The following is a 40,624-nucleotide window of genomic DNA, read 5'->3' on the forward strand; positions in this document are numbered from 1 at the left end:
CTGTATCGTATGGGAATAAACTATCTTGCAGATAGCCAAGTACCTAATACAGTTGTAACAGAGTAAACTCTGCTACAAAGGGTGCTGTCAACCACCCTATGATGTAACGCCACTTTAGATAGCAATATCTATTGGGGTTAAAGGTCGGAGGTGTAAACCGTTAATACGACTGGGCAGTTACAAGCCCATGACCTTTAGGTCGCGGGTAGTTGACCAGCCATGTTTTACCTACCTGTCTTGCACCCTGTATAATCATTGGCTTACGATTTGGCTTTTCTTTCCATTTGAATAATTCTTCTATTGCGTATCGATACATAGAAACACCCCTTTTTATCTTTTATACCATCTTTTTACATTTTTTACAGCGAATAAATGTAGTACCTATACACTTTTTACAGTGAATAAATGTGCTACAACTACACTTTTTACACCGAATAAGTGTATTAGTTCACATTTTTAGAGCCTAAAAAAAGACTATCACACATAAGTGTCATAGTCTTTTGATGTTATAATTTGAAGTTTGCTGCGTCTTTCTTGAACTGTTCAACATCTTCATCAGTACCTAATACAAAGTGTGTTTCAGTAATCTGATGCTGAGTACCAGCTGCATAATCAAGACCGCTTGTTTCATAATCATAAGAGAATGATTTTCTTACCTTCTCTACTCTTGGGTTAGAATGAGGGATAGCAGATAATAATGATCTTGTATATGGATGGAGAGGATTACTAAAGATTTCATCTGCAGTTCCTGTTTCTACTAAGTGACCTAAATGTAATACACCAATTCTATCAGAGATGTATTTAACCATTGATAAGTCATGAGCGATAAATAAGTAAGCAGCACCTGTTTCTTTCTGCATCTTCTTCATTAGGTTTACAACCTGTGCCTGAATAGATACGTCTAGGGCTGAGATTGCTTCATCGGCAATAATTAGATCAGGGTTCATAATTAAGGCTCTTGCGATACCAATACGCTGTCTCTGACCACCAGAAAACTGGTGTGGGAAACGGTTAGCATGTTCTTTTGATAAACCTACCATTTCAAGAATCTTATAAACCTTTTCTTCTCTTTCTTGTTCATCTTTATAATCATGATGAATATCAAGACCCTGAGCAATAATATCAATAACCTTCTTACGAGGGTTTAAACAAGCCATTGGATCCTGGAAAATCATAGCCATCTTAGTACGTAATGTCTTAAGAGCTTTATTAGACATCTTACCAGTGATATCTTCACCTTCGAAAATGATCTGACCATCAGTTGGATCATATAATCTAATAATAGCACGACCAGTAGTAGATTTACCTGAACCAGATTCACCTACTAAACCATATGTTTCACCTGGCATGATTTTGAATGAAATACCATCAACGGCTTTTACAGTAAACTTTCTACTTGGATAGAAATACTGTTTTAAATTCTTGACTTCAAGAATTGGAGTCTGACTATTCTTGTCCATTATTTGGTACACCTTCTTTCATCATGTTATCGATTCTCTTTCTTAATGCTTCAGGCATTTCTACCTTTGGCGCATTTGGATGCATTAACCAGCTGGCTACCTTATGAGTTGTAGAACCTTCTACTTTGAACATAGGTGGTTCAATTCTCTTATCGATATTTAATGCATATTTATTACGTGGTGCGAATGCATCACCTTTGATTTCTTTTGTAACGTTTGGTGGTGAACCAGGAATTGTATATAATTCTGGATCATCAGTATTTAGATCAGGCATTGCTGATAAAAGACCCCAAGTATATGGATGTAAAGGTCTGTAGAAGATATCTTCGATAGAACCTGTTTCTACAATCTTACCTGCATACATAACGTTTACGAAGTCAGCTACCTTAGCAACTACACCTAAGTCATGTGTGATATAAATAACTGAAATACCTTTTTTCTTCTGTAAGTCCTGAATTAATTCAAGAATCTTAGCCTGGATAGTTACATCTAGGGCTGTTGTAGGTTCGTCACAAATTAATACATATGGATCACAAGATAAAGCGATTGCGATAACAACACGCTGTCTCATACCACCAGATAACTGATGAGGGTAGTTCTTCATACGTTTTTCTGCATTTGTGATTCCTACTTCTTCAAGAAGTTCTACAGCTTTTTTATATGCATCTTCTTTAGATGTTCCATAATGATACATCATTGGTTCCATAATCTGTTTACCAATTGTCATTGTTGGGTCTAGAGAAGTCATTGGATCCTGGAAGACCATCGCAATCTTACGACCACGAATTTCCTTCTGGATTTCCTTTTCTGTCATCTTAGTAATATCTACTGTATGTTTTTCATCAGTATCTGGATCATGCCAAGTATAGTCGATTGAACCACTTTCAATACTACCATTCTTAGCTAAGATACCCATGATAGCTTTTGTAGTAACTGATTTACCTGAACCAGATTCACCTACAATCGCAATTGTTTCTCCTTTATAAAGGTCTAAGTTAACACCACGGATGGCATTCACTTTCTTACCTTCAATCTTAAAGGAGATATTTAAGTCTCTGATTTTTAAAATTCTTTCTCTGTCAGCCATAATTACATCTCCTTCATAGTAGGATCAAGTGCATCTCTTAAACCATCACCTAATAAGTTGAATCCTAACATTAATACTGCAAGGATAATAGCTGGGATAGTCATCTGAGTTGGATATACTGTGAATACTTCGAAACCTGAGTTGATCAAAGTACCAAGTGAAGCCTGAGGTACAGTTAAACCTAAACCAACGAATGCTAGATATGCTTCATAGAAGATTGCATTTGGGATAGTCATCATAGACATGATGATTAACTGACCAAAGATGTTTGGTAAGATTTCCTTGAATAAGATAAAGATATTGCTTGCACCTAATGTTCTAGAAGCAAGAATGAATTCATCTTCCTTGATTTTTAATACCTGTGCTCTTGTGATACGAGACATAGGAATCCATTCAGTGAAGATTAACGCAAGAATAACGGTATATAAAGAAGGCTTTAATACTGTTAAAAGAATAGTTAATACTACTAGTGTTGGGATAGAGTTGATGATTTCCTGAATTCTCTGAAGGACAGAGTCAATTAAACCACCAAAGTAACCAGAAATTAAACCATAAGTCATACCAACTACGATATCAATAACTACTGCAACTAATGCGATAATTAATGAAATACGAGTACCCTGCCAAGTTCTTACGAACAAGTCACGGCCATATTTATCAGTACCAAAGAAATGAGTACCATTTGGAAGAATATTCGCAATACTTGTATCAATTGCATCATATTTCCAATGAGAAATCATTGGTACAAAGATAGCAAGTAAAGCAATGATAATAATACAAGCTAAACCAAAGATTGCACCTTTGTTCTGAGTAAAACGATAAACAACGTCTTTCCAAGCAGGTCTTGCAGGAGCAACTTCATCAATGTTGATATTCTGTTTATCACCGATAAACTCAAAATCATCTGGCAAAAATTCATATTTCTTGTCATCCATCTTAGTTGTCCCCCTTTCCTAAACGGATACGTGGATCGATAATACCATAAGATACATCGATTACTAACATCATAACGATATACATGAATGCATATAAGAATGAACATGCAACGATGATGTTGTAGTCATTGGCACGAATACTGTTAATTAATAGCTTACCTAAACCTGGTACAGAACAGATCTGTTCTACTACCATTGTACCAGTCATCAAGTTAACTAGGATTGGACCTAAGATAGTGATTACTGGAATTAAGGCATTACGTAATGCATGCTTGAAGATTAATGTCTTACGATCTAAACCTTTAGCCATTGCTAGAGTCATATATTCACTATTTAATACAGAAATCATTTCTGTACGAGTGAAACGTGCTACGTTGGCAATAACGCTCATAGATAAAGCGATAACTGGTAATATAGATGAGAAGATTGGATTCATATCATCATACATTGTTGGTAAGATACGAAGATCATTACTGAACAAGATAACAAGTAATAATGCGAATACGAACGATGGGATAGATACACCTAAGATAGAAATAATAGTTGCGATTGTATCCCAAATAGTGTTCTTGTTTAATGCAGCAACGATACCAAGTAACATACCTACTAATGTACCTAAGATACATGCAGCGATACCATAAGCAAATGAAATCTTAGCTGCGTCAAATACTAATTCAGAAACATTCTGATCTTTGTATAAAACATAAGAAACACCGAAGTCGCCTGATAACATATTCTTTAAGTATGTACCATACTGTACAAGAACTGGCTTATCAAGACCATATTTTGCCATAATGACTTTCTGCTGTTCTGGACTCAACTTTTCTGAGTTGAATGGAGAACCTGGCATACAACGAGTCATAATGAACAGAACTGTTAGTATAACGAATAAAGTAATTGCGGAAATAAGCAATCTCTTTAAGATATACCTAATCATGGATTTATCCATATAAATATCACACCTTTCATTTAAAAAGAAGAACACATTATAGCAAGAGCTATAATGTGTTTATTCTCACTATGTTCTGTTTATTCTTATTTGATAGTTACGTATTTGAATGTATAAGGAACACCAACTGCTGAATGAACAACTCCTTTTACATTCTTAGCCTTTAATGCTGCAGCACCCTTTTCGAATACTGGAACATAAGCTAAATCATCAAGTGCAGTCTTTTCTACCTGAGTCATTAAGTCCCAACGTTTATTTAAGTCTGATTCAGCCTGAACCTGTTTCATTAATGAATCAACTTTAGCATTGCTGTACTTACCATAGTTATTCTGGTTACCAGTTAAGAATAAGTTCAAGTAAGTAGTTGGATCAGCATAGTCTGGACCCCAACGAGTACATACAACCTGGAAGTTACCATTTGCTTCTCTGTTATAAATTCTGTCTTTCTTAACAGTTGCAACCATGTTTACCTTTAAGCCTTTTAACTTAGTGAATGAACCCTGTAAGTATTCAGCCATAGTATCCATTGGTGATTCATCAGTACCATATAATAAATCAATAGTGATTGTATCAGTACCTAATTCCTTCTTAGCTGCATCTAAGTATTCCTGAGCCTTCTTAACATCATAACCTACAAGAGCACCTGCAGTATCACGGAAATCTTTACCAGCTGGACTAGTAGATAACTGTGATGGAACAAAACCAGTTGCTTCTTTAGAACCATCTTTTAATACGTTTTCACATAAATCTTTTCTGTTGATTGCATAAGACAATGCTTCTCTTACATTCTTATTTGCAGTTGTCTTATTGTTGAAGTTCAACTGTAAGTAGAATAAGAAACCTTCATTGAAAGTAGTGAAAGTATCTTTACCTTTATACTTATCTACTAATGTAGAGTTAATTGTTGCATAGTCAACTTTGCCATTGTCAAAGTTCTGTGCAGCAGTCTTAGGATCCTGTACTAGGAACATTTCAAGGTTCTTAGTCTTAACTGCTTTAGCATCATAGTACTTATCGTTCTTAGTGAATGTTGCTTTGTTACCTTTGATCCACTTAGTCATTGTATAAGCACCATTAGATAATGTGTATTCTGGTTTAGTACCATAGTTCTTACCACATTTTTCAACGAACTTTTCGTTCTGTGGGAAGTAGCATGGGAAAGCCATTAAATCTGTGAAATATGGAACCTTGTTGTTTAATTCAACAACTAAAGTCTTATCATCAGTTGCTTTAACACCTAAAGTGTTCATCTGTTCATCTGTTGCCTTAGGACCTAGATCAATCAACTGACTCGCATTCTTAACTGATGCACCATCATCACCTAACATGTAAGCATAGTTACCTGCATTCTTAATAATTCTCTTCCAAGAATAAACGAAATCGTTGGCAGTGACTTTATCACCATTTGACCACTTAGCATCTTTTAAGTGGAAAGTGTAAGTCTTACCATCAGCACTTACATCCCAGCTCTTAGCTAATGCTGGAACTGTCTTGCCTTTGTCATTTACTGCTGTTAAGCCGTCTGTGATTGCGTGGATTGCGTTGTATGACATACCATCATCAACTACTGTAGAATCCATACCCTGGATATCTAATTCACTTGCAAATCTGAAAGTATCTGTATCAGTTTTGCTTCCACATCCAGCAAGTAATGCTGCTGCCATACTTGCAGCAACTAAAACCTTTACTGTTTTCATAATTTTCCCCTCCATAATGGATATAACTGTATGATAGCATCCAACTATCATGAGAAACATCTTACACTCTTTGTGTATACATGTCAATATTCATTAGTATAAATCTTTGTGCATTTCATGAATCTATTTTAGTTATTTGTCTTTTCCACAAATTGACTAATTTTAATATTTTTTACGCTTAATTTATTATCATAAAAAGAAAAATCAGGCATATAAAAAAGACACCAATCAGGTGCCTCTTAGTCCATAAATGGGTTGATTTTATCAAGGATTGCATCCTTATTTGCGAAACCAATGATCTGTGTAACAGCCTTACCTTCTTTAAAGAAAATCATGTTTGGAATTGACTGTACACCGTATTTAGATGCTAAATCAAGTTCATTGTCTACATTGACTTTAACAACTGTTAACTGATCATTTTCAGCATCTAATTCTTCTAATACTGGACCAACCATCTTACAAGGGCCACACCAGTCTGCATAGAAGTCTACTAATACATACTTATTGTTTAATGCTTCATTAAAACCTTTCTGATCTACAATTTTCATATTCTTCACCTCACCTATATTTAAACAGATTGAAGAATATTCCGCAACTTATTTGCTTAGATGAATATCATAGGTCGTATAGGCAAGTTCTATACCTTCTTCGTTGAAACGCTTATTCATATTTTCAAGTAAACTACATCTAAGTGTTTCATAGTTTTCTGTGGCTGCCCATACTCTAAGTGTAAAGGTTAATGCACTATCCTTATATTCTGTCATATTCACAAATGGCGGAATATCATGGAGACAATAAGGATTAGATAAGGCTTCTTCCATAATAACCTTCTTAACTAATTCTGTATCACTACCCATAATAACATCAAAGTTTAAATCCACACGACGTATTTCTTCACTTGAATAGTTCACTAATGTTGAGTGTGCTAACTGTGAATTAGGAATGACAATCTTCTTATTATCTAAAGTAAGTAGGTTTGTATAGAGTAAAGAGATTTCCTGGATTCTTCCTGTGACACCTACAACTTCAATTAAGTCTCCTTTTGAAAAAGGTTTTGCTAGTAAGATGATAATACCATCAAAGAAGCTTGCGAGTGAGTCTTTAATAGCAAGTGCAAAAGCAGCAGAAGCTGCAGTAAAGATAGCAAGAATAGAACTTGTATTAATACCAAGCTGTGATAAAGCCATAATCGCAATAATCACAATAAAGACTGTCTTGATGATTGTCTTAAAGAAGTTTAAGACAATTTCATCCTGGGAAGACTTTTCTATAAATTTTGTAAATAACTTATCAAAAATCTTATATACAACATATCCAATAACTATAATGATAAGGGCTTGAAGAGCTTTCTCTCCCATGCTATAAAGTGTTTCTAAGTATTTTCCTACCATTTTTGTAACTCCTTTCATGTGCATTTACAATAATTCGTCTACCTTGATTAGTCAAGAAAATGTTGATTTATTCCTCAAAATTGTTAAAATTGAGTTTGACTGAAGGAGGTCCTTGTATGAAAATTGCAATCATGACAGATAGTAACTCTGGCATTACACAAAAAGAAGCAAAAGAATTAGGTATCTATTGTATTCCTATGCCTTTTACTATAGATGGGAAAGAATTTGAAGAAGATATCAATTTAACACAAGAACATTTCTATGAAAAACTAATGAGTGGTGCAGAAGTATTCACTTCACAGCCTACTATTGGTATTATCGCAAAGAAGTGGGATGAAATATTAAAAACACATGACGCTATCATTCATATACCTATGAGCAGTGGCTTATCAGGAAGCTGTCAGACAGCAATGATGATGGCGGATGAAGATCAGTATAAAGGAAAAGTATTTGTTGTGGATTCTCAAAGAATCTCTGTAACACAAAAAGCAGATGTCCTAGATGCCCTTGCAATGGCAGATAAGGGATATAGTGCAAAAGAGATTTATGATTATCTTATGAACAATAAGATGAATGCCACTATCTATGTTACTGTAGATACACTTGAATATTTAAAGAAAGGTGGGCGTTTATCCCCTGCTGCTGCAACGCTTGCGGGTTTATTGAAGATTAAGCCTATTCTTACTATTCAGGGTGAAAAATTAGATAAATACGGTACCTCACGTACTATGAAAAAAGCTCGTAAGATGATGATTGACCAGGTAAAACAGGATATTAGTGATCGTGGCTGGGGTGATGATTATGAAGTAGCATGTGTTTATTCTTATGATAAAGAAGCTGCTTTAGATTATCTTGAACAGATCAAAGAAGCATTTCCTGATAAAGAGGTCATCTTTGACCGTTTATCATTAAGTGTTGCTTGTCATATCGGTCCAGGTTCACTTGCAATAGCTGCTTTTAAGAAAGGTTCTTATTAAGATGTTCAATAGAACATCTTTTTTTAATTTCTCATGTATTCCCTTACAACATTGATTATTCACTTTATTTATATTATTATTTTAATGAATGAATTTACATTATTTGAGAAAGAGGTGGATAGTAGTTTATGTCAGTCGATAATACTGAGAAGAAAAAGACATTCAAACCTCACCGTTCTAAAAGAAGATTCCCTTCTACACATCATAATGTTAAAACACAGGGAACAAAGATATTCGCATTAGGCGGTTTAAATGAGGTTGGTAAGAATACTTACTGTATTGAATGTAATGATGAAATGATTATTATTGATGCAGGTGTTAAGTTTGCATCTGAAGGTCTTCCTGGGATTGATTATGTTATTCCAGATTATACTTATTTAAGAAAGAATAATAAAAAGATCAAGGGATTATTTATTACACATGGTCATGAAGACCATATTGGGGGTATTCCTTTCTTATTAAGACTAGTGAATATACCATTTATTTATGCTTCTCCATTGGCTTGTGCCATGATTAGAAGAAAACTAGAGGAACATCATCTTACACATGTAACTAAGATGATTCCTATTAACCATGAAAGTTCTATCAAAACTAAATATTTTAATATTGGTTTCTTTAATACAAACCACTCTATTCCTGAATCTATGGGGATTATTGTGAATACACCTGATGGTCGTATTGTAGAAACAGGAGACTTTAAGTTTGATTTATCTCCAGTTGCTAATCCTGCTGATTATCAGATTATGAGTTTCTTAGGTGAAACAGGTGTCGATTTATTAATGAGTGATAGTACGAACGCAGAAGTACCTACATTCTCTATTAGTGAAAAGACTGTTGCAGGACAGGTACAGGAAGAATTCAGAAAGACTGAAGGACGTATTATTGTTGCAACATTCGCATCTAATATACATAGAGTACAGCAGATTGTAGAAGCTGCTGTTAAGTTTAATCGTAAGATTCTTGTATATGGACGTTCAATGGTCAACAATATTGATGTTGCAAGAAAGATGGGTTATATCAAGTGTCCTGATCGTTTCTTTATTAAGAATGATGAAGCAAAACATCTTCCTGATAATGAAATACTAATTCTATGTACTGGATCTCAGGGTGAGGCACTTGCTGCATTAAATAGAATTGCGAATGGTACACATCGTCAGATTAAGATTAAACCTGGTGATACTGTATTATTCTCATCTAACCCTATTCCTGGTAACCAATCTTCTGTATCACGTTTAATTAATAAGTTATATCGTTCTGGAGCAAGAGTTCTAGAAAACTCTATGATCAGTAACCTTCATACTTCTGGACATGCTTCCCAGGAAGAACAGAAGCTCATGATGCTTCTTACTAAACCTAAATACTTCTTCCCAGTTCATGGTGAACATAAAATGCTTTGTATACATAAAAAATTATATGAAGAAGTAGGCGGAAAGCCTGATCATGCATTTGTATTAAGTAATGGAGATTGTTTATGCTTAAAGGATCATGAGATATTCCAGACAAGAAGCGTACATGCAGATGATATTTATGTAGATGGTAATGATTTAACAGGTTTATCTACAGCGGTATTACATGACCGTCAGATTTTAAGTGAAGATGGCATGGTTGCAGTACTTATTAGTATGGATTCTCATGCAGGTATTTTACTTCATAAACCAGTTATTATGAGCCGTGGATTTGTTTATATGAAAGATAGTAAACCTATGATTTATGGAGCAGAAATGGCTGTGGATCGTAAGCTACGTGCTTTATTGCAGGAAAAAACAACATTTGGTGAAATTAAGAATACAATCAGAGAAACATTAACATCTTATTTCTATACTAAGACAAAGAGAAGACCGATGATTATTCCTGTCATCATGAACAAGAAATAATGAAGAAAAAGAAAATTATTCGTACTGGTATTCTTGCAATTATTGTTTTCGCATTGGTGTTGTTTGGTGGTTATACATGTCTCTTTTCTAGAACACATTATTCTTTTACAAGAATGACTTATAGTAATGGATTATTACCTAATGGTTTTAAAAACTTTAAGATTGTAGATTTATCCGATATACATATTACTGCATCCAAAGATATTGATCGTTTTGAACAAATTGTAGATGAGATTGAAGATCAAAGCTATGATATGGTTGTTTTTACTGGTGATCTGTATGAAAGTAAACCTATTCAAGATGCTAGAGTACAGAAAATCTTAAAGAAGCTTCAACCAGGTTATGGTAAGTTTGCAGTACTTGGTGATGAAGATCATGCACATGCTGAGGAAGTGACTAATATCCTTAATGAAGGTGGATTTGAAGTACTTAATAATAGTGCTCGTACCATTCATTATCGTAATAGTTCCTTTACCCTTTATGGACAATCTATTAATAGTCAGGAAGAAATACCTGCTTCTGACGGGTTTGTCTTAACTTTAAGTCATTATCCTGATAGTTTTAGTCAAAATAAAGGACATACACATTTACAGTTATCTGGACATAGTAATGGTGGGACTATCTGGTTCCCTGGTATTGGTCCACTTGTAAAGTGTAATAATGCGGCTACTTATAATCATGGAAGTTATACAGAAAGTGGTTCTGAACTAATTGTAAGTAATGGTATAGCACCACGTCATAACTATCATTTTAAAGTATTATGTGAAAATGAGATTATTATGATTACATTCGAGTAGGGATTTTAATCCTTACTCTTTTCTTTTACTTTCATATAAGGAATAAGATTGGTAAAATAGAGATAGGGAAATGAGGTGATTCCCATGAAAACAAAGAAGAGCTATATCTTGAATATTGCATTAATTCTTGTGATTAGTGGTATATCTTTATACTTATCAGTAGGTTCTGAAGTCTCTACTGTATTTAAAACAATTACTACAGCGCATCCTTTCTGGCTATTCATCTTATGTTTTATTATGTTTATATATTATGTATTTGATGGACTCGCTACAATGATCTTTGCGCGTTTTTATAAGAAAGACTTTACTCTTAAAGAAGGTTTTGTGAATGGACTTGTAGGTACTTTGTTTAGTGGTTTAACTCCTTCTTCTTCAGGAGGACAGTTCGCCCAGGTGTTCGTATTTAATAACCAGGGAATCTCCCCTGCCATTTCTACAAGTATCTTACTCATGTGCTTTATTAGTTATCAAATAGTGATTATGGGCTTTACTGCAGTGATTATGATTGTGGATTCAGCCTACTTCTTAGATAAAGGTGTAGGTGTATCCTCTATGGCAGCCGTCGGATTTCTTATTAATGCGGTAGTCACTCTTCTATTATTTGCAGGTGCTAAGAGTAAGAAGTTCCAGAACTTTATAGTAGATAAAGTAGTCTATCTCCTTTCTAAAACACCACTTATAAAAGATTATGAATCAACATGCTTTAGAATTCAGAATTACTTTGGTGAATTTAGAGAACAGATGAATGTATTACAGAAAAATAAAAAAGCTTTATTACAGACAGTATTATGTAATATAGTGAAACTTACTATTATCTACTCTACGCCATTCTTTTCGTGTCTTGCTTTAGGAATAAAAGTACCAGTTACCCTATTTGTACAGTTCTTAGGACTGGCTTCTATTATTAATTTAATTAATACATTCCTCCCTATTCCCGGTGCATCAGGTGGTAGTGAAGGATGTTATATGATCTTATTTGGTTTTCTTGGTCGAGCTAATGCCTCTAGTTCTATGTTCTTATGGCGTTTCTTCTCTTTCTATTTTGGATTAATACTTGGTATGATCACATTTATCGTTGCGAAAGATACAAAACGAAAAGACGATTAAGTCACTCTTTACTCAGGAGTGGCTTTTTTTTGTGCACTTTTATCCAATCTGCCCAAAAACAAATTAGCACTCGCCTTGACAATGTGCTAAAACGAACTATAATACTTTTTAGCAATTAAATAAAGAGAGTGCTAACAAGGAGGAATAATTATGTTGAAACCTTTAAATAAGAATATCGTATTAAAGAAAGAAGAAGTAGAAAATAAGACAGCTAGTGGTATTATTCTTACTACTGAAACAAAGAGTCTTCCTACTGTTGGAGAAGTTGTGGCAGTAGGTCCACAATGTGAAAATGATTTAAAAGAAAAAGATCGTGTTGTATTCAAGGAATACTCAGGTACAAAAGTTAAACTTGATGGTGTTGAATATATTGTGATAGACGAGAAAGATGTTCTCGCATGTATTGAATAGGAGGAATAAGCTATGAGTAAAGAAATACGTTTTTCTAGTGATGCACGTCAATCAATGTTGAAGGGTGTGAATACTCTTGCTGATGCAGTGAGTGTTACACTTGGTCCTAAAGGTAGAAATGTAGTATTAGAGAAGAGTTATGGTTCTCCTTTAATTACGAATGATGGTGTTTCTATTGCCAAGGAAATAGAATTAGAAGATCATTTTGAAAATATGGGTGCAAAACTTGTATATGAAGTAGCCAATAATACAAATGATATTGCAGGTGATGGTACAACAACTGCCACAATTCTTGCAAGAGATATGATTGTGAATGGCATGAAGCAGGTTGAAAAAGGTGCAAACCCTGTACTTATGAGAGAAGGTATTGAAAGAGCTTCTAAAGCAGTGGCAGAAGTATTATTAAAGAATTCTCATAAGGTAGAAACAAGCAGAGATATTGCATCAGTTGCGACTATTTCTTCTTCTAATAGTCATATTGGTGAATTGATTGCTCAGGCTATGGAAAAGGTTGGTAAAGATGGTATTATCAATGTAGATGAATCTAATAGTTTTGATGATGAATTAGAAGTCAATGAAGGTATGCAGTATGATAAGGGTTATGTATCTCCTTATTTTGTAAGTGATACAGATAAGATGGAAGTTGAAATGGATAACCCACTCATCTTAGTCACTAATCAGAAGATTACTAATTTGCAGGAAATCCTTCCAGTACTTGAACAGGTATTAAAGGCTAATAAACCATTATTACTTATCGCTGAAGATTATGAGAATGAAGCTATTTCATCTCTTGTATTGAATAAGTTAAGAGGTGCCTTTAATGTCGTAGCAACTAAGGCTCCAGGATTTGGTGATAAACAGAAAGAAATGTTGGAGGATATTGCAGTATTAACTGGTGCTAAATTCTACAACAAGGAGCTTAATATGAAGCTTTCTGATTTAACCATTGAAGATCTTGGTACAATCAAGAAAGTGATTGTAAAGAAAGACAATACTACTCTAATTGGTCATAGTTCAAGTGAAGCAGTGAATAAACGTGTAGAAGAATTAAAGACACAATTAACTCATACTAAGAGTGATTATGAAAAGAAGACTCTAAAAGAACGTATTGGTAAATTATCTAACGGTGTTGCAACAATTAAAGTCGGTGCTACAACTGAAGCAGAATTAAAAGAAAAGAAATTAAGAATTGAAGATGCTCTTAATGCGACTAAGGCCGCTGTAGATGAAGGTATCGTTGTTGGTGGTGGTGCTGCGTTAGTAGAAGCCTATGAAGAATTAAAGAATCAGGTCAGAGATACGAATGTAGATATCCAGAAGGGTATTAACGTAGTCATGAATTCTTTATTTGCGCCTCTTACTCAGATTGCAATCAATGCTGGTTATGATGAAGAAGAAATTGTATCTATCCAAAAGACTGCTGAAAAGGACTTTGGATTTGATGCAAAGACAGGTGACTGGGTTAATATGTTTGAAGCAGGCATTATTGATCCAACTAAGGTCACTCGTAGCGCATTATTAAATGCCGCTAGTATTTCAGCCTTGTTCTTAACAACCGAAGCAGGTGTGGCAGAACTTCCTAAGAAGGAAGAACCACAACAGCCTGTTATGCCACAAGGTGGCATGTATTAAAAAAAAGCCAGAAATGGCTTTTTTTATTTACAGAATTGATATGTTAGTTCTCCTAAAATCTGAATACCTTTTTCGATATTCTCCATAGAAGCAGCTGAGAAGTTCATACGAATAGATTGACACGGCTTAGTACTATCTACCATGAATTCATTACCTGGTACGATGGCTACATGCTTCTTAATAGAAGCCTGAACGAATTCTGGCATACTGACTCCATCAGGTAAATCAAACCATATAAACATACCACCTTCTGGTTCAATGACATGAATAGAAGGATGGAAATACTTCTTGATCATCTCTAACATGAAGTTACATTTCTTTGCATAAAGAGACTGCAAATGTTTAATATGTGCATCCATATCTGTTTCTCTTAAGAAAGCATCCATCATATATTGTGAAAGATTGTTTGTATGGTTATCTCCTGATTGTTTAGCCATAAAGAGCTTAGAGATAATATCTTTACTTGCACAGATGATTCCTGTACGCATACCTGGTGAGATAATCTTAGAAAGACTGGCTGCATAAACAACCCGATGGTCTTGATCTAAAGATTTAATAGAAGGGACTTCTTCTCCTGTAATACGCAAATAACCATAAGGGTTATCTTCTAGAATAACTACATCATACTTTACTGCAAGGTTATAGATTTCTTTTCTTTTTTCTAGAGATGTTGTGACTCCGGTAGGATTCTGGAAGTTAGGAATTGTATAGAATACCTTTGGTCCTTTTTTAAAGGCTTCTTCTAGTTCTTTTAGATTTACACCATCTTCTTCTAAAGAAACACCAAGCAGCTTTGCCCCATTACATTTAAATGAGTTTAAAGCACCTAAATAGCTTGGGTTCTCTACTACAACATAATCTCCTTCATCGCAGAATATCTTAGACACAAGATCTAATCCCTGCTGTGATCCTGTTGTAATAATAATATCATCATCACTTGTGCATATACATTCATGCTTATTAATGAATGACTTAGAAGATTCTATTAAACCTGTATAACCCTGGGCAGAGCCATACTGCAAAACTTCATAAGTCTTTTCTTGAAGAATCTTATGTCCTACTTCTTCTAGCTTTTCCTGTGGAATAGCTTCTGGATCAGGGAATCCACTCGCAAAACTAATATACTCTACCGTACCATTCTCACTTGCATCAGCCATGACACTTCTAATGGCTGATTTTTTTACGTAATTCATCTTATCTGCGTATCTCATATATGTCACTCCATTCACTTTTTTCTCATTCTACTACTATTATTTAAAAATACCTAATTATTTTTTATGTCTGCGTAAGTTATGATCTGAATATCGTGATCCTTGATGAACTGTTTGAATTCATCACTCTTAAGTAATTCTAATTCCTTGATACGATTCATATTGTAGCTAGATACGTTCATGAGTCTTTCATCAACTAAAGCAGGATGACAAACAAGTTCTACTGTATCATAGCCTTCAGTTGAACAAATTTCTTTAAATGTTTCAAAGCTTACACCATCTTTATAGAATTCACAACGTGCTGGGAAGTAGTTTTCATCCACATATCTTGTTTGTCTAATAGGAAGGTTATATTCCTTGGCAAGACGCTTGATGACTTCTAATTGTCTATGTTCCATATGCACATAGTGATGAGAATCTAGATGTGTAGGAAGATGTCCTGTGTGTGCGATAAAAGCTTCTATCTGTGCTTTCCATTCTTCATAGACTTCATCTGGTTCTCCATCTGGGAATTCATCTTCATAGGCACTTGGTCTTAAGAAGTTCCCCTCTTCATCTGTATAGCTTTTCTTGCCAGGTAATAATGGTTTACCAGCAGTTAAAGTTAAATGAACACCAATTCCTAGATTTGGATATGCCTTTGCCTTGTCTAGAGCCCATAAAGCATATGGCATATTCATCATCACTGTAGTGGAACTTACAAGTCCCTCTTCGTGTGCAAGAAGGATACCTAGGGAGTTTCCTTCACACATACCGAAATCATCAGCATTGATAATTAATTTTTTGATCATACTTTTCACCTCTATAATCCATTGTACTAAATATTATAAGAACAGTCACACATAACGACAAAATGATGTATAATACAAGACAAAAGGAGAAGGTTATGAAAAATACAATTACTGGATATACAGGTTTATATGGGGTTGTCGCAAATCCTATTAAACATTCTTTTTCACCAATGATGCATAATACTGCATTTCAAACATTAGGTATTAATGATGTTTATCTTGCATTTGAAGTGACTAAAGATCAGTTAGATGACTATATTACGTCTGTTAAGACATTACCTATTAAGGGATACAATATTTCTATGCCTTATAAACAGGATATGATGAAATATATGGATGAACTCACAACACAGGCAAAACTTGCAAAGAGTATCAATACGGTAAAGAATGAGAATGGTAAACTCATTGGTCATATTACTGATGGAGAAGGTTTTGTGATGGCCTGCCGTGATAAAGGATGGGGTATTGCGAAGCATAAGATTGTAGTACTTGGAGCTGGTGGTGCAGCAAGTGCAATTATTATTTCTCTTGCTTTGGCTGGTGCTAAGGAAATTGTGGTTTATAATCGTTCTGATAAGCCATTTATTAAAGAACTTAATGAGAAATTAGACTGCCCTATTACTTTAAAGAAAATTGATCAGGAAAGTATTAAGGAAGATTTAAAGGATACTTATCTATTAGTCAATACAACAAGTGTTGGTATGGCACCTCATCCTGAAGGATGTATTATTGAGAGTGCTGATATGTTACCTGATGGTTTAAAAGTAGCTGATATTATTTATAACCCTAAGGAAACAAAGCTATTAAGTTATGCAAGACAAAAAGGTCTTGATTATATGAATGGAGAACGTATGATTGTCTATCAGGGTGCATGTTCTTTTAAGTTTTGGACAGGAAAGGATATGCCTATCCATGAAGTCAAAGTAGCGTTAGGAATGGAGGAAAGCGAATGAAAGAAATCGTAGTTGCAACAACAAACAAAGGGAAACTTAAAGAGATTTCTGCAATGTTGGAAAAGTTAGGTATTGAAGTAAAGTCTATTAAAGATGTATTAGGTTATAATCCTGATATTGAAGAAACAGGGACTACTTTTACAGAAAATGCAGTGATTAAAGCTGAAACAGTAATGAATATGATTCATATGCCTACTCTTGCAGATGATTCTGGTTTAGAAGTAGATGCATTAGATAAACAGCCTGGTATTTATTCTTCTCGTTTTATGGGTGAAGATACAAGTTATGATATTAAGAATCAGTGGATTATTGATGCTGTAAAAGATAAAGAAGATAAGACAGCACGTTTCGTATGTGCGATGGCTTTGGCTATTCCTGATGAAGAAACAAAGACTTTCTTAGGTACTTTTGAAGGAAAAATAAACGATTGTATTGATGGTGAAAATGGCTTTGGTTATGATCCTATTTTCTATTATCCACCATTAAAGAAGACTTCTGCAGTGATGACTATGGAAGAAAAGAATAAAGTCTCTCATCGTGCAAAGGCATTAAAGGCTTTATATGATTATTTAGAGGAGGCACATAAGTAATGAATCATGTTGTATTAGTACATCCTGCGATTCCACAAAATACAGGTAATATTATGAGAACATGTGCAGCGACACATACACCTTTACATATTATTAAACCGACAGGGTTTAAGTTAAATGATCCAAGAATGAAAAGAGCGGTTATGGATTATTTTGATCACCTCACTTTTAAAGTTTATGAAAACTTTGAAGAGTTTGAAAAAGAGAATCCTGGTATTTATCATTTCTTTACACGTTATTCTAAGAAAGTTTATAGTGAAGATGATTTTAAACAGGAAGGTGAACATTATCTTTTCTTTGGTCATGAGCATGATGGTATTCCTCATGATATTTTAAAGAAGTATATTGATGATTGTGTACGTATTCCTATGTATGGAGATTCACGTAGTTTGAACTTATCTAATACTGTAGCCATTGGTGTTTATGAAGCATTAAGACAACAGGGTTATCCTGATTTATCTACAGTAGAGGTTCAAAAGGGAGAAGATTTCTTATACAATGAAGAAATTTAAAAGTATTCTTTTAACTGTATGTTTGACTTTTTTGATTATTGATTGTGCTATTCTCTTAGTCACATTTGTGCCTGTACTCTATCCTTCTTCACTAATTGCCTCTAATATTGGGGTCAGTGAAAAGATAGTAAGAGAAAGTTATATGACAATTATTCACTATTTAAGTCTATTCTCTCATAAAGCACTTTCTACCCCCGCATTTCCTATGACTAAAAATACAGTTTTTCATTTTTATGAAGTAAAAGTATTAATGAATCGTTTAGAAATTATTGGGTTAGTGGTACTGATTGGAACTATCTATCTCATCTATTCTACAGTCAAAGAGAATGATTATAGAGCATTTAAGTGGGCAGGGTTCACTACTTTAGGACTCGTATTTATTGTAGGTGGAACAGCCTATGTCAATTTTGATGGAGCATTCACAATGATGCATCATATCCTTTTCAACAATAACTATTGGCTGATCAATCCTGATATAGATCCTATTATCAATATTTTCCCTGAAAGTTATTTTGTGACATTAGGAATTGCTTTATTTAGTTTAATTGGAATAGGTGTTCTTATTAATTTAGGTATATATTTCAAACATATTAATTGCATTAATACAAATAAATGAGTATAATTTATGAAAAATAGACACGAGGTTCTCGTGTCTTTTCGTATGAGGGAGTTAAGAATGAAAGAAATGATTAAAGACTTCTTAGATGAGTTATCTTCATCTTCACCTACTCCTGGTGGTGGAGGTGCTTCAGGACTAGTGGGCGCTATTGGATGTGCTTTAGGACTCATGGTAGGTAACTTAACTGTAGGTAAGAAGAAATATAAAGATGTAGAAGATGAAATAAGAGAAATCATAGAGAAGTTAGAAGACTTAAAGAAGAAGCTTGTCACTTCTGTAGATGATGATGCAGAAAACTTTAAGCCTCTTGCAGAGGCTTATAGACTTCCTAAGAATACTGAGGAAGAAAAGAAACATAAAGAGTTTGTGATGGAGTCATGTTTATTGGATGCATCTCTTGTACCATTACAGATCATGGATTTAAGTTATCAGTCTTTGAAGTTATTTTCTACTTTAAATGAGAAAGGTTCAGTGATGGCAATCAGTGATGTAGGTGTTGGTGTACAATGTCTACGTAGTGCGTTGACTGGCTCTATTATGAATGTCTATATTAATACGAAGTCTATGAAGAATAGAGAAATGGCTGAGAAGATGAATAAACGTGCTGAGAAGCTATTAGTTGAAGGGCAACTGCTTGCAGATAAAATAACTAATAGTGTTATTAAAAAGTTAGGAGGAACATCATGTTAGAGTTAAGAGGAAAAAAAGTTTCTGATGGAATTAAAGAATATGTATCAAAAGAGTTAGAAACATTAACTTTTGTACCTAAGCTTGCGATTGTGAGAGTGGGTGAAAATCCCGATGATATGAGTTATGAACGTGGAGCAACTAAGAAATTAAAGTCATTTGGTTTAGATGTGGCTTCTTATGTTTTCCCACAGGATATTAGCGATGAAGATTTCAAGAAAGCTTTTAAAGATATTAATGAAGATGATGAAGTGACAGGAATCTTATTATTAAGACCACTTCCTCGTACTATTAATGAAAAAGATATTGAAAATATGATTGATCCTAAAAAGGATTTAGATGGTATTTCTCCTATTAATATTGCGAAGGTGTTTGCAGGAGATACAACTGGATTTTCTCCATGTACTGCAGAAGCCGTTATTGAAGTATTAAAGGCATATGATATTGAGTTAACAGGTAAAAGAGTGACAGTCGTAGGAAGAAGTATGGTTGTAGGTAAACCTGTGTCCATGCTGCTTCTTAAAGAGAATGCGACAGTAACTATGACTCATACAAGAACTGTTGATTTAAAGAAGACATGTTCTGATGCAGAAATTGTGATTACAGCTGCAGGACGTGCAAAGATGTTAAATAGTGATTATTGTGGACAGGATGCCGTGATGATTGATGTAGGAATCAATGTGGATGAGAATGGTAAGTTATGTGGTGATGTAGACTATGCGACTCTTGATGGCAAAGCCTCTGCCGCTACCCCTGTTCCTGGTGGTGTTGGTACCATCACAACTGCAGTACTTGCAAAACATTTAATCCAGGCAGCTAAAATGCGTTAAAGACCTCTTTCGAGGTCTTTTTTTCGTATAATAAAAGACAGCTTTCGCTGTCTTTGCACACAATTTTATTAATCAAAGAATTTGTATTCTTCAAAGTAAGCCTGTGGATGGTTACAAGCTGGACATACTGTAGGAGCTTCTAAAGATTCTACTACAAATCCACAGTTGTTACATTTCCATAGTACTTTATGATCTTTCTTGAATACTGTGCCGTCTTCAATCTGTTTAGCAAGTTTTAAATATCTTTCTTCATGCATCTTTTCAGCCATCGCAATTGCTCTTAAGATAGCTGCGATTTCAGGTAATCCTTCTTCTTCAGCTTTCTTAGCAAATTCTGGATACATATGTGTCCATTCTTCGTTTTCACCAGCAGCTGCAGCTTTTAAGTTTTCTACAGTTGTACCCATTAATACTGGGAATTCACCTGCAACAGGTAATGTTTCACCCTGAGCAGCAGTGTTCATAAGTTTCATCAAACGTTTCGCATGTTCTTTTTCCTGGTTAGCTGTTTCTTCAAAGATTTTAGACACTTCTACATAACCTTCTTTTTTCGCAATACTAGACCAGAAAGTATAACGATTTCTTGCTTGTGATTCACCTGCAAATGCAGCCATTAAATTCTTTAATGTTTCAGTACCTTTTAAATTAGACATCTTCTTTATCCTCCTTCATATTCTTACAATCATTACAGATTCCTTGAAATAACATATCAACATGTGTGAGGTGTACTTGATCTAGTTCTTCTATATCATGAACAAGTTCATCAAATGCACCATGTGGAATATGTATATCCACAATCTTTCCACATTTTGAACATACCATATGATGATGTGGTGTCACATTACCATCGTAATGCACAGTCACGCCATCTATATTTAATTTTCTGATATACCCGTTTTCGACCAAAACATTCAGATTACGATAAACAGTACCTAGTGATATATCCGGAATGATTCTTCTTACATGAGAATAAATAACTTCTGCTGTAGGATGCGTATGATCATTCACAAGCATATCATATATCGTATCTCGTTGCTTAGATCTTCTAAGTCTTGTCTCCGCCATATGTTTTCTTCTCCTAATCAGTAATGATTACTACTATTAGTATACTATTTACTACTAAGAATGCAAGCCAGATGCATTATTTTGACAAAATTGTATGTATAAGTGTATAGAAGTCATTAGTTGCATAAACAAGAGGATCAATTACATACACAGGAACAGAGACAATGGACTCTATATCCCCTTTTAAATGCATGACTGAAGGGGATAAATAAAGTGCATCATAGTCTCCTTCTACTTCTTCTAATGAAGAAAGGCTTACTGATTCTACTTCTAGATTAGATTTTTCTATTGTCAGACTTTCTTTCATTAAACCAATTAAATAACTAGAAGAAAAACCATCCTGGTCTACAATTCCTACTTTCACATGTTTAGGATCTGCATCCCTTAAAAAGACAACCATAAAATCTCTATAATAAGATAAGAACTGGGATAAGCTCTTTAAAGTATAATGGAGATAGAAATAAATTTCTTTTCCTTCTTCATTTGTGATTTGTTCCTCTATTATGCCATTATGCCAGACAGTTAAAAAAGCAACACGATTCTTTAAATAAAAACGTACAGTATGATAGTTTTTAGTATCTTCAATAATGTCACATCTGACATTTTTCACATTCTTTCTTGTATAGTAATAAGACCATTTAAAAACAATCATTAAATAGGTCTTTTGATAAAATTCATCCATATCCCTCACCTATAATAATCATATCATAATTCAACTATTTTTTTTGATGATTATGTTCTGTTTTGCATTCCTTTTTGTGTATGATAAAATGTATTTGAGAGGCAGGTGAGTATTAGTGAAGAGAATTTTTGTCATGTCTGATTTACATGGGCAATTTGTGTTATTGCAGCTGATGCTCAATAAGATTCAATTCACTGATGAAGATGAGTTATATATCCTAGGTGATATTATGGATCGTGGTCCTAATTCAATTGATATATATTATTTTGTGAAAGCAATGCCTAATGTTCATATGATCAAGGGTAATCATGAAATCATGATGAGACAATCTTTAGCAGCTAGCTTAAAATATAATGATTTAGATTCTGATTTGAATAATGCATATCGTTTATGGAAACAGAATGGTGCCACAGGTACTGTAAATAGTATAAGAGAGTTCTTACAGAAGGATTCTATTCCTTATGAGGAATATTTTGATATAAAGAAAGAGTTTGTACAGGAAATTATTGATTTCATTGATAGTCTACCTAACTATATAGAACTTGATTATCAGGGTAAGCATTATGTAATGGTGCATGCAGGAGTGGATCCTGAGGTAACCAATATAGAAGATAGTGATCCTGAATTACTTGCCTGGATTAGAGAATATTTCTATATGAATCCATGTAATCCTGAATATACTTATATATTTGGTCATACGCCTTTATGTTATGTGAATGATGATCATTCTTTTAATATCTGGTATGATCCTGATTATCATAATAAGATTGGTATTGATGGAGGACTCGCTGTGGCAGATAGAGGACAATTAAATTGTTTATGCTTAACAGACGGGACATCTTATAAGATACCTTATAAGGATGGTCAGCCAGGAGAATTACAACGCATTATAAAAGATTTAAAGTAAAACGGAAGGGCCCCCTTCCGTTTATTTGTTTTCTATAGTGAGTAATGTTTTATTTTCTGATAACAAATGTGTTTTAATATCTTCGGGAATATGATCATCAGTAATGATTGTATCAATACGTTCTTTTAACTGAAGAGGTACTACACCATGTGAATTGAACTTTTCACTTTCAGTTAAGACAATAATATGTTCTGCCTGTTCAGCCATATCTCTGACAGCCTGTGCACGTAAATGATCACTATTTGTGAAACCTACACGAGGATTATAACCATCGGCACCAATAAACAACTGATCAACACAGAAGTTTTGAGCACATTGTGCCACGATAGGTCCTACCATAACCTGTGAATCTTTCTGGTAAGCACCACCTAAAAGAATCACATTGGTATTCTTTTTATCGCGAATATATCCTGCAATAAAAGCACTGTTAGTCACAATAGTGACATCTAGTTTCTCTGATGCAATTGTATCTGCAAGAATCGCACAGCAGCTCCCACTTTCAATCATAATGGTATCTCCATCATGAATAAGTTCTGCAGCCTTTTGTGCAATTCTTTTCTTTATTTCATAATGATAAGCTAAACGTCCATTGATATCATCCTTGTTCGCAAGGATGGCATAGCCATGTCCTCTTTTAATAATCCCTTTTTCTTCAAGTGCATCTAAGTCTTTACGGATAGTGACATTGGATACCCCAAGTATTTGAGATAATTCATTGACTTCTATTTTCTTTTCTTTTGTAAGTAGTTCTAATATTTTATTATAGCGGTCTTTCATAGATACCTCCGCACTCATTATATTAATCTAGAAGAAACAATTCAACCCACACTTAATAAACTCATTTTGATAATCTACTAAATCTTCAGGATGTAATGCTTCTACTTCATGAAGCTTATAGTCTTTACCAAGTAGTTTATATTTATTTTCACCAAACTGATGGAATGGAAGAAGCTGTACATCTTTCGCGCCTGCTTCTTTAATACATGTTGCGAGTTCTTTCGCATCTTCTAATGTTTCATTAAAGCCAGGAATAACAGGTATTCTAGGTAATACATTCAGTCCCTGTTCAATAGCCCATTTGAAGTTCTTTTGAATGACTTCATTTGTGACATGTGTTCCCTTCTTATGTTTCATTGGATCAGCCTGTTTCACATCAAATAATAAGAGATCAAATAAAGGAGCTGCTTTCTTAAACTTCTCATGATCTACAATACCTGTTGTTTCAATCGCAAGATGAATTCCTTTTTCTTTTAATGCATGGACAAGAGCCATCATGAAATCATATTGCACCATGGCTTCTCCACCAGATAAAGTCACACCACCATTAGATTCTTCATAGAAATCAATGTCCTGCATACAAATATCAACAACTTCTTCTACAGTCTTGATTTCACCTTCCTGTGTTAAGGCTTTCCCAGGACAGGCTTTGACACATTCCATACAATGATCACATGTTTTATGATCAATACGAATCAAGCCATCTTCCATCTTTATAGCCCCTTTAGGACAGGTATGTACACATGTTTCACAATGAAGACACTTTTCATTATTGTATAAAACCTGAGGATTCACTGCCTGACTCTCAGGATTAGCACACCATTCACATCTTAATGGGCATCCTTTAAAAAAGACTGTTGTACGAATACCAGGTCCATCATGAATACTAAATTTCTGTATATTAAATATAATTCCTTCCATATCATATCCCTCTTTTCGCTTCTATCCTATCATTTCTACTTATGTTTCGCAACACAAAAGTTTCATATGAAAGTTTATGATATTATTTTCATAATTTGTAGTTGACTGATAACGTTTTTATGCGTATGATGTGCTTGTAATGAAAGACATAAAACTTACGTATGAAACTTTAGGAGGAACAAAAATGGAAAATACTCAGCATTTTGGTCAGTTAACTGAAAGAATGAAAGCTTTCAGAGAAGAAGTATTAGATGAAAAGCCTTATGTAGATGGAGAACGTGCTGTTCTTGCGACTGAGGCTTATAAGGAAAATTTAAATCAGCCACGTGTGATGGTTCGTGCAAGAATGTTGAAGAAGATTCTTGAAAACATGTCTATCTATATTGAAGATAAAACACTTATTGTAGGTAACCAGTCTACAAAGAATTGTAATGCACCAGTATTCCCTGAATATACAATGAAGTTCATCATGGATGAATTAGATCTTTTTGAAAAGAGAGATGGTGATGTATTCTATATCACTGAAGAAACAAAACAACAATTAAGAGATATTGCTCCTTTCTGGGAAAATAATAACCTACGTGCAAGAGGTGAAGCTTTACTACCTGAAGAAGTGAGTGTATTTATGGAAACAGGTGTATTTGGCATGGAAGGTAAGTTGAATGCAGGGGATGCACATCTTGCAGTCAACTATGAACGTATTCTTGCACAAGGATTAAAGGGTTATGAAGCTTACACAAGAGAAATGAAAGAAAAGCTTGATTTGGCTCAGCCAGATAGTGTTGATAAGTATATGTTCTATAATTCAGTTTTAACTGTTATTGAAGCAGTGCATACATTCACACTTCGTTATAGTTCTCTTGCAAAGGAAATGGCAGGAAAAGAAACAAATCCTGCAAGAAAAGAAGAATTATTAGAAATAAGCAGAATCTGTGCAAAGGTGCCTTATGAACCTGCTCATTCATTCCGTGAAGCAATACAGTCTGTATGGTTTATTCAGTTGATTCTTCAGATTGAATCAAATGGTCATTCATTAAGCTATGGACGTTTTGACCAGTATATGTATCCTTACTATATTAAAGATATCAACGAAAAGAAGATCACTGAAGAAGAAGCATTAGAACTTCTTACTTGTTTATGGATCAAGACACTCACAGTCAATAAGGTACGTTCACAGGCTCATACATTAAGTTCAGCTGGTTCTCCAATGTATCAGAATGTCACTATTGGTGGTCAGACTACTGATAAGAAGGATGCAGTAAATGAATTAAGTTTTGCGGTATTAAAATCAGTGGCTCAGACAAGACTCACTCAGCCTAACTTAACTGTACGTTATCATGCAAACTTGAATAAACATTTCTTTGATGAATGTATTGAAGTAATGAAACTAGGATTTGGTATGCCAGCATTAAATAATGATGAAATCATTATTCCTTCATTTATTAACTGGGGTGTTAAGGAAGAAGATGCTTATAATTATAGTGCTATCGGATGTGTAGAAACAGCTGTTCCTGGTAAATGGGGATATCGTTGTACAGGTATGTCTTATGTCAACTTCCCAAGAGTATTATTATGCACAATGAATAATGGTGTTGACTTAACTACAAACAAACGTTTCACTAAGGGCCATGGTTACTTTACTGAAATGGAAACTTATGAAGATTTACTTGCAGCATGGGACAAAACAGTAAGAGAAATGACACGTTATAGTGTTATTGTAGAAAACTTTATTGATAAGGCATCTGAAAGAGATGTCCCAGATATTCTATGTTCTGCATTGACTGATGACTGTATTGGTAGAGGTAAGACTATCAAAGAAGGTGGTGCAGTGTATGACTTCATTTCAGGTCTTCAGGTCGGTATTGCGAATATGGCAAACAGCTTAGCTGCTATCAAGAAGCTTGTTTATGATGAAAAGAAGATCACAAGAGAACAGTTATGGAATGCGATCTTAGATGATTTCCAGTCACCTGAAAATAAGAAGATTCAGGAAATGTTGAATGATGAAGCACCTAAGTATGGTAATGATGATGATTATGCAGATAACTTAATTGTAGAAGCATATGATTCTTATATTGATGAAATCAAAAAGTATCCAAATACTCGTTATAACAGAGGGCCTATTGGTGGTATCCGTTATGCAGGTACTTCTTCAATTAGTGCCAATGTTGGTCAGGGTATGGGTACAATGGCTACTCCTGATGGAAGAAATGCACATGAACCACTCGCTGAAGGATGTTCTCCAGCACATAACACAGATAAGAATGGCCCTACTGCAGTATTCAAGAGTATATCTAAGCTTCGTACTGAAAAGATCACAGGAGGCGTACTTCTTAACCAGAAGATGACACCTCAGATGCTTTCTACAGAGGAAAACAAACAGAAACTAGAATTATTGATTCGTACATTCTTTAATCGTCTCCATGGTTACCATGTACAGTACAACATTGTTTCTAAGGAAACTTTAATAGATGCACAAAAGCATCCAGAAAATCATAAGGACTTAATTGTACGTGTTGCAGGATATAGTGCATTCTTCAATGTATTATCTAAAGCAACTCAGGATGATATTATCGGTAGAACTGAACAGAGTTTATAGGAGGAGAAAAACAATGGAATTTATTATTGATACAGTAGATTTAGAAGAAATTAGAGATGCGGTAGATCACTTACCAATCGTAGGTGTCACAAGTAACCCAAGTATTGTAAAGAAGACTAGCCCAAAGGATTTCTTTGGACATATGAGAGAAATCAGAAAAATCATTGGTGATGAACGTTCTTTACATATTCAGGTTATTGCGACAGAAGCAGATGAAATTGTGAAAGAAGCACATAAGATCTTTGAAGAAGTAGATGACAAGGTATATGTAAAGGTTCCTACTACTTATGAAGGTGTTAAGGCAATGAAGATTTTAAAGGCTGAAGGTAAAAATGTAACTGCCACAGCTGTTTATGATTTGATGCAGGCTTATATGGCACTCGCAGCAGGTGCTGATTATATTGCACCTTATACAAATAGAATTGGAAACTTAGGAAATGATCCTTTTGAATTAATGGCTCATTTATCTAATAGAATTGTAGAAGATGGTTATGACTGTAAGATTCTTGCTGCAAGCTTCAAGGGTGTACAGCAGGTAAGAGATGCATTTAATGCAGGTAGTCAGGCTGTCACTGCACCAGTAAGCGTATTAAAGGCTATCTTTGAAAATCCAAGTATTTCTAAAGCTGTGACTGATTTCAATAATGATTGGTATTCAGTATACGGAGAAGACAAAGGTCTTTGTGATATGTAAACAATGAGGAGAAAATTCTCCTCATTGTTTTTTTATGTTCTATAATAGAAATAGGAGCGTGATGTTATGAGTAAGATGATTGGTGCACCAACAAGATATAGACAGGGAAAAGATGAATTAAAATGTCTTGGTGATGATTTAAAAGATTATAAAAGAATAGTTGTAATTACAAGTGAAAACTTGAAAGAGATGTTTATACCTCAGATAGAGGAAAGCTTACATGAACAGGAAATGACTGTTGTACTATTTCAAAATGAATGTAGCATGAGCGAGATTGAAAGAATACAACATATTGTAGAAGAAACGAATGGTGAAGTGATTGTCGGTGTCGGTGGAGGAAAGGTATTAGATACGACTAAAGCATGTGGTTATTATGCGAAAAAGCCTATTGTCGTTATACCTACTGCCGCAAGTACGGATGCCCCATGTTCTTCTTTATCAGTGATTTACCATGATGATCATACGTTTGATCATTATTTATATTTACCTAAAAGTCCAGATCAAGTGATTGTGGATACACAGGTCATTGCGAATGCCCCAGTAAGATTACTGAGAACGGGTATTGGTGATGCATTTAGTACTTATTTTGAAGCAAAGGCTTGTTATGTGAGTCATAGTGAGAATTGTCTTCATAGTCAGGTAACAAGAAGTGCTTTCGCAATATCTAAGGCTTGTTTTGATATTGTCTATTCTTATGGATTGCAGGCTGTAGAAGATTGTAAGCAACATAAAGTCACAGAAGCACTAGAGAATGTGATAGAAGCTAATATTTATTTAAGTGGTATAGGTTTTGAATCAGGTGGAGAAGCTGTAGGTCATGGCTTGCATAATGCGTTCACTCTTATTCCTGAAACAAATAGTAAGATGCATGGTGAAAAAGTCGCTTTTTGTACACTTGTACAATTGGTATTAGAGAATACTCCTAAGGATACATTAAAGAGCTATTATGAATTCTTAGAAGCATTAGATTTACCTACTACACTTTCTGATTTAGGGATGAAAGAAGTAGATGAAGAAGCATTAATGCATGTATGCTTAGAAGCAGTTAAAGAAGGATCTACGACATTAAATATGCCTTTTGAAGTGACTTCAAAGAATTTATTAGAAGCTATTATCAAAGCAGATCAATATGGACAGAAATGGAAAACCTCTGGAAAATAATCCAGAGGCTTTTCTATTAGAAATACAATTTTGCGATAATCGCAATAAGAACGATAATGATAACTACAAGACTATATGCCACTGTCATCGCGCCATAGCCTTGCCAATCTTTTTGAAGTTCTTTTGTCTTTTCTTCTGAAATGACGCGTTTCTTTTTACTCATAATCATCATCCTTTCTTTCAAGTTTTATATCTATTTATATTATATACTACTTGTTAATTAACATATATATATATCGCACTTTTTTAAAAAAATTATTAATATAAAAAGCTATCAAATGATAGCTCTAAAATTTCATTACTTCTAAATCATCAGGAACATATATATTTCCTGTATAATAGTGTACACCTTCTGCCTTGTAGAGTTCTTTACGATTGTCTACATGATCATCTTCTGTATGATAGAGTACAAGATTCTTAATATGAAGTTTTTGCGCAAGTTCACAGGCATCTTTCACTGTTGAATGATGTTTTTCATAAGGATGTCTGAAGTCTCTTTCTTCATATAAACAGAATGCTTCATGCAAGAGTACATCCGCATTCTCTGCATAGACTTTCTCTTCTTCACAATAAGGTTCATCACCACAGCATGTGAGTTTCTTACCATCATATTCCACCATGAAACCAAACTGTTTGGCTTTAGTTGAATGAATATCAAAGAAAGTGACTGGATGTCCCATAATTTCTTTAGTTTCTTGATCCTTCACTTCTACTAAGTGAAGTCTTTTTCCAATTAATGCACTCTGTTTTGGTACAAGAAGTGTATCAGCCATATCCTTTAAAATATGAATGACTTCATCATGACCATAGATATAAGCATCACCTTCATATTTACCTGCATTCATGAACTGTGTAATCATACGCATCATCCAGACCATTCCTAGTAGATGGTCAATATGCTTATGAGTCAAGAAGATATGTTTCATATCCTTCCAATCATATCCTGCTTTTTTTAGCTGAGTTAGGATCTGGTTTCCTCCTCCTGCATCAACCATAAAGTATTGATGGTTGTCTTCTAAGACGAAACATGTGTTATAAATCTTAGTGACTAAGGCATTCCCCGTACCTAGCATTGTTAGTTTCATGTTCTTCCTCCCAATAGTTTACTCTTATAACATATCAAATATGAAATAAGACCAGATACTCCGCCTACCATAATACCACCCAGAACATCTGTTGGGTAGTGCACCATGAAATAATTACGACTTAGACCCATTAATGCGACAAAGATAAAAACTAACCAGCTGTATTTCTTATTGCATGTTAAGAATATACACATCATAACAGCCATAGTGGCTGTAGTATGTCCTGAAGGAAATGAGAATTCTTTATAATGTAAGCCTCCTACATACTTCCACCAGTTATAGTATTCGTCTACACCGGATAAATAAGGACGATGACGTCCTATCGCATTCTTTAAAAAGAGACTTGTAAAGATAGCGCCTATCGCAAGACTAATGAGGATACATATACCGAGTTTTCTTGTCTTTTTAAAATAAATGAGTACCAAGGATAAAGCGATAAAGAAGATGCCGTTATCACCAAAATAAGAGATAAAGCGAAAGAATGGTGTAAGTGCACCATTTGTACTTTCAGCAAGATGATGAAGGAAATGAAGGAGTGTATAGTCATATAATTGTCCTAATTCTCTCATTTTCTCATCAAGTCCTTATCATCAATTGCGTTCATTACACGACATGGATTGCCTCCTGCAATCACAAATGGTGGGATGTCATCCTTTACAACTGATCCTGGTTCAATAATAGATTCTCTATTGATCTTTACACCTGGATAAATCACTGTATTGGATCCAATGCATACTCCTTCATAAATACGTACTGGAAGTGTACTTTCTAATCCTTTTGCACGATCCTGGCTACTCGTTGGTGTAACTGATGTGAGTATTGTGACATTATATCCAATAGTCACATTATCACTAATAGACACTATTCCACTATCATCAATAAAGAGATTATCTTTAGAATAGAAGTTCTTCCCTAAAGAAATATTATAGCCATATGTACAATGAAAAGGTTGTTCAATAAAAGCTTCATTCCATTCATTTAATAGTTTATCTAGTATAAGATTGATATCATCTCTTTTAAGCGGTGAAAGATTGTTTAACTCATGACAGAGACTCTTACAATAAAGACGATCATTATAGAGTTCTTTTGAAAATGGCTGATAGAGTTCGCCTGAAATCATATCGCTTTTTGTATCATTCATTCTTTATTTCTCCTATAGTAATATTGAATCTGTTTGTATAATGCGCCACAATCATATGTTGCAAAGACCTGAGGATCAATCACACCTACATATTTATGTGTCAATGTTTCTATCTCTTCTTTCTTATAACCCATTTGTGGTGCTAATAATACAACATCATAATAGAGACACTTCTTTTCTACAGTATGAACTGCTGCCCCTTCTATGATCAATGGGAGGTTGTTTTTTAAAATATAGTTCTGCATCTTTTCCTTAAAAAATCCTGATGTCATTCCCCCACTACAGCATAAAACCACCTTCATTGGTTCTACTTTTTCTTCTATGAGTTTATTGATCATACATTGATAAAGTTCTAAGGCAATAGGAAATGTAGTCAATGGAAAATGAAGATAGAAGATCTGCTTATCATCGCTGATAATCTCTTCTTCTATCATACCTATATCATGAAAGTGAATAGATGCAGTGCGTGATTGATAAGTAATGTGATATTCATTGTCATTAAATTGTGTTTGAAAACGAGAATCATCTTTTAACTGGAAATAGAGATAACGTTTATAAACTTCTAGGTTTTCTTTTTGATAGAACGTATCAATCATGTTTGTATTCCTCTAGAAGTGTTTTAAATGTATTAATATCTTCTTTGATGATATCAATAGAACTCTGCCAGAATGACTCATCTGTGAGATCTATATCAAGTGTTTTCGCAATATCTTCTAAATCCATCTTACCTGTAACTGAAAGGAATGTTTCATAATCCTCTGGGAAGTGTTCAGGTTTTTTTTGATAAAGTGCATAAAGTCCTTTCGCAAGTAATGAACCAAAGGCGTATGGGTAGTTATAGAATGAATAGTCTGAATCATAATAATGAGGTTTCCATGTCCACATATATGGATGGAGATAATTATGATCTAATCCATCACCATACGCTTCTATCTGTGCTTGAAGCATGATTTTCTTTGTTTCTTTAGCACTCACTGGACCTTGTTTTCTTGCTTCAAAGAAGCGGCTTTCAAATAAGAAACGGGAATAAATATCACAGATCACCTGAGTTGCATTACTTAATGTATTCTCTAATATCACAATCTTTTGAGTAGGTGTAGCTGATTTTAATGCACCTTTTCCCACTATTGTTTCACAGAAGTTAGAGGCTGTTTCTCCAATCGGCATTGGATAATGGGTATTCAATATTGTTTGATCACCTAAACATCTTCCATGGAAACCATGACCAAATTCATGGGCTACAGTAATCACATCAGAGAAATGATTTCCATAGTTGAATAAGAAACGACTTTGTTTCAAACTTCTAATATTTTCACAGAATGCACCGCTGACTTTATTTTCTCTTGGATAGACATCAGCCCAATGATTCTTAATTGCATGAGTCGCAAAATCACCTAAATGTTTTGAGAATGTATAGAACTGATCAATGACAAACTGAGACCCTTTCTCAAATGAATATTCTTCATCATCTTCAACAACAGGCGCATAAAGTTCAAACCAAGGCAAGCCGTTCTGATAGCCTAGATAGTCTGCCTTGATTTTAAGGTATTCTCTTATTTCTGGCATATTCTTTTTCATAACAGAAAGTAATGTATTAAGAGTCTCCATCTTTAATCGTGATTTGATACATGATTCTTCTAATGGTGATTCATAACCTCTCAGTTTACTTGTATAGAGCACTTCTCCCTTGATTCCACTTAAACATGTCGCAATCGTTTCTTCATATGGTTTATAGGCATCTAGTTCTGCGAAATAAGCTTTCATTCTTGTCTGCTTATCTGGACTATGAGCCATGTTCAGTACTTTAGTCAAAGGATAATCATATCCATCTATATTCACTTTAATAGAAGATACAACCATATCCTTATGCTTCATCCAAGCATAAGAACCTGTATTTTTCATATGAGCTATAATAGATTCTTCTTTTTCATCTAATACATACTTCTGTTTATTTTTAATTTCATGAAGAATATAAGCATGTTCCTTAATAAAAGGATCCTGACAACTATCTAAATCAAACTCCGCAATATAGGCATTATTCTTAATATCTTCTCCTATCATTGAGGCAGTTATATTATTTAATTGATCAAGATAACGTGTTGCCTCCGCATCATCTGTATGAGCCGATAAAGAAAGCTGTATAAAAAAATGCAGCCTTTCTATTCTCTTTTCAATTTCTATTTTTGTCTCTATTATTTTATGTAATGATGCTTCTGTTTTCTCACTTCTATAAGTAGGATAGTTCTTATTCAAATCTTTAAGCGTGTTTAAATCTTCTTGAAAATTTTTGTCTTGAAATGACGTATATAGGGCATCAAGATTCCATTCGTTCATGTTTAATCATCTCCTAATTGTATTATACCTTATCTCTCTCATTTGTGTTAAACTTATCTTGGGTGATAAAAAAATGATAAAAGAATTACAGAAAAGATTAAAAGAACAAAATATCAAGTTCTATTATGTGCCTACTGATGATGATCATCAGAGTGAAATTGTAGGCGAACATGACCAGTTTAGAAAGTATCTAAGCGGCTTTACTGGTTCTGCAGGTGTCCTAGTTGTAGGACAGGAAGAAGCATGGTTATGGACTGATGGACGTTATTTCATTCAGGCAGAAAAAGAACTCTATCCTGGTATTAAACTCATGAAGATGGGTAATGCAGATGTTCCTAGTGTGAAGAATTTCCTCATTGATCATCTTGATGATGGTGATGTACTTGGCTTCAATGGTAAAGTAACAACTGCTTCATTTATCATTGATTTAGATGAAGATAGAGAAACTGATTTTGAATTAAAAGACATTGATATGACTGATGTATGGACAAATCGTCCAGAACGTTCTCATGAACCTGCTTATATCTATGATGTGAAGTATCATGGACAAAGCACAGCACAGAAACTTGAATGGATTCGTGGTTATATGGAAGAAAATGAATGTAATGCGCACATCATTACATCATTAGATGATATTGCATGGACATTCAATATCAGAGGTAAGGATATTCCTCATTCTCCAATGGCTATGGCATTTAGTATTATTACTTTAGATAACGCTTATTTATATCTTCAGGATGGTACTTATGATGAAGCGATGATTGAAGCTTATAAGAATGATGGTGTTGAAATCCGTTCTTATGATGATATCTATCTAGATACAAAGAGATTAAGTGGTCAGGTACTTGTAGATTTAAGTGCTATTAACTATGCCATTTATTCATTTATAGACTGTGAAATCATGGAAGGATCTAACCCATCTCAATACTTCAAGAGTATTAAGTCAGATGTAGAAATTGAAAATACAAAGCATGCCCATTTAAAAGATGGTGTAGCAATGACTAAGTTCATGTATTGGTTAAAGACTTCTATGCCTGATGATGCGACTGAATGTTCTATTACTAATAAGTTATTAGGCTTTAGAGAAGCACAGGAATTATTTACTGATATTTCATTTAATACAATTACTGCTTATAAAGAAAATGCGGCATTAATGCATTATCATCCATCTCATGAACATGATGTTCATGTTAAAAAAGAAGGTATGCTTCTTATTGACTCAGGTGGACAGTATTTAGATGGTACAACTGATATTACACGTACATTCATCTTAGGTAAAATCAGTGAGACTGAAAGAAAATACTTCACATATGTATTAAAGGCTATGTTGAAGATGCAGGAAGCTGTTTTCTTATATGGTGCAAATGGTATCTGGATTGATGGTCTTGTAAGACATGAGTTATGGAAGCAGCATATTGATTTCCAGTGTGGTACAGGTCATGGTGTTGGTCATTTCTTAAATGTCCATGAAGGACCAAATGATATTAGACCACGTTTACGTGATCCACGTAAGCCTTCTGCAATTCAGGAAGCAGGTATGATTACAACGGATGAACCTGGTGTTTATATTGAAGGTCAGTTTGGTATCCGTTTAGAAAACGAATTATTATGTGTTGAAGATATCAAGAATGAGTATGGTCAGTGGATGAAGTTTGAACCTCTTACTTTATGTCCTATTGACTTGGATGGTCTTGATGTTTCTTTATTAACAGCTGATGAAAGAGAAGCATTAAATAAGTATCATGAATTCGTAAGAGAGTCATTAAAGCCATATTTAACTGATGAAGAAAATGAATGGTTAAAGACTTATACAAGAGGTATTTAATATGAAGTACTATGATCTACCAAAAACTGATTTAAAAGTATCTGAAATCGCCTTGGGCTGCATGCGTATTGCAGATAAGAGTATTGAGGAAGTAGAGGAACTTGTGAAGACTGCATTAGATTGTGGTATTAACTTTTTTGATCATGCTGATATTTATGGTGGAGGAAAGTCAGAAGAGTTATTTGGACAAGTTCTTGAAAAACATCCTGAATATCGTGAAAAGATGATTATTCAAACAAAGTGTGCCATTGTACCTGGGAAACGTTATGACTTTTCTAAAGAGTATATTATGAATGCAGTCAATGGGTCATTAGAAAGACTCCATACTGATCATGTAGAAATTCTTTTATTACACAGACCTGATGCATTATGTGACCCTCAAGAAGTGGCAGAAGCATTTGATGAACTTTATGAAAGTGGTAAGGTCAAATACTTTGGAGTATCTAATCATACACCAGGACAGATTGCCTTATTACAGAAGTATACAAAGTATCCTATTATTATTAATCAGTTACAGCTTTCTATTGTGCATTCTGTGATGATTGATAGTGGTATGAACATGAATATGAAGGAAGAATTTGCGATTGATAAAGATGGCGGTGTGCTTGATTATTGTCGTTTAAATGATATTACAATTCAGGCTTGGAGTATTGTGCAGGCATCCTGGGCTGAAGGGACTTTCTTAAATCATCCTGATTATAAGAAATTAAATAACGTCCTTGATGATCTAGCAAAGAAATACAATGTTACTCCTGCCACAATTGCGACTGCATGGATTTTAAGACATCCTGCCCATATTCAAGCAATTACTGGTACAACTTCTCCTAAACATTTAATTGAAACAGCAGAAGCTGCGAATATCGAATTAACACGTCAGGAATGGTATGATCTTTATCTAGCAAGTGGTAAACCTTTACCATAAGGAGGTTAATCTATGAAAGTACTTATGATTAATGGAAGTTCCCGTAATAATGGCTGTACACGTGCAGCGTTAGATATTATGGCTGAAACATTCAAAGAAGAAGGTATTGAAACAGAAATCATCTTTATTGGCAATCAGCCTATTGCGGATTGTATGAACTGTAAAAAGTGTGTGACTGAACATCAATGTGTATTTGATGATGTAGTCAATGAAATCACTACAAAAGCAAAAGAATGTGATGGCTTTATCTTTGCCTCACCTGTCTATTATGCTCATCCAAGTGCAAGATTACTTGCAGTATTAGACAGAGCCTTCTATTCAAATAAGAGCGTCTTTGTCTATAAACCTGGAGCTTGTATCTTTAGTGCAAGACGTGCTGGGCAGGTGGCAAGCATGGATGTTGTCAACAAACATTTCAGCATTTCTCATATGCCTATTGTATCTGCCAATTATTGGAATGAAGTCTTTGGAAGTGAACCTGAAGATGTATATAAAGATGCAGAAGGTGTTGCGACTATGCAGAATATCGCAAAAAATATGAGCTGGCTTCTTAAGTCTATTGAAGCAGGCAAAAAAGCTGGTCTTGAAAGACCAGAGCTCTCTACTGGACATACGAACTTTCATCATTAAGAGAAGAATTTTTCTTCTCTTTTTTATATATTTGTAAGCGCTTGTTATATTGACGATTGTTTATATGAGGACTAGAATACAGTTGTATATGGGGAAAGAAGGCATTTCAATGGGTAACTCTATCATGATGCGATTAATCAAATGTTTATCTGTAATTATGTTAGTGATTGGCTGTGTACAGCCAACCTCTGTACAGGCTTATTCACCTGTTCTTACAGAAACAGTTCAAAATACAAATAATACAAATAAGAATGCTTCAGTCACAGTTCAAGGGAAAGAACAGCCTAAGCAGAATACTTTAGAGCTATTTGTGATTACTGTCTTAGTCACAATTCTTATTCTATTTCTCATTGGATTAGTTCATAAGGATTTAAAGATATAAAAAAAGAGATGTTGAACATCTCTTAGTCAGCAGGGAATATAACCCCTGCTTTTTTTCTTGCTTCAGTGAGTACTTCCATAACATCTAATGTATCCTGTAAAAGTGCAGCCATCTTTTCTTTATCATTTGTTTCAATGATTTTCTTTAATTCCACAAATTCATAATACATACGGTTATGTGGTCCGTTTTCGTTATAAGTCACTTCTTCCTGCTTATTAAAAGCCATTTGGAATTCAGTAATCTGACTTGATGGACTTCTCATGACAATACAACCTTCATCTCCCTGAATAGTAGAAGATAGCGGTGCCTGGCAATCCTTTGCAGCAACACAAACTGCTTTCATATAACCATAATCCATCACAAGTACACCTGATGTATCAATTCCTCTTTCAATATTAGGATAATAATCTACATTTTCAGGTTTACCAAAAAGTTCCATAATAAGATTAATGTTATAAACACCTAAATCCATTAAAGAACCACCTGAATGATTTGGATCAAAAGCAGGCGCAATATCTCCCTTCTTAAAACGATCATATCTTGATGAATACTGTGAGAAGTTAAAGTTAATCACACGAATATTGCCTAATTCCTTTACCTTTTCTTTTAATAGATATGTGTTAGGGAAGAAACGATTTGGAATAGCTTCTAAAAGGAACAAATCCTCTTTCTCAGCGATTTCCTTGAGTTCTAAGGCCTCTTTAAGATTAGTCGTGAATGGTTTTTCACATATTACGTTTTTACCTGCGAGAAGCGCTTTTTTAGACATAATGAAATGTAAATCATTTGGTACAGCTACATAAATAGTATCAATATCTTTATTTTCCAACATTTCTTCATAACTTAAATAATAACGCTCAATAGGATACTGAACACAAAGGTTCTTTAAGTTCTCTTCATTACGTGCTGAGATACCTAATAGTTCAATACCGTTTAATTCATTAAACATCTTTAAAAAGTCTTTAACGATCATTCCTGATCCTACAATACCTAATTTCATGATAGTTCCTCCTATTTTAATCCTTTAATAGCATCTTCTAATATCTTCATCTGTAATAATGTCTGCTCCTTAGTAACAAGCTGTGGCTTATGATTGATGATTGTTTCATACAATGCATCATAGTAGTAACCATAATCACCTTTTACTGTTTCTACCTTTTCTTCATGATAATGCCCTTCTTCATCATAGATAAGAGTGCCATAATCAGCTGGGGTATCTAAGCCAAAGTCCTCATGTTCATAAGGCATATAGAAATGTTTCAAATCCGCTTCCTGACGGTCTTTTTTTGTTTTAGTAAACATTCCCTTCTTACCATATAAAACAAAGCTAGGACGCTCTTTTATACGGAAATATGATGATTTTACTGAGACCTTTAGAGTTCCATAATAAAGATCTAAATCAAAGTAATCATTCATACGTCCTGTACCTAATAATTGGCGTACATCATAATGTGCATGATCTGGTTTACCAAAATAAGAGATCACCTGATCTAAGGTATGACAAGCATGACCATAGAGATAAGAATCAATTACTGAGAATTCATGAATGCTTTCTGGTACTTCTGGACGATAGTAATCAAAATGCATTTCTAATTCTAATAGATCACCAAGTTTCCCAGATTCAATGACCTTCTGAACAGTTAAGAAGTCACTGTCAAATCTTCTATTTTGATAACATTGAAGCATGAGTCCTTTAGACTCAGCTAAATCAAATAGTTTTTTTGCCTGTGTATAACTAGATGCAAATGGCTTTTCTACTACGCAATGTTTTCCTGCTTCTAATACTTTCTTTGCATATTCATAATGAAGACTTGATTTTAAAGTCACTACTACAACCTGAATATCCTTGTCGTTGAGTAATTCATCTAGATTATCTGTGTAATGAATACCTTCTATTTTCTTCCAAGTATCAAAGTGAATAGAACGATTATAAATTGTTTTTACTTTTATTTTATCTTTTCTTGTAAGTATAAATGGCATATGGTAACGATTAGTGCTTTTACCATTTCCAATAAATCCAATTGTAAGTGTCATATAAGTTCCTCTCTTCTTTACTACTATTCTTTATTATTTAAAGATCAATTACAAGTATTCACATTAGAATCGTAAAAAAAGTACGCAATAGGTGTGAATAACTTTTTTAAGAGAGAACTAATAGTTCACAAAAAAAGAACCCGAAGGTTCTTTTATGCTTTAATAATCTTTAATACTGGTTCATTCTTTTCTAATAATCCAAATAAGAATGCACCGATTTCTAATACAACAACTTCACCTACAAATACATAAACTGCATTTAATAGGAATGGTGTATGGAATGCAAGTGTTAATTCAATACCAACAATGATACCGTTGATTAATCCACCTAAGATACCACCAACATAACGATTAGATACTTTGTTCATAGCAACTACTGCAAGTAAAGTCGCAAATGTACCAAATACCATATCATATGCACCAAGAGATGATGGAACGTTCGCAATGAAACATCCTAATACTAATCCTGGGATATATTTCTTATTGTAGAATGCAAGGAAGATCATTACTTCTGAAATTCTCATCTGCACCTGACCATAAGAAATTGGCGCTAAGCCAATAGTAAGTGCTGCATAGACTGCAGCGATGACTGCGTTTAATGCAATCGTTTTAACGTCTAGTTTTTTCATATTCGATTTTCTCCTTCTTCTAAAGAACAGTTAGAAGCCAAACATCATGAATTATATCCATATGTTCTTAGTTTTTTATACTGGGTTTGGCTCTCGAACCAGTTCTCAACTACTATATCATTTATAGGTATAAGAGACAAGAAAAAGAGTAAAAAAAAACGAGTCAAGCGGTACTTGACTCATCGGCTCATCGCATTTTTAAATTGCGACCTGGCAGCTTGCTATTGTCGCGTCTTCACACTATCGTCGCCGTTATGATGCTTAACTTCCGTGTTCGGGATGGGAACGGGTGTGTCCATCATGCTATCGCCGCCAGATCCTCGAGG

General features: G+C 34.4%; 44 protein-coding genes, 1 rRNA gene and 1 riboswitch. Of the genes, 20 read left to right on the forward strand and 25 right to left on the reverse strand.

All coding sequences use genetic code 11. The features are described from left to right. Window positions 1–160 precede the first annotated feature (160 nt). The 8 genes from H8909_RS04965 to H8909_RS05000 form a co-directional block, all read right to left on the reverse strand. Window positions 161–316, reverse strand: coding sequence for a hypothetical protein (locus tag H8909_RS04965; RefSeq protein ID WP_187012096.1), 156 nt, complete (start codon window positions 314–316; stop codon window positions 161–163). 190 nt (window positions 317–506) lie between these two features. Next, window positions 507–1,460, reverse strand: a complete 954-nt coding sequence (locus tag H8909_RS04970) for an ABC transporter ATP-binding protein (protein ID WP_187012066.1) — start codon at window positions 1,458–1,460, stop codon at window positions 507–509. Further along, complete coding sequence (locus H8909_RS04975) at window positions 1,447–2,547, reverse strand: ABC transporter ATP-binding protein (protein ID WP_187012067.1); 1,101 nt, start codon at window positions 2,545–2,547, stop codon at window positions 1,447–1,449. The genes H8909_RS04970 and H8909_RS04975 overlap by 14 nt, the downstream gene beginning before the upstream one ends. 2 nt (window positions 2,548–2,549) lie before the next feature. Then, complete coding sequence (locus tag H8909_RS04980; RefSeq protein ID WP_022426021.1) at window positions 2,550–3,482, reverse strand: ABC transporter permease; 933 nt, start codon at window positions 3,480–3,482, stop codon at window positions 2,550–2,552. Window position 3,483: 1 nt separating this feature from the next. Then, window positions 3,484–4,431 (reverse strand): ABC transporter permease, encoded by a 948-nt coding sequence (locus H8909_RS04985; protein WP_006504301.1) that lies wholly within the window; start codon window positions 4,429–4,431, stop codon window positions 3,484–3,486. 86 nt (window positions 4,432–4,517) lie between these two features. After that, window positions 4,518–6,128 (reverse strand): peptide ABC transporter substrate-binding protein, encoded by a 1,611-nt coding sequence (locus H8909_RS04990; RefSeq protein ID WP_187012068.1) that lies wholly within the window; start codon window positions 6,126–6,128, stop codon window positions 4,518–4,520. A 239-nt stretch (window positions 6,129–6,367) separates the two neighbouring features. Further along, complete coding sequence (trxA, locus tag H8909_RS04995; protein WP_117460281.1) at window positions 6,368–6,676, reverse strand: thioredoxin; 309 nt, start codon at window positions 6,674–6,676, stop codon at window positions 6,368–6,370. Between the two features lie 48 nt (window positions 6,677–6,724). Beyond that, the gene (locus tag H8909_RS05000; protein ID WP_187012069.1) at window positions 6,725–7,519 is read right to left on the reverse strand and encodes a mechanosensitive ion channel family protein; all 795 of its coding nucleotides are present in this window, start codon (window positions 7,517–7,519) and stop codon (window positions 6,725–6,727) included. 116 nt (window positions 7,520–7,635) lie between these two features. On the opposite strand from H8909_RS05000, the gene H8909_RS05005 reads away from it, so the two are divergent. The 6 genes from H8909_RS05005 (at window position 7,636) to groL (ending at window position 14,317) form a co-directional block, all read left to right on the forward strand. Further along, window positions 7,636–8,496, forward strand: a complete 861-nt coding sequence (locus tag H8909_RS05005) for a DegV family protein (protein ID WP_187012070.1) — start codon at window positions 7,636–7,638, stop codon at window positions 8,494–8,496. Between the two features lie 128 nt (window positions 8,497–8,624). After that, window positions 8,625–10,370, forward strand: coding sequence for a ribonuclease J1 (gene rnjA, locus H8909_RS05010; protein ID WP_022425581.1), 1,746 nt, complete (start codon window positions 8,625–8,627; stop codon window positions 10,368–10,370). Beyond that, complete coding sequence (locus H8909_RS05015; RefSeq protein ID WP_187012071.1) at window positions 10,370–11,167, forward strand: metallophosphoesterase; 798 nt, start codon at window positions 10,370–10,372, stop codon at window positions 11,165–11,167. Before rnjA ends, H8909_RS05015 begins: the two co-directional genes overlap by 1 nt. An 84-nt stretch (window positions 11,168–11,251) precedes the next feature. Beyond that, complete coding sequence (locus H8909_RS05020) at window positions 11,252–12,274, forward strand: lysylphosphatidylglycerol synthase transmembrane domain-containing protein (RefSeq protein WP_187012072.1); 1,023 nt, start codon at window positions 11,252–11,254, stop codon at window positions 12,272–12,274. 150 nt (window positions 12,275–12,424) lie between these two features. Then, window positions 12,425–12,685: a co-chaperone GroES gene (locus H8909_RS05025; protein WP_006504310.1), complete on the forward strand. Its 261-nt coding sequence runs from the start codon at window positions 12,425–12,427 to the stop codon at window positions 12,683–12,685. 12 nt (window positions 12,686–12,697) lie between these two features. After that, the gene (gene groL / locus H8909_RS05030; RefSeq protein WP_187012073.1) at window positions 12,698–14,317 is read left to right on the forward strand and encodes a chaperonin GroEL; all 1,620 of its coding nucleotides are present in this window, start codon (window positions 12,698–12,700) and stop codon (window positions 14,315–14,317) included. 23 nt (window positions 14,318–14,340) lie between these two features. On the opposite strand, the gene H8909_RS05035 is transcribed toward groL, so the two are convergent. Continuing rightward, the gene (locus H8909_RS05035) at window positions 14,341–15,528 is read right to left on the reverse strand and encodes an aminotransferase-like domain-containing protein (protein WP_117459314.1); all 1,188 of its coding nucleotides are present in this window, start codon (window positions 15,526–15,528) and stop codon (window positions 14,341–14,343) included. Window positions 15,529–15,581: 53 nt separating this feature from the next. Further along, entirely contained in the window at window positions 15,582–16,319 is a 738-nt protein-coding gene (gene chbG / locus H8909_RS05040; RefSeq protein ID WP_187012074.1) for a chitin disaccharide deacetylase, read from the reverse strand. Between the two features lie 95 nt (window positions 16,320–16,414). Between chbG and aroE the strand changes: the two genes are divergently transcribed. The 6 genes from aroE to H8909_RS05070 are packed head-to-tail and all read left to right on the forward strand — an operon-like array spanning window position 16,415 to window position 20,510. Then, a complete protein-coding gene (aroE, locus tag H8909_RS05045) occupies window positions 16,415–17,272 on the forward strand; it encodes a shikimate dehydrogenase (RefSeq protein ID WP_238928220.1) in 858 nt (285 codons plus the stop codon). Beyond that, on the forward strand, window positions 17,269–17,862 hold the full coding sequence (locus H8909_RS05050; protein WP_187012076.1) for an XTP/dITP diphosphatase: 594 nt from the start codon (window positions 17,269–17,271) through the stop codon (window positions 17,860–17,862). The genes aroE and H8909_RS05050 overlap by 4 nt, the downstream gene beginning before the upstream one ends. Beyond that, the gene (locus H8909_RS05055) at window positions 17,862–18,374 is read left to right on the forward strand and encodes a tRNA (cytidine(34)-2'-O)-methyltransferase (RefSeq protein ID WP_006504316.1); all 513 of its coding nucleotides are present in this window, start codon (window positions 17,862–17,864) and stop codon (window positions 18,372–18,374) included. Before H8909_RS05050 ends, H8909_RS05055 begins: the two co-directional genes overlap by 1 nt. Then, window positions 18,361–18,990: a TIGR01906 family membrane protein gene (locus H8909_RS05060; RefSeq protein WP_187012077.1), complete on the forward strand. Its 630-nt coding sequence runs from the start codon at window positions 18,361–18,363 to the stop codon at window positions 18,988–18,990. Before H8909_RS05055 ends, H8909_RS05060 begins: the two co-directional genes overlap by 14 nt. Before the next feature lie 60 nt (window positions 18,991–19,050). After that, entirely contained in the window at window positions 19,051–19,683 is a 633-nt protein-coding gene (locus tag H8909_RS05065) for a cyclodeaminase/cyclohydrolase family protein (protein ID WP_117459319.1), read from the forward strand. Next, the gene (locus H8909_RS05070; protein ID WP_187012078.1) at window positions 19,677–20,510 is read left to right on the forward strand and encodes a bifunctional 5,10-methylenetetrahydrofolate dehydrogenase/5,10-methenyltetrahydrofolate cyclohydrolase; all 834 of its coding nucleotides are present in this window, start codon (window positions 19,677–19,679) and stop codon (window positions 20,508–20,510) included. The genes H8909_RS05065 and H8909_RS05070 overlap by 7 nt, the downstream gene beginning before the upstream one ends. A gap of 68 nt (window positions 20,511–20,578) precedes the next feature. Here the strand turns inward: H8909_RS05070 and rbr are convergent, their stop codons facing one another. The 3 genes from rbr to H8909_RS05085 all read right to left on the reverse strand — a co-directional run bounded on the left by rbr (window position 20,579) and on the right by H8909_RS05085 (window position 22,257). Beyond that, window positions 20,579–21,163, reverse strand: coding sequence for a rubrerythrin (gene rbr, locus H8909_RS05075; RefSeq protein ID WP_006504321.1), 585 nt, complete (start codon window positions 21,161–21,163; stop codon window positions 20,579–20,581). Next, a complete protein-coding gene (locus tag H8909_RS05080) occupies window positions 21,156–21,575 on the reverse strand; it encodes a Fur family transcriptional regulator (protein WP_187012079.1) in 420 nt (139 codons plus the stop codon). Before H8909_RS05080 ends, rbr begins: the two co-directional genes overlap by 8 nt. 76 nt (window positions 21,576–21,651) lie before the next feature. Beyond that, window positions 21,652–22,257, reverse strand: coding sequence for a PTS sugar transporter subunit IIB (locus H8909_RS05085; protein ID WP_187012080.1), 606 nt, complete (start codon window positions 22,255–22,257; stop codon window positions 21,652–21,654). Window positions 22,258–22,372: 115 nt separating this feature from the next. On the opposite strand from H8909_RS05085, the gene H8909_RS05090 reads away from it, so the two are divergent. Beyond that, on the forward strand, window positions 22,373–23,164 hold the full coding sequence (locus H8909_RS05090; RefSeq protein WP_226793534.1) for a metallophosphoesterase: 792 nt from the start codon (window positions 22,373–22,375) through the stop codon (window positions 23,162–23,164). A 21-nt stretch (window positions 23,165–23,185) separates the two neighbouring features. Here H8909_RS05090 and H8909_RS05095 read toward each other — a convergent pair whose 3' ends face one another. Both H8909_RS05095 and H8909_RS05100 read right to left on the reverse strand, forming a co-directional pair. Continuing rightward, window positions 23,186–23,941: a DeoR/GlpR family DNA-binding transcription regulator gene (locus H8909_RS05095; protein WP_187012081.1), complete on the reverse strand. Its 756-nt coding sequence runs from the start codon at window positions 23,939–23,941 to the stop codon at window positions 23,186–23,188. A 27-nt stretch (window positions 23,942–23,968) separates the two neighbouring features. Further along, window positions 23,969–24,862 (reverse strand): glycyl-radical enzyme activating protein, encoded by an 894-nt coding sequence (locus H8909_RS05100; RefSeq protein ID WP_187012082.1) that lies wholly within the window; start codon window positions 24,860–24,862, stop codon window positions 23,969–23,971. Window positions 24,863–25,046: 184 nt separating this feature from the next. Between H8909_RS05100 and H8909_RS05105 the strand changes: the two genes are divergently transcribed. The 3 genes from H8909_RS05105 (at window position 25,047) to H8909_RS05115 (ending at window position 29,316) form a co-directional block, all read left to right on the forward strand. Next, window positions 25,047–27,461, forward strand: coding sequence for a glycyl radical protein (locus H8909_RS05105; RefSeq protein WP_187012083.1), 2,415 nt, complete (start codon window positions 25,047–25,049; stop codon window positions 27,459–27,461). Window positions 27,462–27,474: 13 nt separating this feature from the next. Beyond that, window positions 27,475–28,155, forward strand: a complete 681-nt coding sequence (locus H8909_RS05110; RefSeq protein WP_117459327.1) for a fructose-6-phosphate aldolase — start codon at window positions 27,475–27,477, stop codon at window positions 28,153–28,155. Between the two features lie 66 nt (window positions 28,156–28,221). Continuing rightward, on the forward strand, window positions 28,222–29,316 hold the full coding sequence (locus tag H8909_RS05115) for a glycerol dehydrogenase (RefSeq protein ID WP_187012084.1): 1,095 nt from the start codon (window positions 28,222–28,224) through the stop codon (window positions 29,314–29,316). Window positions 29,317–29,332: 16 nt separating this feature from the next. On the opposite strand, the gene H8909_RS05120 is transcribed toward H8909_RS05115, so the two are convergent. The 6 genes from H8909_RS05120 to H8909_RS05145 form a co-directional block, all read right to left on the reverse strand. After that, a complete protein-coding gene (locus tag H8909_RS05120; RefSeq protein ID WP_022424163.1) occupies window positions 29,333–29,479 on the reverse strand; it encodes a hypothetical protein in 147 nt (48 codons plus the stop codon). 124 nt (window positions 29,480–29,603) lie between these two features. After that, window positions 29,604–30,401 carry an MBL fold metallo-hydrolase gene (locus H8909_RS05125; protein ID WP_187012085.1) on the reverse strand — a complete coding sequence of 266 codons (798 nt, stop codon included), beginning with the start codon at window positions 30,399–30,401 and terminating at the stop codon, window positions 29,604–29,606. Further along, entirely contained in the window at window positions 30,398–30,970 is a 573-nt protein-coding gene (locus tag H8909_RS05130) for a phosphatase PAP2 family protein (protein ID WP_187012086.1), read from the reverse strand. The genes H8909_RS05125 and H8909_RS05130 overlap by 4 nt, the downstream gene beginning before the upstream one ends. Continuing rightward, window positions 30,967–31,542, reverse strand: coding sequence for a maltose acetyltransferase domain-containing protein (locus H8909_RS05135; protein ID WP_187012087.1), 576 nt, complete (start codon window positions 31,540–31,542; stop codon window positions 30,967–30,969). Before H8909_RS05135 ends, H8909_RS05130 begins: the two co-directional genes overlap by 4 nt. Beyond that, window positions 31,539–32,138 carry a PTS sugar transporter subunit IIB gene (locus H8909_RS05140; protein WP_187012088.1) on the reverse strand — a complete coding sequence of 200 codons (600 nt, stop codon included), beginning with the start codon at window positions 32,136–32,138 and terminating at the stop codon, window positions 31,539–31,541. The genes H8909_RS05135 and H8909_RS05140 overlap by 4 nt, the downstream gene beginning before the upstream one ends. Next, window positions 32,131–33,876 (reverse strand): M3 family oligoendopeptidase, encoded by a 1,746-nt coding sequence (locus tag H8909_RS05145; RefSeq protein ID WP_187012089.1) that lies wholly within the window; start codon window positions 33,874–33,876, stop codon window positions 32,131–32,133. The genes H8909_RS05140 and H8909_RS05145 overlap by 8 nt, the downstream gene beginning before the upstream one ends. A 73-nt stretch (window positions 33,877–33,949) precedes the next feature. Between H8909_RS05145 and H8909_RS05150 the strand changes: the two genes are divergently transcribed. From H8909_RS05150 to H8909_RS05165, 4 genes are all read left to right on the forward strand, one after another. After that, window positions 33,950–35,701, forward strand: a complete 1,752-nt coding sequence (locus H8909_RS05150) for a M24 family metallopeptidase (RefSeq protein WP_187012090.1) — start codon at window positions 33,950–33,952, stop codon at window positions 35,699–35,701. A 1-nt stretch (window position 35,702) separates the two neighbouring features. Next, window positions 35,703–36,623, forward strand: coding sequence for an aldo/keto reductase (locus H8909_RS05155; RefSeq protein ID WP_187012091.1), 921 nt, complete (start codon window positions 35,703–35,705; stop codon window positions 36,621–36,623). Window positions 36,624–36,635: 12 nt separating this feature from the next. Further along, entirely contained in the window at window positions 36,636–37,253 is a 618-nt protein-coding gene (locus H8909_RS05160) for a flavodoxin family protein (protein WP_187012092.1), read from the forward strand. A gap of 109 nt (window positions 37,254–37,362) precedes the next feature. Then, a complete protein-coding gene (locus H8909_RS05165) occupies window positions 37,363–37,635 on the forward strand; it encodes a hypothetical protein (RefSeq protein ID WP_187012093.1) in 273 nt (90 codons plus the stop codon). Between the two features lie 22 nt (window positions 37,636–37,657). Here the strand turns inward: H8909_RS05165 and H8909_RS05170 are convergent, their stop codons facing one another. The 4 genes from H8909_RS05170 to rrf all read right to left on the reverse strand — a co-directional run bounded on the left by H8909_RS05170 (window position 37,658) and on the right by rrf (window position 40,615). Next, window positions 37,658–38,635 (reverse strand): Gfo/Idh/MocA family protein, encoded by a 978-nt coding sequence (locus tag H8909_RS05170; protein ID WP_187012094.1) that lies wholly within the window; start codon window positions 38,633–38,635, stop codon window positions 37,658–37,660. 11 nt (window positions 38,636–38,646) lie between these two features. Beyond that, window positions 38,647–39,669, reverse strand: coding sequence for a Gfo/Idh/MocA family oxidoreductase (locus H8909_RS05175; RefSeq protein WP_187012095.1), 1,023 nt, complete (start codon window positions 39,667–39,669; stop codon window positions 38,647–38,649). A 152-nt stretch (window positions 39,670–39,821) separates the two neighbouring features. Continuing rightward, window positions 39,822–40,298, reverse strand: coding sequence for a QueT transporter family protein (locus tag H8909_RS05180; protein ID WP_117460181.1), 477 nt, complete (start codon window positions 40,296–40,298; stop codon window positions 39,822–39,824). A gap of 61 nt (window positions 40,299–40,359) precedes the next feature. Next, window positions 40,360–40,406, reverse strand: a riboswitch (PreQ1 riboswitch). Between the two features lie 100 nt (window positions 40,407–40,506). After that, a 5S ribosomal RNA gene (rrf, locus tag H8909_RS05185) occupies window positions 40,507–40,615 on the reverse strand. Between the last annotated feature and the right edge of the window lie 9 nt (window positions 40,616–40,624).

The organism is Catenibacterium faecis (assembly GCF_014306455.1).
In the GTDB taxonomy this organism is placed as follows: domain Bacteria; phylum Bacillota_I; class Bacilli_A; order Erysipelotrichales; family Coprobacillaceae; genus Catenibacterium; species Catenibacterium mitsuoka_A.

Excerpts from the sequence above, each read along its gene's own strand:
- H8909_RS05015 (WP_187012071.1), top strand. The coding sequence starts at position 10,370 with ATGAAGAAAAAGAAAATTATTCGTACTGGTATTCTTGCAATTATTGTT.
- H8909_RS05145 (WP_187012089.1), bottom strand. The coding sequence starts at position 33,876 with ATGAACGAATGGAATCTTGATGCCCTATATACGTCATTTCAAGACAAA.
- H8909_RS05050 (WP_187012076.1), top strand. The coding sequence starts at position 17,269 with ATGAAAGAAATCGTAGTTGCAACAACAAACAAAGGGAAACTTAAAGAG.
- H8909_RS04980 (WP_022426021.1), bottom strand. The coding sequence starts at position 3,482 with ATGGATGACAAGAAATATGAATTTTTGCCAGATGATTTTGAGTTTATC.
- H8909_RS05060 (WP_187012077.1), top strand. The coding sequence starts at position 18,361 with ATGAAGAAATTTAAAAGTATTCTTTTAACTGTATGTTTGACTTTTTTG.
- rbr (WP_006504321.1), bottom strand. The coding sequence starts at position 21,163 with ATGTCTAATTTAAAAGGTACTGAAACATTAAAGAATTTAATGGCTGCA.
- groL (WP_187012073.1), top strand. The coding sequence starts at position 12,698 with ATGAGTAAAGAAATACGTTTTTCTAGTGATGCACGTCAATCAATGTTG.
- H8909_RS05025 (WP_006504310.1), top strand. The coding sequence starts at position 12,425 with ATGTTGAAACCTTTAAATAAGAATATCGTATTAAAGAAAGAAGAAGTA.
- H8909_RS05065 (WP_117459319.1), top strand. The coding sequence starts at position 19,051 with ATGAAAGAAATGATTAAAGACTTCTTAGATGAGTTATCTTCATCTTCA.
- H8909_RS05005 (WP_187012070.1), top strand. The coding sequence starts at position 7,636 with ATGAAAATTGCAATCATGACAGATAGTAACTCTGGCATTACACAAAAA.
- aroE (WP_238928220.1), top strand. The coding sequence starts at position 16,415 with ATGAAAAATACAATTACTGGATATACAGGTTTATATGGGGTTGTCGCA.
- H8909_RS05070 (WP_187012078.1), top strand. The coding sequence starts at position 19,677 with ATGTTAGAGTTAAGAGGAAAAAAAGTTTCTGATGGAATTAAAGAATAT.
- H8909_RS05000 (WP_187012069.1), bottom strand. The coding sequence starts at position 7,519 with ATGGTAGGAAAATACTTAGAAACACTTTATAGCATGGGAGAGAAAGCT.
- H8909_RS05095 (WP_187012081.1), bottom strand. The coding sequence starts at position 23,941 with ATGAAAGACCGCTATAATAAAATATTAGAACTACTTACAAAAGAAAAG.
- rnjA (WP_022425581.1), top strand. The coding sequence starts at position 8,625 with ATGTCAGTCGATAATACTGAGAAGAAAAAGACATTCAAACCTCACCGT.
- H8909_RS05140 (WP_187012088.1), bottom strand. The coding sequence starts at position 32,138 with ATGATTGATACGTTCTATCAAAAAGAAAACCTAGAAGTTTATAAACGT.
- H8909_RS05155 (WP_187012091.1), top strand. The coding sequence starts at position 35,703 with ATGAAGTACTATGATCTACCAAAAACTGATTTAAAAGTATCTGAAATC.
- H8909_RS05165 (WP_187012093.1), top strand. The coding sequence starts at position 37,363 with ATGGGTAACTCTATCATGATGCGATTAATCAAATGTTTATCTGTAATT.
- H8909_RS04985 (WP_006504301.1), bottom strand. The coding sequence starts at position 4,431 with ATGGATAAATCCATGATTAGGTATATCTTAAAGAGATTGCTTATTTCC.
- H8909_RS05175 (WP_187012095.1), bottom strand. The coding sequence starts at position 39,669 with ATGACACTTACAATTGGATTTATTGGAAATGGTAAAAGCACTAATCGT.
- H8909_RS05150 (WP_187012090.1), top strand. The coding sequence starts at position 33,950 with ATGATAAAAGAATTACAGAAAAGATTAAAAGAACAAAATATCAAGTTC.
- H8909_RS05105 (WP_187012083.1), top strand. The coding sequence starts at position 25,047 with ATGGAAAATACTCAGCATTTTGGTCAGTTAACTGAAAGAATGAAAGCT.
- H8909_RS04975 (WP_187012067.1), bottom strand. The coding sequence starts at position 2,547 with ATGGCTGACAGAGAAAGAATTTTAAAAATCAGAGACTTAAATATCTCC.
- H8909_RS05035 (WP_117459314.1), bottom strand. The coding sequence starts at position 15,528 with ATGAGATACGCAGATAAGATGAATTACGTAAAAAAATCAGCCATTAGA.
- H8909_RS04965 (WP_187012096.1), bottom strand. The coding sequence starts at position 316 with ATGTATCGATACGCAATAGAAGAATTATTCAAATGGAAAGAAAAGCCA.
- trxA (WP_117460281.1), bottom strand. The coding sequence starts at position 6,676 with ATGAAAATTGTAGATCAGAAAGGTTTTAATGAAGCATTAAACAATAAG.
- H8909_RS05110 (WP_117459327.1), top strand. The coding sequence starts at position 27,475 with ATGGAATTTATTATTGATACAGTAGATTTAGAAGAAATTAGAGATGCG.
- H8909_RS05120 (WP_022424163.1), bottom strand. The coding sequence starts at position 29,479 with ATGAGTAAAAAGAAACGCGTCATTTCAGAAGAAAAGACAAAAGAACTT.
- H8909_RS05055 (WP_006504316.1), top strand. The coding sequence starts at position 17,862 with ATGAATCATGTTGTATTAGTACATCCTGCGATTCCACAAAATACAGGT.
- H8909_RS05080 (WP_187012079.1), bottom strand. The coding sequence starts at position 21,575 with ATGGCGGAGACAAGACTTAGAAGATCTAAGCAACGAGATACGATATAT.
- H8909_RS05115 (WP_187012084.1), top strand. The coding sequence starts at position 28,222 with ATGAGTAAGATGATTGGTGCACCAACAAGATATAGACAGGGAAAAGAT.
- H8909_RS05130 (WP_187012086.1), bottom strand. The coding sequence starts at position 30,970 with ATGAGAGAATTAGGACAATTATATGACTATACACTCCTTCATTTCCTT.
- H8909_RS05085 (WP_187012080.1), bottom strand. The coding sequence starts at position 22,257 with ATGGATGAATTTTATCAAAAGACCTATTTAATGATTGTTTTTAAATGG.
- H8909_RS05020 (WP_187012072.1), top strand. The coding sequence starts at position 11,252 with ATGAAAACAAAGAAGAGCTATATCTTGAATATTGCATTAATTCTTGTG.
- H8909_RS05160 (WP_187012092.1), top strand. The coding sequence starts at position 36,636 with ATGAAAGTACTTATGATTAATGGAAGTTCCCGTAATAATGGCTGTACA.
- H8909_RS05180 (WP_117460181.1), bottom strand. The coding sequence starts at position 40,298 with ATGAAAAAACTAGACGTTAAAACGATTGCATTAAACGCAGTCATCGCT.
- H8909_RS04990 (WP_187012068.1), bottom strand. The coding sequence starts at position 6,128 with ATGAAAACAGTAAAGGTTTTAGTTGCTGCAAGTATGGCAGCAGCATTA.
- H8909_RS05100 (WP_187012082.1), bottom strand. The coding sequence starts at position 24,862 with ATGGAAGGAATTATATTTAATATACAGAAATTTAGTATTCATGATGGA.
- H8909_RS05170 (WP_187012094.1), bottom strand. The coding sequence starts at position 38,635 with ATGAAATTAGGTATTGTAGGATCAGGAATGATCGTTAAAGACTTTTTA.
- chbG (WP_187012074.1), bottom strand. The coding sequence starts at position 16,319 with ATGATCAAAAAATTAATTATCAATGCTGATGATTTCGGTATGTGTGAA.
- H8909_RS04970 (WP_187012066.1), bottom strand. The coding sequence starts at position 1,460 with ATGGACAAGAATAGTCAGACTCCAATTCTTGAAGTCAAGAATTTAAAA.
- H8909_RS05135 (WP_187012087.1), bottom strand. The coding sequence starts at position 31,542 with ATGAATGATACAAAAAGCGATATGATTTCAGGCGAACTCTATCAGCCA.
- H8909_RS05125 (WP_187012085.1), bottom strand. The coding sequence starts at position 30,401 with ATGAAACTAACAATGCTAGGTACGGGGAATGCCTTAGTCACTAAGATT.